The sequence below is a fragment of the Yinghuangia sp. YIM S10712 genome (assembly GCF_051388935.1).
In the GTDB taxonomy this organism is placed as follows: Bacteria; Actinomycetota; Actinomycetes; order Streptomycetales; family Streptomycetaceae; genus Yinghuangia.
In genome coordinates this window covers 49,308-104,630 of sequence record NZ_JBPKBI010000008.1, presented here as the reverse complement: position 1 = coordinate 104,630, position 55,323 = coordinate 49,308, and the positions used below count along the sequence as shown (strand labels likewise).

Here is a 55,323-nt window from a genome sequence, read left to right as displayed (position 1 = left end):
GCAGCCATCCAGCCCACGCGCATGCGGTCGACGAGGACGCCGAGGAAGGGTTGCGGGATCGCGCTCCCGAGCGTGGCGGCGAGTGTCAGGCCGGACGCCGCGACATAGCTGTAGCCGCGGTCGAGCACGAAGTACGGGACGCTGGCCGGGACGAGGCCCTGGTAGAGGTCGTCGACGGCGTGCGCGATGCCCCACAGGCGCATGCGGCGCCACACCGAGTCCGCTTTCTCCGAACTCTCGGGATTCTCGGAATTCTCGGAGGGCTCGGAGGGCTCGGAGGCGGGGTGTTCCGCGGACGACGACGGCGGAAGAACGAAGCCGGGCTCGGGGACGCGTGGTCCTACGCCTTCCTCGGCTGGTTTCCCGGCCGCGTGCGGTGTCTTGGGGACGGGCCCGACGGCGGACGCCGGCGCGGCACTCGCCTGCGCGGGCGCAACAGCGTCGTGCCGCGCCGCGCCGGCGGTGACCGCGGCGGCCTCGTGTTGGGTCATGCTGGGATTCGCCCTTCCGGGTGATTCGTACGCTTGCCCGCCCAGCATCGCGAGCCCACCCGGACGTCGACTGTCGTTAGTCTGACGTTTTATGTCGACAACCCGCCAACACCTCGACGGCCCCACTCGGGTTCCCCTCGCACACCGCGAACGTGTGGAGTGGCACGACCATGCGGTGAACCAACTCATCGCGCCGGGGCTCGGCGTACTCCAGGTGTCGACGCCGGACGGAACGTGGGTGGTGCCTCCGCATCGTGCCGTGTGGGTTCCGGCAGGCGTCGCCCATGCGCATGAGGCGCACGGGCCGAGTGAGTTGCGCACTTTGTGCTTCGCGGCCGACGTCAATCCGCTGCAAGTCGACCGGCCGACGGTCCTCGCGGTGACGCCGCTGTTGCGCGAGGTGATCGCGGCGTTGAGCAGAGCGGCGCACGTTCCCGACCGCGATCGCCCGCTGACGCCTGCGCAACGAACCAATCTGGAGCGCGTCGCACTCGACCAGTTGCACCGCGTCGAGGCGCTGCCACTCGGGCTGCCCGCGACCCGTGATCCGCGGCTCCGCGACGTCGCCGACCTGCTCACCGCAGACCCGGGCGACGAACGCACTCTCGCCGAACTCGGCGTCGCGGTCGGGGCGGCGGAACGCACGCTCAGCAGACTTTTCCGTACCGAGACGGGCATGAGCTTCCCGCAGTGGCGCGGCCAACTGCGGTTGCACCACTCACTCAAGCTTCTTGCCGACGGCGCCTCGGTGACCAGCACCGCGGCCCGCTGCGGCTACGCGACGCCGAGCGCGTTCATCGAGGCGTTCCGCAACGCGTTCGGAACGACGCCGGGGGCGTACCGCAAACAGGCGCTCGACATCTGACACCTGCGGGTCGCGGACGCCGGAGCGTCCGGTGCCCCGGGGCCGGGCACGTCATCGCGATCCGGCCCCCGTCTTGTTACTGACGCCGCGTCAGAGGATGGCGCCCGGACGGTACTTGGCCGCCTCGGGGTGCCGTGCGGCAACGTCCTCGATGCGACCGACGACCTCCGTGACCTGGGCGGACGCGGCCCCCGTGAACGACAGGCGGTCCGCCAACAGAGCGTCCAGCGCGGCGCGGTCGAGCGGGAGACGGTCGTCGGCGGCGAGCCGGTCGAGGAGTTCGTTGCGCTCGGCGCCCTGTTCGCGCATCGCGAGCGCGGATGCGACGGCGTGCTCCTTGATCACCTCGTGCCCGGTCTCGCGACCCACTCCGGCGCGCACCGCGGCCATCAAGACCTTCGTCGTCGCCAGGAACGGCAGGTAGCGGTCGAGTTCGCGCGAGATGACGGCCGGGAAGGCGCCGAACTCCTCCAGCACGGTCAGGAACGTCTCCACCAGGCCGTCGAAGGCGAAAAAGGCGTCCGGCAGCGCGATGCGGCGCACCACAGAGCAGGAGACGTCGCCTTCGTTCCACTGGTCCCCGGCGAGCTCGGAGGTCATCGACAGGTAGCCGCGCAGGATGACCATGAAGCCGTTGACGCGCTCACACGAGCGCGTGTTCATCTTGTGCGGCATCGCCGAGGAACCGACCTGCCCCGGCTGGAATCCTTCGGTCACCAATTCGTGCCCGGCCATCAAGCGGATGGTCTTGGCCAGCGACGACGGCCCGGCGGCCAACTGGACGAGCGTCGAGACGACGTCGAAGTCGAGCGAGCGCGGATAGACCTGGCCCACGCTGACGAAGGCCGCGTCGAACCCGAGGTGCGTCGCGACGCGCCGCTCCAGCTCGGCAAGCCGCTCCCCGTCGCCGCCGAGCAGGTCGAGCATGTCCTGCGCGGTGCCTACAGGCCCCTTGATGCCGCGCAGGGGATAGCGGCCCAGCAGGTCTTCGAGACGCGTGTACGCCACCAGCAGCTCGTCGGCGATGCTCGCGAAGCGCTTGCCCAGCGTCGTCGCCTGCGCGGCGACGTTGTGCGACCGGCCGGCCATGACCAGTTCCGCGTTGCCGGCGGCGAGCTCGCCGAGCCGGGCCAGGACCGCGACGACCCGGTCGCGAACCAGTTCGAGCGACTGGCGGATCTGGAGCTGCTCGACGTTCTCGGTGAGGTCGCGCGAGGTCATGCCCTTGTGCACGTGCTCGTGCCCGGCCAGCGCGTTGAACTCCTCGATGCGCGCCTTGACGTCGTGGCGGGTGACGCGCTCGCGCTCGGCAATCGAGGCCAGGTCGACCCGCTCCACGACCGCCTCGTAGTCGGCGATCGCCGATGCGGGGACCTCGATACCGAGGTCGGCCTGCGCCCGAAGCACGGCCAGCCACAGGCGGCGTTCGAGGACGACCTTGTGCTCGGGCGACCACAAGGTGGCCAGCTCGGCGGAGGCGTAGCGGTTGGCCAGGACGTTCGGGATGCGGGGCTTGCTCACAGGCTGGGTCGTCACGTTCGGCAATCCTAGTCGTCGGCGGCCGCACCCCTCCCCCGGCGTCCGGACATCGCACGACCGGCAACTCGCCGGAGCCGAGGTGCGTTCGATACGGCACGGTGCCGGGCGGATGGAGGGCGGCGAGTGCCCGGACCGGTGCGGGACGGACGCCCGGCTCTGCGAGCGGCGCCGAAAGCGGCGCCCGACCGGCGTCACCTCAGGAGCCGAACATCTGCTTGCGGCCGATCGCCGCCGCGGCCGCGCCGCCCGTCGCGGTCGCGTCGAGGGCGTTCTGTCCCATCGGGACCGTCAGGTCGCCCGCCGCGTACAGGCCCGGCACGTTCGTCGCCCGGCTTGCGTCGACGGTGACGAATCCGCCCTCGTCGACGGCGAGTCCCAGCGACTCGACCAGCCGCCCGATGAGCGGCACCTGACGCTGCGTCAGGTGCCACAGGAGGGTCTGCCGGGCAAGCGTGCGGCCGTCGTCCAGCTCCACGGTGTGCAGCAGGCCGCCTTGGTGGTGCAGCCGGGTGACGCGGGCTTCGATGAGCTCGCGCTCGGCCGTTTTGTACGCCGCGCGCACCTCGTCCAGACGAGGCATGTCGGGCGGCACGATGGCCAGGATGTCGCCGGACCAGGCGCGGAACGCGTTGGCGGCCGTGATCGCGTGGTCGGGATCGTGGTGCACGAGGCCCCACGTGCGGTCGCGGTTCTCCCAGCCGACGCAGAACGGGCAGTGGATCACCGATCGCGCCCAGCATTCCGCGAAGCCGGGGATGTCGGGGTGCTCGTCGACCACGCCGGTGGCCAGGATGACGTCGCGCGCCCACAGCCGGTGGCCGGTCGGGGGGTCGTCGGAGGTGGCGATCCGGAAGCCGCCCGACGGATCGCGTTCCAGGCCGGTGACCTCGGCGGACCGCAGCGTCGCGAGGCCGTACCGGTCCAGGTCCTCCCACACCGCACGGCGGACCTCGTCGGGGGTGCGGGAGTCGAGGCCGAGCAGTCCGTGGGCGCCTCGCGAGGCGGCGTTGCGCGGTGGTGTCGGGGCTTCGATGACGATCGTGCGCTGCATGAGGCGTGTCGCGCTGATCGCCGCGCTCAGTCCGGCCGGCCCGCCGCCGACGACGGCGATGTCGTAGTGGGCGGGAGTTTCCTGCTGCTGCGTGGCCATGGTGAAGCTCCTCCGGGGTGTCGGGTGCCGATGGTTGCCATATGACCGACCGTCGGTCATATTGATGACCCACGGCCATACTAATGACCGCTGGTCATTCGTCAACCGTGCCGCCCCTGATGGCATGCTCTAGGCGCATCGGACCGTCCGAAGGAGTCCCGAAAGTGAGTCCCCGCCCCGCCGCCACCACCCCCGGGCGCTTCCAGCCGCCGGACGTGCGGCGCCGCCAGATTCTGACCGCGGTCGCCGAACTGCTGCTGGAGAACGGCTACGACCCGCTGACGGTCAGCCGCGTCGCGGAGCGGGCCGGGGTCGCGAAGGGAACCGTCTACCTGTACTTCGACTCGAAGCACGCGTTGATCTCCGCGCTCCAGGCCGAGATGTGGGAACGCATGCTGGCCGATCCGGCACGGCTCATGGACGACCCGTCACTGACTTGGGCGGGGCGCCTCGACGGCCTGGTCGCGGCGTGGATCCACGACGAGGTCCGGCACAAGGAACTGCACCACGTGCTTTTCCACGAGCTCGGCGGCGGCTTCGAGCCAATGTCGGAGGCACGCGAACTGCTGACCGCGATGCTGCGCGGCGGAGCCGAGGCGGGCGAGTTCGCGATCGACGACGTCGAGCTGACCGCGGACTTCCTGCTGCACGCGTACCTCGGTCCCTGCCACCACGCACCCAATACCGAGGAGTCCGAGACCAAGGTCGCCGCCGGGGTGCAGGCGCTGTTCCGCCGGGTCGTCGGCGCGTCCCTGGACTGACCCGCCGTCAGGGCTGCGGGGGCAGTCCGCCCGTGAGCCCTTCGGCCGGCGCCTTCCCGGCCGTCTTCCCGACCGGGGGGACGCGTCCCTCTCCAGGCGGCCCGTCGCCCACCGCCGCGTCCGCACTCCGCGTGACCGTCACCCCGGCGCTGGCGGCGACCACCAGCGCGATGCCGCCCATCGCCACGAGACCGAGGTTCTGGCCCAGCACGACGAAGCCCGCGACGGCCGCGACCGCCGGTTCCAGGCTCGCGAGCAGGCCGAATGTCCCCGCCGACAAGCGCTTCATGGCGAGCATTTCGCACGAGTACGGGATGACGGACGACATCAACGCGACCACCGCACCGGCCCCGAGCGCCCCCGGCCGGACCAACTCCGCCCCCGCGCCCGCGACACCGAACGGCAGGACCAGCAGCGCCGCGATGGCCATCGCGAGCGCGAGCCCGTCGACACCGCGGAAGGCCCGGGCAGTACGCGTCGCCACCATGATGTACGCGGCCCAGAAGACGGCGGCGGCAAGCACGAACGCCACGCCGGCCCCGTCCAGTCCGGTGAATCCGCCTTCGCCGAGCATCAGCACGCCGAGAGCCGCGAGCACGATCCAGAACATGTCCCGCAGCCGCCGCGACAACACGACCGCGAGCCCCAGCGGCCCGAGGAATTCCAACGTCACGGCGGGCCCGAGCGGCAGACGGGCGATGGCCTCGTAGAAGCACAGGTTCATCCCGCCCAAGGCCGCACCGAGGGCCCCGACGGTCAGCAGGTCGCGGCGCGAGAGACCACGCACCGAGGGGCGGATCACCACCAACATGACGACCGCGGCGATCACCAGCCGCAGCGTCACCGCCCCCTCGGGCCCGACGCGCGGAAACAGCTTGGCCGCGAACGCCGCCCCGAATTGGATCGACGCCGCGCCGACCAATACCAGAAGCACCGCGTGACCGTGGGTGCGCGGATGGACCAGTGCGCGGGATGCCATGCCTCGACGGTACGCAACGCCACCGTCGCCCCCGGCGGCACCCTCACGGTGCCGGACCTGCGGACAAGAACCGCGGCGACGGCCCCGCAGGCGCTCGACGGCGCCGAGGCCAGGCCCACGCGCCCCGCCCCGATCCGACCCGCGCGGCACAGCCCCGCCGACACCCCTCACGCGACGGCCCCGCAGGCGCTCGACAGCGCCGAAGCTAGACCCGCGTTCCCGGCCCCGATCCGGCCCCGTGCGGCGCGTCTGCCCGGCGCAGCCCTGCCAGCACCCGGTCGACCACCGCGCCGGCCTCGCGCCGCGCGGTCTCGGGGTCGTCGGCACGCGCGGTGTACAGGCTCGCCTCGGAGATGAGTGCCGCGAGGAGCCGCGCGAGGGGGGCGACCGGCAGTTCGTCGATCTCGCCGTTCGCCATCGCCTTGCGCAGCCACTCGGCGAGCAGTCCGTGCCCGTGTTCGTCCACTAGTTGGTCCCACACGTCCTGTCCCAGGACCGCGGGCCCGTCGATCAGCACGATTCGCTGGAAGTCACCCGTCGTGCACACGTCCAGGAACGACTGGAATCCGTGGCGGAGTTGGTCCCACGGCTCGTCCGGAAGCTCCTGGGCATGCGTCAGTTCCCGCGTCACCAGCGCTTCGGCGGCCTCCCGCGCCACGCCGTCCATGACCGCGCGGAACAAGTCCTTCTTGTCGCGGAAGTGGTGGTAGAGCGCGCCACGGGTGACCCGGGCCCGCGCGACGATCTCCTCGGTCCCGGTGCCGGCGAACCCGCGCTCGGCGAACAGCTCACGCGCCGCGGAGACGAGGGCGCCGCGCGTATCTGCGACGTGTTGGGCCCGACGAGTGAGTGCCATTCAACGCTCCCGAGACATACCGACTGCACCGCTTCCCAAGCCTGACATGCCGAGGGTGGCCGTGACCTGCGCCGCTCCACGAATCTCACGCTCCGAACACCTGTCCCGTTCCAGGCGCCCGGCGGCGGGGAAGCAGTCACGCGTTGATCGTGTTGTCGGACGAGTGCCGGGGAACGTTCTGCTGGGCATGGTGACGGAAGCGCGCGTACCGACGCTGTCAAGGCGTTCGACACCCCGCCGGACACGTTGGTCCCGAGGCGTGACACACATACAGCGACCTTGTTACGTACAGCGTGTATGTTGATCGTCGACAACATCGGGAGCCTCGGGCACACGGACGCCCGGCCTGACGGGGAGAGAGGGGCGAGACCGCCATGGGTCTGCCGCTGAACCTGGCCGCGAAAATCGGTACGCATCTCGTCAAGCAGAAGATCAAGCGCAACGACAAGTTCACGATGATCGTCGAGATCGAACCGCTGTTCGCGTGCAACCTGAAGTGCGGCGGCTGCGGCAAGATCCAGCAGCCCCACGACGTGCTCAAGAAGCGGATGCCCGTCGAGGAGGTCGTGGCGGCCGTCGAGGAGTGCGGCGCGCCGATGGTCTCCCTGGCCGGCGGTGAGCCGCTGATGCACAAGGACATCGACAAGATCGTCGAAGCTCTGCTGCGCCGCAAGAAGTTCGTGGTCCTGTGCACCAACGCGGTGCTGCTCCCGAAGCACCTCCACAAGTTCAAGCCCAACCGCAACTTCGCGTGGATGGTCCACCTCGACGGCCTTGAGGAGCGCCACGACGAGGCGGTGGCGAAGGAAGGCGTCTTCAAGGAGGCGGTGGCGGCCATCAAGATGGCCAAGGCCGCCGGCTTCCAGGTCTTCACCAACAGCACGTTCTTCAACACGGATTCGCCCGAGTCGGTGCGCGAGGTCCTCGACTACCTCAACGACGACCTCAAGGTCGACCGGATGCAGATCTCGCCCGGTTACGCGTACGAGAAGGCGCCGATCCAGCACCGCTTCCTCGGGGTGGAGCAGACGCGCAAGATGTTCCGCGAGGCGTTCGCGGACGGCAAGCGCAAGAAGTGGCGGCTCAACCACTCGGCCCTGTTCCTGGACTTCCTGGAGGGCAAGCGCGAGTTCGAGTGCACCCCCTGGGCGATCCCCTCCTACTCGCTGCTCGGCTGGCAGCAGCCCTGCTACCTGATGGGCGACAGCTACGTGCCGACGTACAAGGAGCTCATCGAGACCACCGAGTGGGACAACTTCGGCCGCGGCAAGGACCCGCGCTGCGACAACTGCATGGCCCACTGCGGGTACGAGCCGACGGCCGTGCTGGCCACGATGGGTTCGCTCAAGGAGAGTCTGCGCGCGGTCGTGAGCGGCTGAGTCCGGGGCGCTTCGGCGCCCCTAGTGTCGTCGCTTCGGCGTCGCTTCGGCGCCAGGTCGAACAGGGGCCGCGCGAGCGGGTGTTCGCGTCCGGTGCACAGGGCGTCGCCGGCGCGCGGCCACCGGCTCGCCCGCAACGGTGGCCGTACAACCGGCCCCTGACTGCGTGTCAGGCCCGCGAGCCCGGCATGTTCGCGGCGATGTAGGAGACGAGCCCGCTCGGGTTGCGGGACTGCGCGAGCACGCGCCCCGGGCCGGTGAAGTCGAAGACGAAGCCTTCGCCCGTCTTCATGCTCTGGATCGACCGACCCCGCACGGCGCGCCGGATCTGGTACGAAATGGTCGGCGCGTACGCGACCACGTGCCCCGTGTCGATCACGACCTGCTCCCCCGCCTCCAGGTCGATGACGTCGAGGGCACCGAAACAGCTGGCGACCAGGACGCCGTTGCCGCGCGCCTCGACGAGGAAGCCGCCCTCGCCGCCGAACAGGTTGCGCGCGCCTCCCCACTTGGTGTCGATCGTGACCCCCGACGAGTTGGCGAGCCAGCAGCCCTTGGTGAGCAGGAAGCGGTCCTGCCCGGGCTCCAGGTCGATCGTGATCGCGTCGCCGGGGAGGTTCGCCGCGACGTCGACCCAGCCGCCCTGCGGCGGCGCCGTGAACGTGGTCTGGAACATCGACTCGCCCCCGAGCACGCTGCGCTTGAGACCCGCCACCAGGCCGCCTTCGATCTTGGCGTCGAAGTTGACACCGGCGCTGTGCGCGAGCATCGCCCCACTCTCGGCGCGCATCTGCTCGCCGCCCGCGAGGACGCAGCGTGCGACGGTGAAGGAAGGGTTGTGACGCAGGTTGACCTTCATGACAGTCCGCCCTTCGCGGTTCCTTTGTTGCTGGTTGGACGTGCCCGCCCGACGTACCGGTTTCACGGGCGCTTCACAGGCCCGTTCCACATGTCGGCTCCGAGGCCAGATGGTGCCCCGTCTGCCTGCCGGTGACTGCATGACCGGTTCCCGGGCCGCCGGGTCCGCCACACCGGGAGCCGAGCCCATCCGCCGGACGGACCACCCCGCCCGGGGACGGAGGCGGCCGCGCTGCCGAAGCCGGCGGAATAATCCGCGTTGAAATTCGTTTTCACCCGGTGTCGCGGTCGGAATCGCGGCGCCGAGAGAAACGAGGAGGCCCCCATCGCACGCAGCGATCTGCGCCCCGTCGTGAAACTGCGGTCGACAGCAGGCACGGGAGAGACGTACGTCACGCGCAAGAGCCGCCGGAACACCCCCGACCGGCTGGAACTGCGCAAGTACGACTCCGTCGCCCGCCGGCACGTGGTGTTCCGCGAAGAGCGCTGAACACGTACGCATCCGCGCGCACCGGAAGTGCGCGCACGACCATTCCCGGAGGCTTCCCATGCGCCCCACGATCCACCCCGAGTACCGGCAGGTCGTCTTCCGTGACAGGTCCGCCGACTTCTCGTTCCTGACCCGGTCGACGCTGAACAGCGACAAGACCGTGGAATGGACCGACGGCCGCACCTATCCGGTCGTCGACGTGGACATCTCCGCGGCGAGTCACCCGTTCTGGACCGGCAAGGGCCGCGTCCTCGACAACGCCGGACGCATCGAGCGCTTCAACCGGCGTTACGGCACGTGACAGTCCGCCGCATCGACGAACAACCGATCGGGCCCGGTCACCTGGTGACCGGGCCCCATCGCTTTTGACGTCGGCTCACGCCGGCGGCGACCAATGCGGGTCGCGACCGGTCGAGGCCAGCAGCCGTTCGAACTCGCCGGCGTCCGCGGCCGTTTCCGCCGGCTCGGCGAACATGCCCATACTGCGGGCGGTCGGAGCCATCGCCTCGACAAACTGTTCGAGATCGGAGAGGACTTCGGGCGCCGGACTGAACGCCTGGCCGGTGGCGCGCGCGAGGTCCCACGCGTGGATCGTGAGGTCCAGCAGAGCCATCTGACCGACTCTGCGTGCGGGCAGGCCCATACCGGGCGAGACACCTTCCTCGCTGCCGGGGGCCGCCCACGCCTTCTCCAGACGCTCGGTCTCGGCGGCGAAGCGGTCGCGCCACCCGCCGCTGAGGAAGTCGGGCGTCTCGGCCCAGTCGACGGGCTCCTTGGCGGCCAGCGTCTGGAAGTTCACCACGACCTGGAACAAGTGGTTCGCCAGGTCGCCCACGGTGTAGTCACTGCACGGCGTCGGCCCGCCGAGACGGTCGTCCGGCAGGCCGCGCATGATCGGGAGAGCCCGCTGCGCGGCAACGTGCAGCAGGTCGCTGATGGGGTACGTCATGTCTCCGACGCTAGCCGCGGCACCCCCGCGCGCTCTTGAAGAAACACGACGCGCCCGACCCACCGGACACCGCACCGCTCCGATCGCGTACTCGGCGGCCCGGGGACCGGTCACGCAATCACCGGCAGGCAGCCGCGCAGCCGCCGGGCCGGGTCAGGACCCGGCGAGGCGCAGGAGCCTGGCGCGTTCTTCCTCCACGATCTGCTGGGCCCGCTGCACGACTTCCTCGGTAAGACCGTCGGGAACCTCTCCGAAGGCCCGGTAGCGCTGCAATTCGAGCGGTCGCACGCCGGTGATGTCGTACGCCTTCAGCGCGGCGAGCCGTATGGCGTAGGCATCGAGCGTGCGGGTCATGGCCACCTCGTCGGGTCGAACGGGCACGGCGGCCGGTGGGCCTGCCGTACTGCCGCCGCCACCGGTGACGATTCCGGACTGGGCGTCGGACGGGGCGTCGGCGGGGGCACCGGGTGGGGTGCCCGCATCCCTACGAACGCACGAGGCGCCCTCCGCGTTGCCGACTTCGTGGATTTCGTGGATTTCCTCGGCGGCCCGGCCCGACGGCGCATCCGAATCGGCGGAGGCCTGTCCGCATTGCCCCGAGTCATCGCCTTCCGACCGCTGGCGGGGCACACCCCGAGACCCGGAGCACTCGCGTCCGGTCTTGCTGTCGCCCAACACCGCCCCCGGTGGTAGCCCGCGCCTGTCGCGGATATGAAGGTCGCCCCCCATCCTTGTCGACACACGCCCTGACCGGGTTCCCCCGGATGCATGAATTCCGGGACAACTTGAGGATGACAGCGTGCTTCCGCCGCCTCCGACCGTCTCCCATATCCCTACAATCCGCTCTCCCGAGCGGCCCACGGTGCCCACGGCCGCACAGACTGTCACGACCGGGCCGGGTTAGCCAAGTACTAACGGTCAATAGGTTTTGACGATCAGTCACGTGATCGGCGCCACAACGCCGCCCCCGGGCCGCGGACATGCCCTTTCGACGCCGCCACCGCCCGTCCCACCTGGGGAACAACCGGTCTCGGTGATACGTTTTCAAGTCCCGTATCGTTCGACCTTCCGAGCCGACAGGCAGGAAGAACTCCACAAGGAGCGTGCGTGTCCGCCCAAGAGACGGACCCCCCCAGTACCGGTCCCTCCCGAACCAGTGATCCGCGCGGCGGCGTTCGGGAGGATGCCAAATGAACGCCGCGTCCGCCGCTTTCGGCATACTCGCCGTCGTCGTCCTCACGGTCGGCACCGGCTTCTTCGTCGCCCAGGAATTCGCGTACGTCGCGGCCGACCGCGCCGAGTTGCGTCGCCGTGCCGAATCCGGCGACAAGGGCGCGGCACGCGCCCTCACCGTGACCCGCCGCCTGTCGTTCATGCTCTCGGGCGCGCAACTGGGCATCACGATCACGACACTCCTGGTCGGCTTCATCGCCAACCCCGCGCTGAGCGCGGTCCTGTCGCCGGCTCTCGAACCGCTCGGCATGCCGTCCGGTGCCGACAAGGCGGTGACGCTGGTCCTGGGATTCGTCATCGCCACCGGGATCCAGATGGTGGTCGGCGAGCTGGTGCCCAAGAACTGGGGCATCGCGGAGCCCGAGCGGGTGGCGGTGCTGCTGGGTCGGCCCACCTTGGCGTACCTCAAGGTCATGGGCCCGCTGATCAGGATGTTCGACAACCTCGCGAACCGCCTGCTGCGCGCGGTCGGCATCGAACCCGTCGAGGAGATCCACGGCGGCGCGACCACCGAGGAGCTCGGTCACATCGTCGCCGAGGCCGACCGCGACGGCGAGCTAGCTCCGGAGCTTTCGGACATGCTTCAGCGCGCCATCGCCTTCGGTGACCTGACGGTCGATCAGGTGATGGTCCCGCGTCCCGACGTCATACGGGTGCGCGCCGACACCACCGCGGCCGGCCTCATCGCGCTGGTCCAGCAGTGCGGTCACTCGCACTACCCGGTGGTCGGCGACCGAGTCGACGACATCGTGGGTGTGGTCGGCGTCACCGACCTCCTGGACGTCGCCCCCGAGGACGCCGACACGGTCACGGTCGGCGCACTCGCCCGGCCGCCGCTGCTGGTGCCCGACACCGCGAGCATGCCGTCGCTGCTCGACCAGTTGCGGGCGGTCGACGAGGAGTTCGCGATCGTGCTGGACGAGCACGGCGGACTCGCCGGGATCGTGACGTACGAGGACGTCGCCGAGGAGCTGGTCGGCGAGATCGCCGACGAGACCGACACCGAATCCGTCGTGGACGCCTGCCCCGAGGACGGCTGGTGGCGCCTCGACGCGGTGCTGCGCGTCGACGAGGTCGAGCGCATCATCGGCACCGACCTGCCCGAGGGGCCCTACGACACGCTCGGCGGCCTGGTGATCGCCCGGCTCGGCCGACTGCCCGAGGTCGGCGACCGCGTCGCGGTGCCGAACCCCGACGAGGACGCGGCCGACATCGAGGGCCAGGCGTCTCCGGTCGTCGAGATCGAGGTGCTGACCGTCGAGCGGCACGTCCCCGACCTGGTACGCGTCCGCACGCACCTCCCCGTGGCGTGGGAAGCGGCCGACGACGCGGCGGCGGACGCCGAGCGCGCTCGCGGCGGAATGGAGCACGCCGCGTGACCCGGTCCCGCGCAGTTGCCTTCCATCCCCACCGCCGCACTCCCCCGCACCCCCGGCCGGAAGGCCGGGGTCTTCCCCGAGGTGCCCGATGACCCCCGATGTCCCGTCACCCATACTCGCCTCCGCGGCGGACCCGGCGTCGGGTGCCGTGGCCCTCGCGTCAGGCGGCGCGGCGATGGGCCCGGGCCCTGCGGTCATCGCCACGGTGCTGCTGCTCGTCGGCAACGCCTTCTTTGTCGCGGCCGAGTTCGCGTTGCTGGCCGCGCGGCGCCACCGCCTCGAACAGGCTGCGGCGGCCCGCAAACGCGGCGCGGCCTCCGCGCTCGCGGGCGTCCGGGAGTTGACGCTCATGCTCGCGGGCGCGCAACTGGGCATCACGATGTGCTCGCTGGGCCTGGGTGTGGTCTCCGAGCCGGCGTTCGCGGCGATGCTCGACCCGCTCTTCCAGGCCGTCGGTCTCCCGGCCGCCGCCGGCCACGCGGTGGCGTTCGCGGTGGCGCTGAGCACCATCGTGCTGCTCCACATGGTCGTCGGGGAAATGGCCCCGAAGTCGTGGGCGATCTCCGATCCGGAGCGCGCCGCTCTGCTGCTGGCACCGCCGTTCCGTGCGTTCGCGCGCGGTGTGCGCCCGCTTCTGCGCGCGCTGAACGGCATAAGCAACGCGGCGCTGCGCGCGGCGCGAATCCGGCCCAAGGAGGAGGTGTCCATTCCCAAGGACGCCGAGGGCCTGCGGCGCCTCGTCGGCGAATCGCGGCGCCTGGGGCTGATCGGCAGTGACGAACACGACGTCCTGACGGCCACCTTGCGCACCCACACCGAACCCCTCGCCCGGCTCGTGGTGCCGGCGGACCGTATCGACGCGGTTCCGGCGGACGCGGGCCCCGAGGAGATCGTCGCCGCGTCTCGGCGCCATGGACGCAACCGGCTTCTGGTACGCGGCGCCGACGGGCGGCTGACGGGCGTCCTGCACGTACGCGAGGTGCTGTCGATACGCGCGCCGCACCCGGTCGCGGCGATCGGTGCGACAGCCGGGGAGCTTGCGGCGCCGGTCCTGACCCTGTCGGTCGACACACCGATCCAGCGTGCGGTCGCCGCGCTGCGGGAGCGGCGTGCGTCACTCGCCCTCGTCCAGGACGCGCACGGCCGCCTGCTCGGCATGGTCGGGCTCGACGACCTGCTCGGCAGCGTGCTCGGCGGCACGCAGGCCGCGTAGGGCCGGGGGCCGCCCGATGACCGCTCGCGTGATCGGCTCCGTGGCCGTCCCGTGGATCCCGGTGCCGCACCGGCTCGACCTCGTCGTCGGTGCGGGCGTGCCCGTCGCGCACGAGGTCACGAGCGCCTTCGTGTTCGTCCGCGACGTGTGCGACCGGGTTCTGCTCACCCGCGTCGACCGGCCCGGGCGCGGGTGGGACGTCCCGGGCGGCCATATCGAGCCCGGCGAGTCCCCGCATGCCGCGGCGGCGCGCGAGCTCGCCGAAGAGGCCGGGCTCGCGGTGGCCGCCGAAGGGCTCACGCCCTTCGGCGGCCAGCGCATCACACTCCTCGGCGCCGCCCCGCCCGGCTACCGCTACCCGGGGCGCTCGTACCAGGCCGCCTTCGCGCTGCGCCTGCCCGCCCGCGGTCCGATCGTGCGGCCGGCGGAGGGGTCGGAGTGCTCCGAGGCCGCGTGGTTCACCGACGGCGAGGTCCGCGAGCGCTGCACGGACGCTGTGTGGCTGCCGTTGTTCGAGGCCTTCGTCGCGGACGGGATTCGGTGACGCCGGTTCGGCACGCCGGGGCCTGTCAGGTGGATCTCTCCAGGGCCCGCGCAACGTTGCGGGCGCAGAACGGCCACCAGCCCGGCAAGCGAGTACGAGCTTCGGGCGCCGCGCCTTGCGATCGCACGCACTGCGCCACGCGGGCTGCTCCCTGGAGATCCACGGGACGGGCTAGGCGTAGCTCATGCCCATCGCGTTCCTGACCTCGTGCAGGGTGGCGTCGGCCAGGTCGTTCGCACGGGCGTTCCCCTCACGGAGGATCGTGCGCACAGCTGTGCGATCCGCGGCGAGTTCGGCGCGGCGGGCGCGCAGCGGCGCGAAGTGCTCGTTGACCGCTTCGGTGACGATCTGTTTGAGCCGTGCTGCGCCCGCGCCGCCGATCTCGGCCGCGATGTCCTCGGGTTTCCGGCCCAGGCACAGGGCGGCGAGGCGGAGCAGCCCCGACACCCCCGGGCGGTGATCGGGGTCGTAGGTGATGTGCCGGCCGGCGTCGGTGGTGGCGCGGCGGATCAGCCGGGCGGTTTCGTCGGCGGTCGCGGAGAGGGCGATGGCGTTGCCGCGTGACTTGCTCATCTTGGTGCCGTCCGTACCGAGGAGCAGCGGGGTGTCCGACAGCAGTGCGCCGGGCTCGGGGAAGACCGGGCCGTAGCGGTCGTTGAAGCGCCGCGCGATGCTGCGCGTGACCTCCAGGTGCGGGAGTTGGTCCTGGCCCACCGGGACCAGGTCGGCCTTGCAGAACAGGATGTCGGCCGCCTGGTGTGCCGGGTAGGTGAACATGAGCCCGCTGACCGACGCCTGCCGCGAGTGTGCGATCTCGTCCTTGACCGTCGGGTTGCGCCCGAGTTCCGCGATCGAGACGAGGCTGAGGAAGGGCAACAGCAGTTGGTTGAGCGCCGGGACGGCGCTGTGAACGAACATGGTCGTCCGGGCGGGGTCGATCCCGGCGGCGAGGTAGTCCAGGACCAGGTCCTCCACGTGCTCGTCGAGCCGATCGGCGGTGTCGCGGTCGGTGAGGACCTGGTAGTCGGCGATCACCAGATAGGTCTCGACACCGGCGTCCTGGAGCCGGACGCGGTTGTGCAGGGTGCCGAAGTAGTGGCCGAGGTGCAGGCGTCCGGTGGGTCGGTCGCCGGTGAGGACCCGGCGGGCTTGCGCGCGGTCGTCGGTGCCGGGTGGCTTCGGGTGGGTGGCGGTGACGGACATCGTCTTCTCCTGTGGTGCTCGGTGGCTGCTTCGGGGGCCGGTCGGCTCTCGCTCGTCGTGGCGGGCGGCCGGGCCCGGGCGGAGCCGGGACACCTGTGCGGTGCAGGAGAAAGGGCCGTCCGTCACGAACGGCCCCGGGCGTGTCTGATGGGTGGCCGCTCCTAGGGGGAGCGCCACCAGGACAGATGCGCCGACAAGGTCATGCGGTCAACGTTAGCGGTAGTGCGCGCGGGGCGTCACGGGCGGGCGGCTTGTCGCGGACGAGTTGTCCGACGCCTTTCCGGGGCCGCGTGAAGGTGCGGCATTCTCGGTGCCCGGGTGCCCCGCTTACCGATTCGGGTGCCGCTCGGGCGCGTTCCGCGCCGGGTATCCCCGAGAAATCGACCGCAATTCGAAACAATATCGACCGGGAGACGAGACAACAGCCCAACTCCCGGGTCACTATGGGCACATGGCGCACGTGGATCGCTCTGACAACCGCCCGCGCATAGCGGTGCGGTTCCGCGGTGCGGACGATGATGTACGTCTGCCGGTCGTCCGGCTTGAGCAACGCGCGAATGGCCGTTGGTATGCCGTCGTCGCGCTGCCCCGGTGGGCCGAGGACGGCACCGAGTTCATTCCGTGGGACGAAGAAGTCACTTTTCCGCCGGGGCACTTCCGGCAGATAGCGGGAGAGGATTACAGCGGGCTGAAACGCGTCCGGTACCGAAACATGTACGCGTGAAGCGCGCCTGCGGCAGGGCGGCGCCGGGTTGTTCGGCGTCACGGCGCGCGGAGTGATTCCAACAGGGCGGACAGTGCCGCCCAAGTGTCCTCCAGATCCTGGGGGTTGCCGGTGGCGGCCAGCCAGAGCGCGGCTTCGTTCATGGCGCCCGAGAGCAGGTGGGCGAGTGGGGCCACCGGTTGCCGTGCGATGACGCCGGCGTCGATGAGCGCGCCGAGCGCGTCGGCCAGGTGCCGGGCGGAGCCGGCCTCGTCGAGTGCGCGCCAGACCGCCCAGCCGAGCACCGCAGGCCCGTCGACGAGCATGATGCGCTGGATGTCGGGGTCGGTGCCGGCGGTGAGGAACGCGCGGCACCCCGCGGTGAGTTGGTCCCACGCGTCGTTCTGCGCGGCGGCTGTCGCAACAACGCGTCCGGCCACCTCGTCCTGAACCTCCGCCAAGACCGCGCGGAAGAGATCGGTCTTGCTTTCGAAGTGGTGGTAGAGCGCGCCTTTGGTGACGCCGGCGGCGCTCACGATTTCCGAGAGGCCGACGGCTGCGAACCCCCGGGTCGCGAATAGCCGACGGCTTTCGCGCAGGAGTGCGCGCTTGGTCTGCTCCCGTTGCCGTGTCCGCGCGTCGCTGTCGTAGGTCACACTGCCTCGCCTGGTTGACATACCGGTGGTACGCGGACTAGCGTACTTGACATACCATCGGTATGCGAATATCACGGCACCCCCCTGAAGGACGACGTGAACCTGAGCAGCTTCTATCCCGTGATCTGCACCAGCCGACTCCAGGAGTCGCGCGACTTCTATATGCGCTTCCTGGGATTCGAGCGGACATTCGAGGCGGACTGGTACATCAGCCTGCGCCGCCCCGGCCCGCCACCGTTCGAGCTGGCCCTGCTCGATCCCGGCCACCCGACGATCCCGGAGGCATACCGCGGCACGCCCGCGCAGGGCCTGCTGCTCAACTTCGAAGTCCACGACGTCGACGCCGAGTACGAGCGCCTGGTGGCGCGCGAAGGGTTGCGGCCGGTGCTCGACATCCGCACGGAGGACTTCGGGCAGCGGCACTTCATCGTCCCCGACCCGAACGGAATCCTCATCGACGTGATCACGGTCGTCCCACCGCAGGGCGAGTTCGCGGCGGCGTACAAGAACTGACTCTCCGCTCGGGCCCACCGCATTAAGCTCGGTCGCGCCGCCATGGGCCGTCGTACGGCTCCGTGTCCGCCGCACCGACAAGGAGCACGATGCCCCAGGTTCCGCGCCGCCTGCGCTGGGCGGTCGAACGTCTGGACGTCCGGCCCGACGACCGAATCCTCGAAATCGGCTGCGGTCGCGGCGTCGCGGCCGAGCTTGTGTGCGAACTCCTGTCTGGCGGACGCTACTTCGGGATAGACCGGTCGGCGTCGGCGATCAATGGCGCCGAGGCGCGCAACGCGGGACACGTCACCGCGGGCCGGGCCGAGTTCCTTGTCGCACCGGTCGAGGGCACCGACCTCACGACGCACGGGCCGTTCGACAAGGCGTTCGCAGTCAACGTCAATCTCTTCTGGACTCACGACCCGGCCCACGAACTCGGCCTGATCGACGCGGCATTGGCCTCCGATGGCGGACTCCACCTCTTCTTCGAGCCGCCCTCGGCCGCGCAAATCGCCCGGATCGACGCCGCGTTGACGGCAACGCTCACCGAGTACGGGCTCGCGGTCGAGTCGGCCACCGATCCCACCGGGTCGATCCTGTGCGTGTCGGGCCGCCGGAAGGCGTGACGGTCGTCCGTCCGGCCCCCCGCCGCAGGTGTCACGCCTCGGACGCGTCCGGCCGTTGACGCACGATCTCGGCAAGGGCCTCCTCGGTGAACCTTCCGGTGGCTTCCTTGTCGACACCGAGTTCGCTCAACACCCCCTCGCCGCCTTCCAGTTCGAGGAGTGCCAGCAGGATGTGCTCGGTGCCGATGTAGTTGTGGCCCATGCGGAGCGCTTCGCGGAAGGTGAGTTCGAGTGCCTTCTTCGCCTGGCCGTCGAACGGGATCAGTTCCGGCACGCCCTCCTCCGCGGAAGGCAGGCGTCGTACGACCGCCTCTCGCACCGCCGCGAGCTCCACGCCCTGCGCGACGATGGCGCGCCCCGCCAACGCGTCGGGTTCGCCGAGCAATCCCAGCACGAGGTGTTCGGTGCGGATCAGCGGGTTGCCCGCCGCACTTGCTTCGTTCTGGGCCTGCATCACCACGTTGCGGGCGCGGGGGGTGTAGCGCCCGAAGCCCTGGCTGGGATCCAGGTCGTTCGCCTCGCCGGGCCCTTTGGGGACGAAGCGCTTTTGGGCAGCCTGCTTGCTGACCCCCATGCTGCGTCCGATCTCGGTCCAGGACGCACCCGAGCGGCGGGCCTGGTCGACGAAATGCCCGATCAGATGGTCGGCGACCTCCCCGAGGTGGTCGGCTGCGATGACGGCGCTCGTGAGCTGTTCGAGGGCGTCGTCGTTCGACTTCTTGATGGCCTCGATCAGGTCGTCGAGGCGGACGGAAACGGTGGGACGCATGGGCTTGTCACTGCTGTTCGCCATGCGTCAACCATAGGTTGACGGCCTTTCTTCCGTCAACTCCAGGTTGACCATCAGGCTCGGACGGCAAAGGCCGTGGGGCGGGCAGGGGCGCGCGGCGGTGGGCTCGGTCCCCGCGTCGGGCGGGAGCCACGGTTTTGGTACGCGTGGAGCTCACCGCACGAGCCGGAAGAACCGGCGGACCTCTTCGACGAACAGCGACGGCTGCTCGAACGCGGCGAAGTGGCCGCCCCGGTCGAGTTCGTTCCAATAGCGCAGGTCGGTGAAGCGCTTCTCGGCCCAGCGACGCGACAGGCGCACGATCTCGCGCGGGAAAATCGAGCACCCGGTGGGCGCGTGCACGGCGCCCAGGTCGGGAGTGCGGAAGCTCTCCCAGTACAGGCGCGCCGACGAAGCCGCGGTTCCGGTGAGCCAGTACAACGTGATGTTGTCGAGCATCTGATCACGCGTCAGGGCATTCTCCGGGTGCCCGTCGCAGTCCGTCCACTCGCAGAACTTCTCCACGATCCAGGCGAGTTGCCCGCTGGGTGAATCGGCGAGCCCGTACCCGAGGGTCTGCGGCCGGGTCGACTGGATCTTCGAATAACCGGTGCCCCATTCGCGATGGTGGGAGAGATCCTGGAGCACCCGCTGCTCGACCGGGGTGAGATCGGCAAACGTGTCAGGGTCGGGAGCCGCGACGGGCATGTTCAGGTGGATGCCGGCCACCCGGTCACCGCCGGCCTGGGCGGTGGCGACGGTGACCATGGCACCCCAGTCGCCACCTTGCGCTCCGTAGCGCGCATAGCCGAGCCGCTCCATGAGCCCCGCCCATGCGGCGCCGATGCGTTCGACGTTCCAGCCGGGCGCCGACGGCTTGTCGCTGAAGCCGTACCCGGGCAACGACGGACAGACGACGTGGAACGCGTCTGCCGCGTCGCCGCCGTGGGCGGTTGGGTCGGTCAACGGGCCCAGCACATCCAGGAATTCGACCACGGACCCGGGCCAGCCGTGGGTGAGCAGGAGGGGCAGCGCATCCGGGTGCGGCGAGCGAGCGTGCAGGAAGTGGACACCCAGCCCGTCGAGTTCGGTGCGGAAGTGCGGGTACGCGGACAACCGCGCCTCGGTCTTCCGCCAGTCGTAGTCCTCGGCCCAGTAACGCGCGAGTTCCCGTATATAGGCCAGCGGCGCCCCCTGCGTCCAGTCGTCCACGGTCTCCTCATCGGGCCACCGCGTACGCGCCAGCCGCTCCCGGAGATCGGCCAACTCGGCCTCGGGCACCTCGATCTGAAACGCCGTCACGTCCTTGGAAAGGCTCATGCGGGCACGGTAGCCACGCACGGTCGAGAAGAACACGTCCGTCCGCCGTGGAATGGGGCGGGCGCGTCAGCCGCCGCTGCCGTACGGCCGGGTGATGACCTCCATGCTGTGCCCGTCCGGGTCGCGGAAGTAGAAGCCGCGCCCGCCGTCGTTGTGGTTGATCTCGTCCGCGCGGCGGTAAGCCGGGTCCGCGTAATACGTCACTCCCGCCTCGCGGACACGCCGGAAGATTCCGTCGAACTCCTCTTCGCTCACCAGGAAGGCATAGTGCTGGCCGGTGATTTCCTCGTCATCAGGCACCGCCATGTAGTCCAGGGTGACGCCGTTCGCCGACTGCACCGGAACGAACGGCCCCCATGTCTCTCCGGCCTCCAGACCGAGGATCCGGGCGAGAAATTCAGCGGCGGCCCGGTGGTCGTGCGCCCGAACTATCGTGTGGTTCAGATCGACTGACACAGTGCACCCCTCCATATGCGGCTTGGGCGACTCATCCCAGGAACGACAGGCGCACCTGACGCCGGGGATTGTCACGGTTGGTGTCCACCAGGACGACGGACTGCCATGTGCCGAGTTCCAGTTCGCCCGCCAGGACCGGCAACGTGGCGTGCGGTGGCACGAATGCCGGCAGGACGTGGTCGCGACCGTGTCCCCTGCTGCCGTGCCGGTGGCGCCAGCGGTCGTCGGCGGGCAACAGGTCGCGAAGCGCGGCGAGCAGGTCGTCGTCGCTGCCCGCTCCGGTCTCGATGACGGCGAGACCGGCCGTGGCATGTGGCGTGAACACATTGAGGAGACCGTCGCGCCCCTCGGCGACATCGCGGAGAAACGCACCGATCTCGCCGGACAGGTCGTGGACGGTCTCCGACGATCCGGTATGGATGTCGAGGACCCGGGTGGTGAATGCATCGGCCATGACGGAATCCTCTCCCTACGTGTCCGCACAACGCGGACTCTTCGGGGTTTCTTCCGCCGAACGACGGCCGTCGACCGGCGCGTCCGCACGCCTTCGTTTCTTCGCGCGGACCCCGGAATCGTCGGCGTCACCGCAGTGCCGCAGTCGCTGTCACGGCATCCTCGGTCAGTCGCGCCGCGGCGCCTCGCTCGCTTCATCGAACGCCCTGATCACCCGTTTGGGTGCCGTCATGCGCCACGCGTCCGTCAGCATCGCGCGCAGCTCGTCGGCGTCGTCGACCGCGGCCAGGCGGGCGCGGATCCAGTCGTAGTTGTCGTCGTGACCCGCGCGTACGAAGAACTTCTCCGGCTCGGCGGCGGTCAACGCGCCGCGTTCCTCCCGGGGGCAGCGGAACGCGACGGCGGTTTCGTCCTCGTTCAACGCCGCGAAGATCTTCCCGCGAACCCGGAAGGTGGGCGCATTCCGACTGAACTTCTCGCTCGTCTCCGGCAGTGCCAGGGCCTCGCGCCGTACGTCCTCGGCGGTCGTCGCCATCGAAAGTCTCCTTCGACCGTGCCGCCCGGCCGTCGGGCGCACCTTGTGCGAACGCCTGTTCCCCACCTCGGGTTATCGTTCACCGATGGAGTTCACCGCCCTCGGCTACCAACACCCCGACGTCCGCAAATTGTGTGACGAGGTCCAGCAAATCTACGTCGAACGCTACGGTGACCCTGATCAGTCCCCGGTGGACGAGGCGGATTTCGACCCGCCGACGGGCTTGTTCCTGGTCGGCTACGAGGACGGCCGGGCCCTCGTGTGCGGCGGCTGGCGGATCGGTACGTACGACCTGCCCGGGCACGGCCCCGGCGATGTCGAGCTCAAACGCATGTACGTGCGCCCCGAAGGACGCGGCCGGGGCCTGGCCCGCGCCCTCCTCGCCGAACTCGAAGCCCACGCGGTGGCGGCAGGTCAGCGGCGGATGATCCTGGAGACGGGAACCCGGCAGCCGGAGGCCATCGCCCTGTACCGCTCGTCCGGCTACACCGACGTGCCGGGCTTCGGCTTCTACCGAGGGAGCCCGCTCAGCGTGTGCATGGCCAAACTGCTCACCGCCTGACCGCCGCGCTGCCGAGCCCCACCCCCACGTCGCGTCTCATGCCGCGCTTCCGTCCGCCTCATGCGCGCCGGCCGCGACCCGGCCGATCTCGGCGATCTCGGCGGGGGTGAGCTCGACGAACGCCTCGGCGTTGGCGGCCACCTGATCCGGCGACGTCGCGCCGACCAGCACGGACGGGACCTCCGGCTGAGCCGCGAGCCAGGACAGCGCGAGTTGGAGGATCGTCCGCCCGCCGGCCTCGGCGTACTCGGTCAGGCGCTCGACGACCGCGAAGTTCTCGTCGGTGGCGACCCGCGCGAAGTACGAGCCGCCGGCCAGCCGCGAACCCTCCGGGAAGGCTTCGCCGCGCCGGTACTTCCCGCTGAGCAGCCCCGACTTGAGCGGGAAGTACGGAATCACGCCCAGGCCGAGGTGGCGCGCGGCCGGGATCGTCTCACGCTCGACGCCGCGCTCCAGCAGGCTCCACTCCAACTGCGTCGCGACGAACCGCGAGCCGCCCGCCGCGCGGGCCACATGGTCGGCGTCGACGAGCTGCCAGCCGGCCAGGTTCGAACTGGCGATGTAGCGGACCTTGCCCTGCCGCACGAGGTCGTCGAGCGCGGCGAGTGTTTCCTCGACCGGTGTCTCGGGGTCGGGGAAATGCAGGTAGTAAAGGTCGATGTAGTCGGTTCCGAGACGCCGCAGGCTCGCCTCGCAGGCGCGGATGAGGTGGCGGCGCGACCCGGTGCCCGTGCCCGGTGCCGGGCTTCCGAACTTGGTCGCGATCACGGCCTCGTCCCGGCGGCGGCCGAGGGCACGGCCGAGCATCTCCTCCGACCGGCCGTCCCCGTATATCTCGGCCGTGTCGAAGAGGGTGACTCCCGCATCGAGTGCCGCCTCGACGACCCTGTGCGCCGCCGGCTCGTCGATGCGCGTGCCGAAGTTGTTGCAGCCGAGACCGGCCTCGGAGACCTTGAGCCCCGACGTGCCCACGTTGTTGTACCGCACAGGTGCACCCGCTTTCCTCTACTGCGCAACGCGCTTCACGATAGTCACGGCGGCTTCGACCGGTCGGCCGGCGTCATCCGTTCGAGAGCCTCGCGAGCACAGGTCATCCGACAATTCGTTCGATCTTCGGCAGCCCCGGCGTTAGCGTGCCCACATGACGAACCTGGTGACCCTGGACGAACTGCGCGAAGCCCACAAGCGTGTGACGGGTGCGGTCGTGCGCACTCCGCTGCTGCCCTGCCTGCACGGCGAACCGGGCCGCGCGCTGTGGCTCAAGCCGGAAAACCTCCAGCCCATCGGGGCCTTCAAGCTGCGCGGCGCGCACAACCTCGTCGCCTCGCTCACCGACGAGGAACGCGCACGCGGTGTCGTCGCGCATTCCAGCGGCAACCACGCCCAAGCCGTCGCCTACACCGCACGCCGATTCGGGATCCCGGCGGTCATCGTCATGCCGGACACCGCGCCGCGCGTCAAGGTCGACGCGACGCGGGCGCTCGGCGCGGAGATCGTGACGGTCACCCCCGACCGCCGCGACACCGCGGCATTCGAACTCGCCGCCGAGCACGGCTACACCCTGGTGCCGCCTTACGACGACCGACGCATCGTCGCGGGGCAGGGCACCGCGGGGCTGGAGATCGCCGAGGATCTGCCCGATGCCGCCGCGGTCCTGGTGCCGGTCAGCGGCGGCGGCCTGCTGTCCGGGGTCGCCACGGCGGTCAAGGCGCTGCGCCCGGACATCAAGGTGATCGGCGTCGAACCCGAACTCGCCGCCGACGCCGCCGAGTCGCTGCGTACCGGCACTCTGACCGCGTGGCCCGCGGCGGACACCTACCGGACCATCGCCGACGGCCTGCGCACGACATCGCTCGGCACCGTGCCGTTCGCGCATGTCCGCGAGTACGTCGACGACATCATCACGGTGAGTGAGTCGCAGATCCGCGACGCCGTCCGCTTCCTCGCCTACTCGGCCCGACTCGTCGCGGAGCCGTCCGGCGCGGTCGCCACCGCGGGATATCTCTTCCGCCGCGACGCGCTGCCGCGCAGCGGCGACCACGTGGCGGTGGTCAGCGGCGGCAACATCGAACCGGCGCTGTTCGCCGAGCTGGTGGGCTGACTCAGCCTCCGGACGTCTCGCGCAGTTCCTTCGCCGCCTCGGAGAGGTCCTTCGCGGTGTCGATGGCCCTCCAGTAGGCACCCTGCGGCAACGGGAAGCCGGCGAGCCGCCGTTCGCGTGCGAGCCTGGGGAACGTCGTGCGCTCGTGGTCGCCCTTCTCGGGCAGCATCGCGGTGAACTCCGGCGAGAACACGTAGACCCCGGCGTTGATGAGGTACGGCGACGGGGGCGCCTCGATGAAGTCCAGGACGTGGCCGAACTTGTCGGTGTCCACGACGCCCCACGGGATGCGCGGGCGAGCCAGCGCGAGAGTCGCGACCGCGTGCCGTTCGTCGTGGAACCCGGCCATCTCGCGCAGCGAGAAACGGGTCCAGATGTCGCCGTTGGTGGCGTACCACGGCTCGTCCGGACGAGGCAGTGCGCGCGCCGCGAACTTCAGGCCCCCGCCGCGCCCCAGGGGTTCGGTCTCCACCACGGTCGAGACGGCGAGCGGCAGTTCGGTGCTCTTGAGCCAGTCCTGAAGCACCTCGGCCAGGTGCCCGCACGACACCACGACGTCCGTGACCCCCTCGGCCGCCAGCCACGCCAGTTGGTGCCCGACGATCGGGGTGCCCGTTCCCGGGATTTCCACCATGGGCTTGGGCCGGTCGTCGGTGTACGGCCGCAGCCGCGTCCCCTGGCCTCCGGCCAGGATGACGGCCTGCGTGACCGGACGATCGGTCTGCGACGCGCTGTTTGGTGCGGAAGTCATGCCCTGACCATAGCGACTGGCCGGCACCGCCACCGAAGGCCTGGTCCAGTACGCGCAGTCCGGGCTGCGTGCCGCCGACAAACCGCTTGTCGGGCGCGAGCGCACGGGCGATTTGGTCGGAACACAGTCTGCCCGTCGCGGCGTGCGCGCGGGCCACCGGACGGTACCGAAGCGCTCACGCCGACTGCACGGACCCGCCCGGCGCGGCGTACGTGCGGCCACCGGACGGTGCGCACCGAAGCGCTCGCGCCGGGTTGCGCCGCTTCGGATCGGGGCCACCCGCGAGGGCAACTCGTTCGTCCATCCGCTGCGTTCGGCCACAGCCGGGGCTTGTCGGCGCTCCCCGGTTGAATCGCGGGGTTCGGTACCGGAGGGGATTTCCCCCTTTCGACCGGCGCTGGTCGGTCACTAGCATCCGATTGAGACATTTACGTGACCTGAATGCGATCAACCGGCGGGGGCCGGTTGTCGGTGGGCGGCGCAGGTCGGGGGGTGGACGGGGTTGGGGGCTGCCGTGAGGATCCGCTGGTGGGGGTGCGCGTTGGCCGCGGGGTGCACCTGGCTGGCGTCCGGCTGTTTCGCGTCGGGTTCCGACGGACGGGCGCACGGCGCGCCGGCGGCGTCGGCGCCGTCGACACCGCCGATCGCCCCGCCCGCAAGCCCCGTGACCGGGCCGGTCGAAGGCTGCGCGCTGCTCACCGCGGAGCAGGTCCGCGACACGTTGGGCGCCACGCGCGTGACGACGTACGCCGAGGACAACGGCCGGACGTGCGTGTTCCTCGGAGCCGACGACGTACGCGTGTTGACCGTGCGGGTGGGGGACCTGCCCCGCGCGTTGCTCGGCGGCCCGGAGCAGGTCGTGCTGCTGGCCGCGTCGCCGGCGGAGCTGACCGAGCCCGTCCCGGGGCTGGCCGACGCCGCGGTGTTCTACAGCGACCGCCGGCGCGGCAGCGGCGTCACCTTCGCACGCGGGCGCGGGGAGCGCGTGACCAGCGTCGACATCGAGGCAAGCGGCCCCAACGCGCAGTCGCCGCGGGACACTCTGGTGCATCTGGCGCGGCTGGCGAACGCTGCGTTGCCCTGAGGCGCCCCACAGCCGGTCTGCTGCTGGAGTCGGCAGGATTCGGCGGCATGGGCGACCAACCGGTCGGGGCCACTCTCCCGGGAACGCGCCGTGCGCACCCGTCAGCCCGATCTGCCAACATGGGGCGGCGCAGGAGGGGCCCGGCCGGGGGTCCCGGCCGAAGGGAGCCGCCGAAAGATGACGTCCCCAGACACCCGATGCGGTCCGTGTGGTGCCGACATCCGCGCCCGGACCGCCGACGACATGTTCGTCGAACCGCTCGTCGGCGCCTTCGCGGCGCTGCCCGCGATGAGAGACGCCATGACAGAACACCGCCGTGCAGCACGGGATTTCGACGCCACCGGCCGCTCGCCGGGGGTGCCCTCCGCACGGGCGGGCGGCGCGCCTGCGGCTGAATCCGGCTCGGATGCCGAGCTGCGGGCTCTGACGCTGCTGACGAACCGCACGAGTACGCGCACGAGCGCGAGCGGGGGTCCCGCGCTGCCCCTGCGCGACGGCGTGCGGGTCTACCTGGAAGGCCTTCCGGACACCGCCGCCGCGGCGTACGCGCATCCGGTCGCCGACCTCGCCGAGGCGGAGGTCGCGGTGCTGCGCGTCGACGCGCCGCAGGGCACGGGCATCACCGACGACGACACCGACCGGGTCCTCGACATAGCGGCGGCCGTCCCGACGGTCGTCGTGCTGCACGTCGACGGCCCGTGTCCCGCACCGGAGTTCACCGACGACTGCGCCGCGCTGCTGGTCGACCTCGGGGCCGCCGACCAGACGGTATTGGACGTCGTCTTCGGTCGGCACGCCCCGCTGGGGCGCCTGGTGTTCCCGCTCGGGGCGCCCCACGAACCGGAGTTCCCGGCCGGGTTCGGCCTCGCGTACTGACGTCGGGCCCGCGCCGCTCAGCGCGGGGCGGTCCCCGTGTGGTCTCCGGGGGCGGGGCCTGTCTGCACGCGCGACGACGCCGCGCGTTCGGCCCGGTCGGCGTTGAGGACGTCGACCGCCGCCACGGCGTCGCCGATCGTCGCGAAGTCGACCGCCACGAAGGTGACGGGGGCCCCTCGCTGGGCCTCGCATTCGCGGGCCCGGTCGAGCACGAACTCCCGGGAGTTGATGCGTCCGGCGTCGATGCGGCTGCCGCCCTGCGCGGTGACGAAGTGGTTCATCAGGAACATGCGCTTGCCGGTGCCGCCGCGGTTGGGAACGCAGTCCATCGCCTCGGGGCTGGTGTAGGTGAACGGCGTCTCCATCGCATACCGGTAGAAGTTGCGGTAGCGCGGGTCGGGGCCGTCGGCGCGTTCGGGGAAGACCACGAGGCGCTTGTCGGCGGCGATCATCTCGCGCAGTGTCGGCCACACGCCGTCCGGCGCCTCCGGCGGCGTCGCGAGGAACCGGTCCAGGCCCGCGTCGTGCAGGGCCTCCATGGTCTCGGTGCCGCCGATCGCGTCCTGGACGATCAGGGTGACCACTTCGTTCGGGTTGCTGTCGAGCCAGTCGCCCAGCTCCCGCATGCTCTCCACGAGCGGCAGGGCGCCGCCGCGGCACAGCGAGTGGCACAGCCACAAACCCGGCCGGGCGGGGGCGTACTGGTCGACGACGCCGGCCATGATCTGCTGCTCCTCGGGCGACAGATCCGAACCGGCGAGTCGAGGCGCGACTTCCTCGGGGGTCTCCCACCGATACGTGTCGAGCATGAGCGCCCGCGCCCCGAGGTCGAGCTGCGTGATCATGTCGGGGTCCTGGAGGGGACTGAGGAACCGGTCCGCGGTGGAGGACATCGCGTTGTGCGTCGTGAGGTACGCGACCTCGTCGTAGCGCCGGTCGCAGAGTTGAGGCATGCCGTTGCAGCGCCGTTCCCGGGCCGAGTCACCCACCGTCGGGACCGGCACCAGAACCGTCATGGCCAGTGCCGCGGCGGCACCGAACGCCGCGAACCCGGTGACGGTCCGTGCCCGGGAGCGCGCTACGGGCGCCTCGCCGCGCTGCTGGCGGCGCATCGCGTAGCCGGACACGGCGGCGATCGCGCTGCCCGCGAGCACCGGGACGGCCGAGGCGGTGATCCAGACACCGACGATGTCCTCGGTGGCCGCGGCCTGCAGGTCGGCCACGAGCGCGCGGACCGACGGCGCCCAGCCACCCCGGTCCTCGGGGATGAGGTGGGGCGCCGCCGCCCACGCGATCAGGCACACCGATGCGGCCAGCAGCCCTCCGGCGGCCAGCGCGGCCCCCGGCCCGCGCAGCCGGCCGAGGCCGCGCTGAGGCGCGGTGCGCCACAGTCCCGCGAGCCCGCCCGCCGCGGCGGCACACGCGAGTCCCAGCATCTGGTCGAGCCCGAAGACGGTGAAGGCGCGGAGCTGCGGCAGCGGACCGAGGTTGACGTCGGTGTCCTGGGCCTTGACGTCGATGACCAGGTCCCAGGGCTCGCGGTTGCTGAGATCGGCAAGTCCTTGCTGGGCGTCGAGGACCGCGTCGCCGAAGAGGACCGGGACTATGGCGACCAGCACCCCGCCGAGATCACGGGCCTGGAGGGACGCGATGACGGGCTCGCGGACCAAGGGGCGGTCCTCCGGCGGAAGTTTCTCCAGGATGAGGTCGGCGACCTCCGGAACCGCCTCGGGTGCCAGGTCGAGCGCGGGCAGGCTGTCGGGGCTGCGGCCCTGCGCGAGTGCGTCGAGGGCCTGCTGCACGGAGGCGACGAACGCCGGTGCGTTCGCCTTCGTGACCGAGGGAACGTCGCCCGCGAGGTCGCCGACGAACACTTCCGCGACGCCGCCGAGGTTGTTGATGACCGGCTTGAGGTCCACGGTGAAGTGCAGGTCGTCCTCTTCGCCGCGCAGGTAGGCGACGGTACGGCCGATCTGGTCGCCGGCCATGCCCCGGAGAGTGGACGGGGGCAGGACCAGGCGCAGGTTCGCGGTGACCTGGTTGGGCGGCACCGGGAGCCGGGCGAGGAGGTCGCGGGTGATGTCGGCCATCTCCGGATCGACCAGGACCTCGTCGTAGAGGCGGTTGTAGCTGTCCTCGCGTTCGAGGACGGAGTCGTACCAGTCGCGGTCCAGGACGGTGACGCGGGCCACGCCGAGCCCGGTGATGATCGCCACGCTGATGGCGACGACGACGAAGGCCGTCGCACGGATCGCGCGAAGCCGCCTGCGGGCTCGACGGGCGATCGTCGCCTCGTCCACCTCTTTTGTCGCCTGCGCTTCAGCCGTAACATTCACCCCTTCACTATAAAAAAAGCGTATCAACCGGTAAAAAAGGCACGGCGCCCGACCCCCCAACAGCTCGTCCCTTCCTGACGGATGCCCGGAAGCGGCGTGCGCATCCGTGCCCGACACCGGCTACGATCCGGCTGACGGATCATCAACTGCCCACGGCAGTAAGGGATTAGGGGACTCGTGAGCGACATCGCGGACATCACGGGCGGAACCGGCGAGCCGGACGGCATTGACGACTGGGCGCCGACGGGCATCGACGTGAGCAAGCCGAGCATCGCGCGGGTCTACGACGCGGTTCTGGGCGGCAAGGACAACTTCCCGGTCGACCGTGCGATCGCGGACCAGTCGCAGGAGATCGTCCCCGAGATCGGCGACGTCGCCCGCTACAACCGCGACATCCTCGGACGCGCGGTCCGCCACATGGCCAAGTCCGGCATCCGTCAGTTCCTGGACCTGGGTTCGGGTCTGCCGACGGTGCAGAACACACACCAGGTAGCCCAGTCGGTCGCCCCCGACGCGCGGGTTGTGTACGTCGACATCGACCCGATCGTGCTGGCACACGGCCGGGCCCTGCTCGCGGAGAACGACAACACGACGGTCGTGACCGCCGACCTCCGCGACCCCAAAACGGTGCTGAACCTTCCGCAGGTCCGGAAGTTCATCGACCTCGACCAGCCCGTGGGTCTCATGCTGGTCGGCGTGATCCACCACCTCGGTGACGACGAGGACCCGGATGGCATCGTCCGGACCTACCTGGACGCACTGCCGTCGGGGAGCCACTTCCTGCTGACGCACTTCTGTGCGTCCAGCCCCGACGCGCTCGCACTCGAAGGCGCGCTGCTGACCAGTCTCGGCACCGGGCGGTTCCGCACGCTGGAGGAGATCACGGCCTACTTCGACGGCCTTGAACTCCTCGACCCGGGCGTCGTCTACCTGCCGCTGTGGCGTCCCGAAGAGCCCGTCGAGGAACCGCTCACGGTCGGCCAGCGCCTGATGGCCGGAGGGCTCGCGATCAAACCCTGACAGGACGGAAACTCCGGGCGGTCCCCCTCTGGTGCCGCGCGGCCCGGAGGGGGCCGAGGTCACCCGCGCCTCGGCCGGGACCGTCACAGCTCGCACGTCGCCGGCACCGACCGCCCCGCGCGGTACGGTCGGCACGAACGGTAGGCGTGCCCTGTGCCATGAGCACCCCTGTCCCCCCGCGCGCACCGATGAACGCCGGACCGACCGCTGCACGCGGTACCGTCCGCGAACCCGTTGCGGCTCCGCCCTCGCCGGCACCGCCGTGCGACGTGATCACCCGGACGTCGACGCCACACGGTCGCACGAAGCCGGGCGGACCGACGGAGTTGCGGCGACCCTGTGCGGCGCGAATCTTTGATCGGGGGCGCACCGGCGACGCCGACGCGGTGCCTGCGCGTCCGAGCGCATGATGCCGGGCCGCGCCCCGACCGGCGCGCCGCAATCCGGTGCTCCCCGATGTGGCTATCCGGCGGATGCCGCAAGTGCGTCCAGCCAGGCCCACCAACCCGCCTTGTCGATGACGTCGGCGAGCATGCGGTAGCCGTCCGCATCACAGTGCGCGTCGTCGCCGTACGCGTCGATGCTCGCCCACCACGCCGCTTCGTCGCGCAATGCCGCGTGCACGGGCAGGAACGGCACACCCTTCGCGTCGCACACCGCCGCGAAAGCCGACTCCAGTGCGGACAAGTCGTCGCGCCCGCCGTCCCCTTCGGGGATCGGCGGGATCCCGACCACAAGTACCGGCCAGCCCGCTCGACGCGCGGTGTCGATGGCGGTGGCGAGGTTTTCGGTACTCGCGTCCCGCGGCACGCGCGGGCGACCGTATTCGTGAGTGCTGTCGTTGAGGCCGAACGAGAAGACGACTCCGCACGCGTCACCGCCGTCGAGGCGGCGTTCGGTCTCGGCGAACCAGCGCCCTGCGATGTCGGCCGAAGTCTCGCGCCGGACACCGAGGTTGTACGCCGTCAGCCGGTGCCCCCGGTCGACGGCACGGGCCGCCAGGCGGCCGACCCAACCTCCGTCTCGGTCGCCGACGCCTTGCGTGTAGGAGTCACCGACACAGCAAATGCGCACGTCGGGTCCGGTCGTTCGGGTGGTGAGCATGTCCGCGACCCTAACGAACCCGTGTGCGGCGGCGCGGTGATCTCCGGCCGGTCGCAGGCTCACGGATCCGCTTGGGCACTCGAACACCGGCTGATGATCGGGCCGTTGGCGCACGACAGATCACTCGGACGGGGAGTGTCCGTGCACTCGCCGTGACGACAGGATTACGGCATGACCGGCATCACGCGGAAAACGGACTCAATGGGCGTCACCGACTCGTTCGGTTCAGACAGGGCACGTGGATCGTCCGGTTCGCAGGAACCGCGGGAATCGCCGGTCCCACCAGGCGCCTTCGAAACAGCGCACACGACAGGCGCGCCGGTGCCGCAGGACATGCCCGGCGCCGACACGCTCACCACGGAGATCCGCGCCGAGCGGGGCGCGCGGGCCCGGGTCGTCGCTGCGGACCTGGCTGCCCGTGGCGTCGTGGGCGTGGCGATCCATTGGGTCGACAATGCCGGCATCTGCCGCGTGAAGACGGTTCCCGTACGACAGTTGCCGCACGCGGCGGCATGGGGGGTCGGTGCCTCCCCGGCGTTCGACGTGTTTCTCGCCGACGACTCGATGACCGAGACGCCGTGGAGCGGCGGCCCGGTCGGCGACCTGCGCTTGGTGCCGGATCTCGATCGCGTGCTCGTCTCGGCGGCGCAGCCCGGCTGGGCCTGGGCGCCCGGCGACCGCCTGCGTCAGGACGGTACGCCGCACCCCCTGTGCGCGCGTCGGTTCGCGCGGCGGATGCAGGCCGCGGCCGGTGAGCGCGGCCTGTCGCTGCGGACGGGCTTCGAGATCGAGTGGGTCGCGGCGCACGCGGGTGCGGACGATGAGCCTCCCGTGGTGGCGGCGGAGGGCCCGGCTTACGGCGCCCGGCGCCTGGTCGAGTGCTCGGACTATCTGCGTGACCTCCTTGTGGCTTTCGCGGAACAGGACATGACGGTGCTTCAGCTTCACCCGGAGTACACACCGGGGCAGTTCGAGGTGTCGTTCGCCCCGGAGGACGCCGTGGGAGCGGCGGACACGGCGATGGTCGTGCGGCACACGATCCGGGCGGTGTCGGCACGGCACGGGTTCCGGGTGTCGTTCGCGCCTGTCGTGCTGCCGGGGTCCGTGGGCAACGGCGGCCACCTGCACCTGAGTCTGTGGCAGGAGGGCGTGAACGCGATGCAGGGCGGCGACCGCGTGCACGCCCTGACCTTTGTCGGGGAGGCGTTTTTGGCCGGGGTCCTCGACGCGCTGCCGGCCCTGACCGCGGTCGGGGCCTCTTCGGCGGCGAGTTTCCTGCGGCTGGTGCCCTCGCACTGGGCGGGCGCGTTCCGGTGCTGGGGGTTGGAGAACCGCGAGGCGGCGGTCCGACTGATCACCGGCAGCGTCGGCGAGCGCGCGGCGAGCGCCAACGCCGAGGTCAAGTGTTTCGACGGGGCCGCCAATCCGTACCTGGCGGTCGGGGCGGTCGTCGCTGCGGGTCTCGACGGGATCGAGCGGCGGTTGTTGCTTCCTCGCGAGACGCTCGGCAATCCGGACGGCACAGACGCGGAGCGCCTTCCGGCATCGCTGGTGGAGGCGGCGGACGCGTTCGACCGGTCCCAGGCGCTGGCTGCCGCGATGGGCCCCGAATTGCAGGGCGCGGTCGCCGCAGTCCGGCGTGCCGAGGCGGTCCGTTTCGCGGGCTCGACCCCCGAAGAGGTCGTCGCCGCGACACGCTGGCGCTACTGATGCGGTCGTGCGGCCGGTCACAGCGGCCACCGGAAGACCCGGCCGGGCTCCTCGTCCCGGCCGGCGCCCGCGCGGGCTTGGGCGTACACCGTGACTTCGACGATGAGCCCGTCGGCGTCGCCGCGTACGGTGCGGCGGCGCAGGTAGCCGGCGGATTCGAGCTCGACCAGGTACCCCTCGATCGACTCGGCGGTCTCACCGGGACGGGCCGCGAGCACGACCGGATCCGGGCGCGCGGACTCCGGTAACAGCAGCAGGTGCACTGCCAGACCGCGAGCGGGAAAGCTCAGCCGCCTGTCCTGCAGGAGGGCGTCATTGATGCCGAGCCCGCCCGCGCCGCCACTGCCCCAGATCTTCCGCATCGCGCACCCCCGCGTTTCTGTTGCCTGCCGTTCGTGCCGGTCGCAGTTCGCGCCGACGGCCGTGCGGCCTTGACCGGTGGAGCCGACGGCCCCGCTTTCCAGTGTCGGTACGCGGACGGGTCCCGGTCCGCGTACCGGGCATTGACCACACAAAGGGGTGAAGGAGACTTCGTGGAGGTGCCGCGAAAAACCGGCGGATCATGAGAAATTGCTCACTACAACGAACTTGCGTTCGACTGACGGGCAGTCAATCTTGCGTTTCTCCCGGCTCTTCCCTTCCTGCCCCGCTGTGCGGCAGCGCGGGACGCGGTGGTGGGATGGGCCCATGCGTCCTTCCGCAGCGCGGCTGCTCGACGAGGCCTGGCGGTCCCTGGGCGGCGACCCGGCGTTCACCCGCCGCGTGTCGTTCACCGGCCGCCCCGACACGCTGCCTGCTCGTCTGCCGGTGACCGAGCTGGCCCTGGCGACCGCCGCCGCGGCCGGAGCGGCGGGATCCGAGCTGGCCGCCGCGCGGTCCGGCGCAGGTACCACGGCCGCGGCCCCGGTGACCGTCGACAGCGAGGCCGCGGCCATCGCCTTCACCAGCGAACGCCATCTGCGGTTGGACGGCTCGCCGCAGGCCGCCATGGACCCGCTGTCGAAGTTCTTCGCCTGCGCTGACGGCCTCGTGCGCGTCCACGGCAACTACCCGCACCACCGGGAGGCGTTGTTCCGGGCGCTGGCGATCACCGGCACGCCCGCGGACCCGGCCGAGGCTGTTGCGCTCGCGCTGCTCGCGCTGCCGACCGCCGACGCCGAGAAGCGGGTGCGTGCCGCCGGCGGCCTGGCGTTCGCGGTCCGCGAGCCCGACGAGTGGCGTGCGCACCCGCACGGTTCGATGCTTGCCGACGCCCCGCTGCTGACGCGGCGTCGGATCGGCGCGACGTCACCCCGCCGGCTCGGCACGCTGCCCGCGCGCGGCGGTGCCGTGCCGGTGCTGCCCGCCTCCGGGGTCCGCGTCCTCGACTTCACGCGCGTGATCGCCGGCCCGGTCGGCACCCGGACGCTCGCACTCCTCGGCGCGCAGGTGTTGCGGATCGACCCGCCGCACCTGCCGGAACTCCCCGCCCAGCACTTGGACACCGGGCTCGGAAAGCGATCCGCGCTGCTCGATCTGCGGACAAGCGAAGGCATGCGCGTCCTCGACGGGCTCCTCGCCGATGCCGACGTGGTGGTCACCGGCTACCGGCCCGGCGCGCTGGCCCGGTTCGGTCTCGCCCCGGACGAGCTGGCCGCCCGGCACCCGGGCATCGTCGTCGCGACGCTTTCGGCGTGGGGCAGCACGGGGCCGTGGTCGGATCTGCGCGGCTTCGACAGCCTGGTGCAAGGGCCGACCGGCATCGCCCGGATCGAGGCCGACGGCGACGAGCGCCCGGGTGTGCTGCCGGCCCAGGCGCTCGACCACGGGACGGGTTATCTGCTCGCGGCGGGCGTGTTGCGCGCTTTGACGGAGCGTCAGGAAGACGGCTTGGGCACCCACCTCGAACTCGCGCTCGCCCGTACCGCGTCGTGGCTGCTGCGCCACTACGATCCGGACGAACACCTCCCGACCTTCCCGCGCCGCGTCGCCGCGGCCGGACATCTCGGGCACAAAGTCGCCGAGCAGGGCCGACTCGCCTATGCGCTGCCGCCGTTCGCGATCGAGGGCGGCCCGTCCGACTGGGCCGATGCGCCGGTTCCCTGGGGCAGCAGCGCGGCGGAGTGGTGGTGATCCGGGCGGGCAGCCGAAGGACGCTCAGCCGGCGACACAGCGTGCGCGGCCGGGTCGACGCAGGCGAGGACCGCCACGAGAGTGCGTTCGAGGAACACAGCGAGGGCATGCCGGTCTTCCTCGGGATCCTGCCACGCGACCACGGTCTCCTCGGCGAAGACGACCCACGCGCGCGCGGCGGTGCGCAGCATCGGGGTCTCGTCGATGCCGAATTCGGCGCAGCCCGCCAGGATTCGTGTCGCCTGGGTGCGGCGGGCGTCGTCGACGAGCTCACGGACGATCTCGTCGGCGCTCGAAGCGCCGCGCACCAGGGACACATAGGTGGCGCGGTGGTCGAGGACGTAGTCGACGAAGGCGACGAGAACGGCCCGCAGGCGGGTGTGGGGTTCGAGTGCGCGGTCGGGAGCCGTGCGGGCGAGGAAATCCGCGCAGGCGGCCTCGACGACCGCGCGGTGGAAGCCCTGCTTGGATTTGAAGTAGTGGAACATCAAGCCGCGCGAGATCCCCGCCCGTTCGGCGAGTTCGTCGATGGAGAGTTCCTCGAGTGTGCGCGTCCCGAGCAGTTCGCGGCCCAGGCGCAGCAGTTGGGCTCGCCGCTGGTCGGGCGTCAGTCGGGTTCGTCGCCGTGCGGGCATGCCGCTCAGTGTACGGAGTTCCGCGCCAAGCTATTGACTACTGTTCAGTAGGCCTTGGCCACCGCACCCCGCCTCCCCGGCCGGCGTCTTGACTTCGAGTGCGCTCGAAGCGGCAGGCTGAAGGACGTACGACAACGGGCCCGACCGCAAGGAGCGATATTTCATGCTGACCACGACACTCGGCACCGACGGCCCCACCGTAGGCGTGATCGGGCTGGGCTGCATGGGCATGACCCACGCCTACGATCCCGCCGGCCGGGACGACGCGACATCCCTGGCCGTGCTGCGCCAGGCCGTCGACCTCGGCATGACGCTGATCGACACCGCGGACGTCTATGGCCCATACACCAACGAGGAGTTGGTCGGACGCGGCCTCGCGGGGATCCGCGACCGCGTGGTCCTGGCGACCAAGGTGGGCCTGTCACTGGGCCGGAACCGCCTGACGCGCGGAATGGCGGGAATGGAGCGCAACGGCCGTCCGGAGCACGTGCGGCAGTCGATCGACGAAAGTCTGCGGCGCCTGCAAACCGACCATGTCGACCTGTACCAACTCCACCGCGTCGACCCGGAGGTGCCGATCGAGGAGACGTGGGGCGCGCTCGCCGAGACCGTCGCGGCGGGCAAGGCGCGGCATATCGGGCTCTCCGAGGTCTCCGTCGAGGAGCTCAAGCGCGCACAGGCCGTGCACCCCGTCGCGTCGGTCCAGTCCGAGCTGTCGCTGTGGACGCGCGACGCGCTGACGGACGTGCTGCCCTACTGCGATGCGCAAGGGATCGCATTCCTGCCCTTCTCGCCCCTCGGCCGCGGCTTCCTCACCGGCAACTTCGCGTCCGTCGACGATCTTCCCGAGGGCGACTGGCGGCGCACCCTGCCGCGCTTCCAGGCCGACACGATCGCGGCGAACCAAGCCATCGTGACGGCCGTACGCGCGATCGCCGCCCGCCGGGACGCGACCCCCGCCCAGGTGGCGCTGGCGTGGGTGCGCGCGCAAGGCTCGTACGTCGTGCCCATCCCCGGGACGAAAACTCCGAAGTACCTCGCCGACAACGCCGGGGCCGCCGACGTCACGCTGTCCGCGGAGGAGCTGTCGGAACTGGACGCCCTTCCCGCTCCCGAAGGCAGCCGTTACTGAAGCGGACCCGTTCGGATAAAGTCCGGAAAACGCGCCGCCTTGCGCGCATATTCACCGGGCGTCGGGTGAAACTACTTGCAACGACGGTGCGTTGCGGAACCGTCGCGGCACTCGCGGTGGATTTTGGTTACAGAACTGATACATACTCAAGACGAGTCTGCTGCATAGCAGTTGTAGCCCGCCTCCCGGCAATTGCCGGAATGCCACAGCCGCGTGCGGAAATCAAGTACATGGACCCTCATTGTTGTGGTCGACGCCTCCGGCATGATCGTGCGCGTCCCGACAAACCACGAGAGGCATTCGTCCCCCCATGCGTTCCCCCCGCTCCCCCCGTAAATCGGCTCTGCGCGTCACCGCCGCGGCCGCGTCCGGAATCTTCGCCATCGCTCTCCTGACCGGCTGCAACGGCGACGACAAGGACGGCAAGCCCGGCGGGATCGACATCGGCGACATCCCCAAGATGTCGATTCCGCCGATGCCGACGATGCCGTCGCTCGACATCCCGGACCTCGACCTGGACAGCTCCGGCTCCCCCGGCGCGACGTCGACGCGGCCGGCCGGCGGGGCGACCATGCCGGGCCAGGTCGAGTCCGTGGATCTCAAGGCCGGTGACTGCATCGACACCTCGTCGTCCGGTCAGATCAGCAAGAAGTCGTGCAGCGGCCCGCATGACGCCCAGGTTGCCGGCGTGAGCACGATCTCCGACAGCCTGGACCCGAGGTCGTCGGCGTTCGAGAACGCCAACGACGCCGCCTGTGACCAAATGGGTTCCGTAATCATCGACCGGCAGGACAGTCCAAGCGACCTGACCGTCACGTGGTACGCGCCCACTCCGGAGTCGTGGGAAGACGGCGACCGCACGCTCCAATGCCTGATCGTCCGCCGCGACAAGACAGAGCTGACCGAAAAGCTGATCTGACGACCTCGGAATGCATCGACAAAATCAATTGGCGATTGCCTGCGACCCGTTCGACGGCTGACCGGTCACCGCCACGGCGTCGAAATCCCGAGCGTTCAGATCCGTGACGGCGGCACCCCCAACAGGTCGACCGCCCAATCCTCGTCCGAGGTCACGACTGCCAGGCTCCGAGTGGCCCGCGTCAACGCGACATACAGCGTGCGCAGGCCGCTCGGAGCCTGCTCCACGATGGCCTTCGGGTCGACGATGACCGCGGCGTCGAACTCCAGGCCCTTCGCGTCCAGCGCGTTCATGGGCTGGACGCGCGCCGGCAGCCCGGCGAGGACGTCGGCGTACGGCGCCGTCGCCCCAACAGGTGTGACGACGCCGATGGTGCCCTCCACGGAATCCAGCAGACGCGTCACGGTGGCACGTACGACGGCCTGGAGATCGGTGGCCACGAGCAGTTCCGGCTTTTCGCCGCCGGTGCGCACCGCCCGTGCGGGACGCGCATCCGGGACAGCCCGTACCAGAACCCGCGCCGCGAGAGCGGCGATCTCCGCCGGGTTGCGGTAGTTCGTTGTCAACTCGAACTCGTGCCGCCGGCGGTCGCCCAGCGCATCGCCCATCGCCTCGGCGGAGGCCCGCAGATCCTCCCAGGCGCTTTGTGCCGGATCCTCCACGATCGTCCATGTCGCATGGCGACCACGGCGTTTGAGCATGCGCCACTGCATCGGCGCGAGGTCCTGCGCCTCGTCGACGACGATGTGCGCGTACTCCGCCGGCTCCTCGTCGCGGTCGCCGTTGCCGCGCGCGGCACGGGCCATGCGGTCGGCGTACGTGGTCACTTCGCTGATTTCGTCGGCGGGCGCGGAGGTGCGCACGCTCTCACCGGTGAAGATGTCGTAGCCGTCCACGACATACGGGTTGTCCTCGTCCGGGATGCCCGGAACATGCGGCCGCACCCGGGGCAACGGCCCCACGAGCACGTCGATTTCGTCCAGCAGCGCGACGTCGAGGAAGGAGACCTCGCCGGTCTCCGCGGTCCGCTGCCACGACGACGCCAACAACGAGACCTGACTGCGTGTCAGGCGTCCGCGCGCGGCGCGGTCCACACGGGCCGGGTCCGCGAGCCCGCGCAGGACGTCCATCGGACGCAGCAGCGGCCACCACGTGTTGAGGAACACCGCGAACTCGTCGCGGGCCGCGACGTCTTCGAGGAAGGCGTCCTTCTCCCCGCGCGCCGCACCGCGCGCCGCGAGCTTCGCCCACAGTGCCGCGAGCACCGCCTTGGCCGCGGCGACACGCTGGCCGTTCGGCCCGCGACGCGCCCGTTGAAGCAGGTCGCGGCGGATGCCCCGAAGCGCCGCCGCGTCGAGGACGACTTCGGTGCCGCGGTGCCTGATCCGCAGCTCGTGCGGGGCACCGGCCGGCGTCGCGGCGACCTCGCGGCGCAGCAGCGGCACCATCCGCGTCGCGCCCTTGAGCCGGGCCACGTCGGGGCTGTCGTGACAGGACGCGGTGACGCCGTCCACGAGGTCGCCGAGCGAGTGCAGGACCGCGCCGCCCTCCCCCAGCGACGGGAGCACGCGTTCGATGTACGCCGTGAAGCGCGGGTTGGGACCGACCACGAGCACACCGCGCGCACCGAAGCGCTGCCGATGCCGGAACAACAGGTAGGCGACCCGGTGCAGGGCGACCGCGGTCTTGCCGGTGCCGGGGCCGCCGCGCACGATGACCGAGCCGTCGGCCGGCGCGCGGATCGCGTCGTCCTGCTCCTGTTGGATGGTCGCGACGATGTCGCGCATGCTTCCGTCCCGCGTGCGGCTCAGCGCGGCCAGGAACGCTCCGTCCCCGACCACGACGAGGTCGTCCGGCGCGGACTCGGGGTCGAGGAGGTCGTCCTCGATGTCGACGACCTGGTGTCCTCGCGAGTGCAGCACGCGGCGGCGCACCACGCCGCGGGGCTCCTCGGGAGTCGCCTGGTAGAACGCCTCGGCAGCCGGGGCGCGCCAGTCGACGACAAGGATTTCGCTCTCCTCGTCCCGCACTCCGATACGGCCGATGTGCCACACCTCACGGTCCGCACGGTCCAGTCGGCCGAAAACCAGTCCGTCGTCGGCGGCGTCGAGCGTGCGCGCCCACAATTCGGCCCGGAAGACCATCGTGTCCCGCTCCACGAGGGAGCCGACCGTGCCGACCTGCGCCTGGCGGTACCCCTCGCGCATCAGTGCCTGCGCCTCACCGCGCATGGCTTCCAGGCGGACGTACGCGCGGTCCACGTGCCGCTGCTCCGCCGCCAGCTCACGCTCCTTGGCGGTGGCGGGTTCGCCGCCGGTCTGGACGCCGTGGGGGTTCGGCCCGGAAGGGGGCGGGGGCATCGGGAAAACTCCTCGTGCAGGCAGGGCAAAGACCAGACATTAGTACGGCCCGGGGTGGCGGTCACCCGCGCGTTCCCGCCCGCGCCGCGCGCAGGCGGCGGATCGCCACAATCGCACCGATGACGCCGACCACGCCCAAAAGCGCCCATGCCCAGAGCGCCGCGTCCGATCCGCCGTCGCCGTCGTCGCCGTCCATGGCCGGTGTGCGCCCCGCCTGCGTGTCACCCGGACCGGCAGCGCTGGGGGCGGGCTCGGCCGGCGTCGGCGCGGACCGCACGGTCAGGGTCAGCGCGCGGTCGGCTTCGCGCGCCGGCGTCGCACTGTCCGCGACGCGGACGGTGAACGCGAAGCCGCCGGCCGTCATCGGGGTGCCGCTGAGCTCCCCGGTGTCGGGATCGAGCACGAGCCCGCTCGGCAGCGTGCCGTCGACGGACCACCGGTACGGGGCAATACCTCCCGCGGCCTGAAGGCGCAGGCTGTAGCCGACGTCGGCTGTCGCGTCTGCGAGCGAGGCGGTGGTGACCGCGAGGCCCGGCACGGGAGTCGCGGCGGCGGGCGGCGAGGCGGGCGAGAAGCCGGCAGCGTTGACCGCGCGGACGACATAGGTGTACGCGATGTTCTGCGCCAGCCCGGCGTCCGTGTGGATCTGGGTCGCCGGTCCGACCGTCCCGACCAGCATCGGCGTCGGCTGCTGACCGCTCGACCGGTAGATCTGATACCCCGTCAGCGCGGTCCCGCCGTCGTCGGCGGGCGGCAGCCAGGACAGTACGGCCTGCGCGTCACCGGGCGTCACGGTCAACGCGGCCGGCGGCCCCGGGACGGTGACGCCGTTCGCGGCCAGCGCGACCGTGCGCGAACCGCCGGGGATGTTGCCGGTGAACGTGAGCATGCCGGTGACCGGACCGCGGCCGGTCAGGGTGACCTGCACTGCGACGCTGCAATTGCCTCCGATCGGGACGGGTGCGGACGCGGTGCACGTGGTGCCGGTGACGTCGACGGAGAACGGCGGCGTGGCGGTGACCGAGGTAAGCGTCAGCGGCGCGCCCCCACTGCTGCCCACCGGGACGTGCCGCAAGGCCCCGCCGGGCGCTATGACGGGACCGAAGTCGACTCCGGTGGGCAGCCCGCCGATGTCGCCCACCGGGACGGTGAAGACCAACTGCGCGCGTCCTGGCCCGGTATTGGCGTCCTGCTGCGTCGTCGCGTCCGGGAACATCTGCGCATCGGGCGGCGACGTTTCCGACGCGTCGCCGCCGGCGGCGGTCAGCCAGGGTTCGAAGATCGAGGGCCCGAACACGGTGCCGGTCGAGGCGATGAAGACCATCACGGTCTGTCCGGGGCGCAGTCGGCCGGATTCGCTGATCGCGGCGTTGCCGGTGGCGATCTCGCCCGGATCCCCGTCGTCGCTCGCGGCGCCGAACAGCGTGACACGGACGGATGTCGCGTCGGCGGGCACGGTGACGCTGTTGTGGCCGGTCTGGGTGACGACGACTTCCTGCTGCGTCGTGACGACCGCGGGGACGGTGGCCGCGGGAGTGGCCGGCGCCGTGCCGAGGAGCAGAGCGATCGCGGCGGCTGCCGCCGCAACGGTGGTACGTGCGGACGCGCCGCGCTTGCGTACCCGGTCGAACATGATGCCGGTGACCCCCCGAGGGCTGCGTCCGGAACCGGGCGTCGTCGCAGCTCACGGGTGCCCGATCGGTCGTACGCGCGGATGGTAGCGCCGGACGGCCGCATGCGGGAGGACTTCGCCGGGCGTTCACCCGTCAGACCGGCGGGATGCGTGCAGGTGGCCGATTTCTGCCGTCGGCGTGCGCGGGTCGACCACCGTGGGCGGGGTCGGCGCGGCGCTCAGAAGCCGTCGCGCGACCGGCCGATGCACAGGCCGTCGTTGTCGCCCGTCCCGTGGGGTTCGTCGGTTTCGGTGGCGTGCCAGGGCTGGTTGGCGGCGAAAAAGGAGTCCCACAGGGCCACTTGGCGCCGAGCCCGCTCGCGCACCCACGCGCGGCGTCGGGAACCTCGCGCGTCCGCTCCGAGGAGCCGGCCGAGGATCACCACGGCAATGAGAACGGCCAAGAGCAGAAAAGCTGTTCCGGTCTCCATCGTGGGCACCTCCTCGGCACGGGGGCCGAGGGCCGCACGTCGCGAACCGGACACTCGGCGATGTATGCCCCGGCCGTGCCCTTTCCGCCCTCGGTGCCCCCAGTCTTGGCCCCCGCGTCGCGCGCTCCAAGGGCCAATCGTCGTCGAGTGGCCTGGGCCAATTCGCGAACCCGAGGGCAGGGAATGGCGTACCTCCCGTGTGTCCGGGCGGACCCCGTAGCCCCCGAAACCGCCGTCCCGCGGCCCGGCCGCAGGACGGGAGGACCGGCGAAGCGCGCCTCCGGCGCAACGCCGGCATCGGATGGGCCCGTGGACATCCCCCCGTCCACGGGCCCGCCTCCGGTCCGCACCTTTTGTTCAGGCCGGCGGGAACTTCTCGCCCAGCAGCTCCTCGGACATCGCCCACAGTCGGACCGCCGCCTCGGGGTCGCGTGCCCACGCACGATACTGCTCGCTGACGCCGCAGTCCTCGACGTAAATGCCGCCCTGGTCGGCGAGTTCGGCGGCGGTCGCGGCCCACACCTGGGTCGCGGCGCCCTCCACCACGGACTTCGCCCGGTGTGCCTCGGACCGTGTCGCCCGCTCCAGCATCGCGGCGCTTTCCTCGGCACCGAGGTGACGCCCCAGGTTGGTCCTGACCGATCCGGGGTGCACGGCGTACGCACGGACACCGCGTTCCGCGAGACGACGGTCGAGCTCGACGGTGAACAGCACGTTGGCGGTCTTGGACTGCCCGTACGCCACCCACGGATGGTAGTCGGTGGTCTCGAAGTTCGGGTCGTCCCACAGGATGTCGCTGACCCGGTGGCCCGCCGAGCTGAGGTTGACGACTCGGGAGGGGGCGCCGCGCAGCAGGGCGGGGGTCAGCAGGTTCGTCAGCAGGAAGTGGCCGAGATGGTTCGTGCCGAACTGGAGCTCGAAGCCGTCCGCGGTGCGGCCGAACGGCGTGGCCATGACGCCGGCGTTGTTGACGAGGATGTCGATGCGCGGATGGCGGTCGAGCAGCCACGCGGCGAATTCGCGTACCGAGGCCGTCGAGCCGAGGTCGAGGACTCCGCCTTCGACGGAGCGGCCGTCTCCGCCCAGGGAGGCGACCACCTCGGCGGCCTTGGCCGCGTCACGCGCGGTCGCGACGACGTGTGCGCCGGCGCCGGACAGCGCGCGGACGGTCTCCGCCCCCAGCCCCGAGGTCGCCCCGGTGACGACGGCGACCTTGCCGGTCAGATCGATACCGGCGATGACTTCGTCGGCAGTGGTCTCAGCACCGAATATGGGCACGGCTTCTCCTGGTTCTCGGAAGTTTCTCGGAGACGAGCGGATGTGATCATGCGCCAAGGCGCCCATCGCGCACCTTACTGACCATCTGTCAGTAGGCTGTCCGGCGGTGACCGTCCGGCACAGACGACGACACGGAGGAAAGCCATGCTCGAAGGACGCAATGCGGTGGTCACCGGAGCGGCACAGGGCATCGGCCTGGAGATCGCCAAGGTCTTCTGCGCGAACGGCGCCCGAGTGGTCCTCGGCGACCGCGACGGAGACGCGGCGCGGGCGGCGGCGGAGGAACTGGCGGCGGCGGGCGGCAGCGCGGTCGGTGTGAGCTGTGATGTGACCGCTCCCGAAGAGGTCGACGAACTTGTGCGCACATGCGTCGACACTTACGGCGCACTCGATGTATTCGTCAACAACGCGGGCGTGACGCGGGACGCGACGCTGCGCAAGATGACCCTCGACGACTTCGAGACCGTCGTCGACGTGCACCTCAAGGGCACCTGGCTCGGCACGCGGGCCGCGTCGCTGGTCATGCGCGAGCAGGGACGCGGCGCGATCGTGAACATCTCGTCGCTGTCCGGCAAGGTCGGCTTCGTCGGTCAGACCAATTACAGCGCCGCCAAAGCCGGCGTTGTCGGCCTCACCAAGGCTGCGGCAAAGGAGCTGGCACACCTGGGAGTTCGTGTGAACGCGGTCCAGCCCGGACTGATCCGGACCGCGATGACCGAGGCGATGCGCAAGGACATCTGGGACGCCAAGGAGCGCGAAGTCCCCCTCCAGCGCGCCGGCGAGCCGGTCGAGGTCGCCAACGCCGTCCTCTTCCTCGCCTCCGACCTGTCCAGCTACATCACCGGCACGGTCATCGAGGTCACCGGCGGCCGGGGCATGTGATCGCCGCCGTGGGATGGGGCCTGCCCAGGCCGGGAGACGCCCCTCGCTGACGCCGAACGCATGCCCGCGGACCGCACTGGCGTACGTTCGTGTGCAGCCGACGCCGTGCGTGCTGCTTCCTCGGCCCGGCGCGCCATCGCGCTGAGATTGCCGGGTGGGCGCGCGTCTCCGACGGATCTCACAGGGCCGTCAGGACCCTGGGGCCGTCACCGGTCACCGCCACGGTGTGTTCGAAGTGGGCGGCGCGGGAGCCGTCGGCGGTGACCAGGGTCCACCGGTCGGGCAGGATCCGGTAATCGGTGCGTCCGCTCTCCACGAACATCGGTTCCAGCGCGAGCACCAGCCCCTCGCGCAGCCGGTAACCGCGCCCGGGACGACCGGAGTTCGGTACGTGGGGGTCCTCATGCATGGACGTGCCGATGCCATGGCCGCCGTGATCGCGGAGGATGCCGTAGCCGTACGCCTCCGCAACGCGCTGCACGGCGTTCGCCACGTCCCCGATCGTGTTGTCGGGGACCATGGCCGCGATCGCGGCCTCCAGCGCCTCGCGAGTCGCAAGGGCCAGCCGTTCGGCCGCCGGATCGGCCCGGCCGACCGCGACGGTGACGGCGGAGTCCCCGTGGTAGCCGCCGAGGATCGCCCCGCAGTCCGCCGAGAGCAAGTCGCCGTCGCGCAGCACGCGTTCATTGGGGACGCCGTGCACGACGACGTCGTTGACCGACAGGCACAGCACGCCCGGGAAGGGCGGCACGGACGCGTACGGCCGGTAGCCCAGGAACGAAGGCAGCGCACGCGCCGCACGTATGTGCTCGGCCGCAAGCGCGTCGAGTTCCTTGAGGGTGACGCCGGGCCGGGCGGCTTCCGTGACCACACGAAGCGTGTCGGCGACGACGCGGCCCGCCTCGCGCATCAGTTCGATCTCTGCGTTGCTCTTGAGCGACACCATGGGCTACCTCCCGCGATCCCTGTATTTGGCCAAACAATACACGCCAAAGAATCCGGGCCAAAAAATACAGGCCATACAATCGTGAGCATGGTGCGTACCCCTCTGACCGACGAACAGCGGCACCGCGGCCGGATCCTCGGCCAGGTGCTGCGCGAGGCACGTGGCCGCCGCAGCGCGGCACAGGTCTCGGTGGAATCCGGTGTTCCGCTGGACACCCTGCGCAAGATCGAACGCGGCGCGATCGCCATGCCCGCGTTCTTCACTGTCGCGCAACTCGCCCGCGTGTTGGACTTGGACCTCGCGGAGCTCGCCGCCGAGTTGTTCGCGGCGGATGCGCCCGAGGCCCCGGCGGGAGCGGCCTGAGCGGGCGGCGATCGCCTCGAACAGGTCTGCTCACCGACCTGGCCCGCTCGCGACCACGCTGTCGGGCCCTTGGCGCTGTCGGTCGTTCCTGCCTGCGACAGAAGCCTGGCGCTCGCGGACTCTGCATTCCGGCTTCCCGGCCCGTGTCCTGACCCGCTCCTGCGCCGTTATCCGGAGAGAGAGCCGCCACCGGGCGGCACCGGCGCAAGCCCCGGACGTCTCCCCGGGGCACGCAGGACTTCGGAAGGTGGTGACGATGCCGGGGCGTGGCGCGAACCGTCGCGGAACCACTCGGCCCGGTCGAACCTGACGCGGATCAGCCGCGAGCGGCGGAGCCGGCCGAGGTCAGGCGAACGAGGCTGTTCCGACGGCGTTCCACAGCGGGCCGTGGAACGGCAGGGCGAAGTCGGCGGGCACAAACTTGTCCGGGACGCGGGGGATGCGCGGCAGTTGCGCGGCCCGCGCCGCGGGCACATACAGCGACGCCATCGAGCTGAAGAAGACAGCAACCGCAAGCACAGCCGCGCGCCGGTATCCGAGCCTCATTTTCGCCTCCTCGTACGCGGCGCCGCCCCCACCCGGGAACACCGGCACCGAAACCCGCCACCCCACGTGACGGCGGGTTGACTCTAAGGTTTTGTCGAGATTCCTCCGCGCATCTTTAGGCCGTACGGGTGAACCTGCATGCCCCGAATGGACCCTGGACACGCAAGTTCACTCCGACGAGTGAACAATCCACGCCTCGGCGCGACCGCATTCTCGAAGCTCACAATTTTGTCGACTTAGGTCTTTAAATCCGCCTTGAGTCGCCTGCCCGGCGCGGTCCGCCCGCGATCCAGAGGCCGACAGACCACGGCGCCGCACATGCCCGAGGCCGTCCAGATCGTCGAAAATCCCGCGCTCCGCCGGAGCTTCGACACGCCCGCCACGCGATCCGGCCCCGGTCATGCGATCGAGTGAGCGCCGGAATGCGCGGACGACTCCCCGGGGACGTTCGGCGGTCACTGGCGCCCATCGGAGGTCATCCGGGTGAACCCTTACCGCAACCGCAACCGCCACCACCGCACGACTTCTTGTCTCTTTGTCGCCACATTGCTGGCCACCGCCGCCTGCGCGGTCCCCGGCTCGGACCAGGAGGGTTTCGGCCTGCGCCGCACGACCGCGCCGCCCACGTCCGCACCTCCATCGAACGCAGCTCCCGGACCCGCCGACGCCACCGGCTCCCCGGCCGACGGAGAGGTCGCCCCGCAGCCGGCTCCCGGCGAGTCCAGCGACGCCTTCGCCAAGCCCCGCCCCGGTGAACAGGCCGTCGAGGCCGCCCAGGCGCGGCAGAAGGCCGCCGCGAAGTGGGGGCTCACCGCCGCGCCGCTGATCGCGCCGCCGCCGCCCGAGACCAAGCCGAGGCTCACCGACGACCGGCCCCAAGTGATCGCAGACCCGGGCGTGCCGCCCGTCCTGCGGCGGGTCCCGACGACCGACAAGGTCGTGTTCCTGACCGTCGACGACGGCGCGGAGAAGGACCCGGCGTTCAGCCGCATGCTGCGTGAACTGGACATCCCGGTGAGCGTGTTCGTCAGCGACTACCTCATCCCCGACTACGGCTACTTCCGCGACCTCGCGGAGCAGGGCGTCGCGGTGCACAACCACACGCTCAACCACCCTGACCTGCGCAAACTTGGCCGCGCTGCGCAGGAGCGGGAGATCTGTGGCCAGCAGGACAACCTCGCGGAGGAGATCGGCGTACGCCCCCGACTGTTCCGACCGCCCTACGGCGAGTACACCCCCGAGACACTGCGCGTCGCCGCGTCGTGCGGCATCACGGCCGTGCCGATGTGGAACCAGGAGGTGTTCGTCGACCGCATCGACTACCGCTACACCGACCACCGGTTCCACCCCGGCGACATCATCCTGACCCACTTCCGCGGACCGACCGAGTGGCGCGGCACCATGACCGACATGCTGCGCCTGGCGGTACGCGAAGTCACCGCCCAGGGCTACGCCTTCGCGCGGCTGGAGGACTATCTCTGAGCTGCGGCCCGGTACGTCGCCGCGTCGTGAGCGGTGTCGCGAAGAGCCCGGAAGACGCTGCGGAAGCGGGCGGGGGCCGCCGCAGCCGATCGGGACGGCGGGGGCGGCGCGCGGCAGTCGGCAAGCGTCGCAGCAGCGGCGGAGAACGATGTGCACCGGGCGGCAGGCGTGCAGGCACGGGTGGGGGCGACGCGGCGTCGGCAGGCGTCGCAGCGGGGGCGGGAAGCGGTGTGGAACGGGCGGCGGGCGGGGTGGCGTGGGGAGGTGGGGCAGGCGTCGTCGGCGAGGTGGCTCGGGGGCCGCGGCCGCCTGCTTCCCTCCCCGCGCTGACGCGGAATCGTTAGTGGCGCTAAGCACTTAGACTCGGTGGTTGTGACCACCGCCGCGGCACCGGCCGCTCCTCAGGTTCCGCCTCCCGCCGCCGGGCGCGGTTGGCTGCGCCGTCTGCTGGCTGCCTGCTGGCAGCACAAGGGAAGCGTGCTCTGGGCGTTCGGCGCCTCGATCATCGGCATGACCGTCACCGCGTTCGTGCCCCTCGTCCAGCGCGCGGTCATCGACGACGCCGTGGTGAGCCACACGCGTTCCATAGCCCCGCTCGCCGCGTTGCTTGTCGGCGCGGCGGTCATCGCGTTCGCGGCGGCCTTCGTCCGCCGGTACGTCGGCGGGCGGTTGTCCCTCGAAGTGCAGTACGACCTGCGCACGCAGGTCTTCGGCGCGCTGTCGCGGCTCGACGGCGCCCGGCAGGACGAACTACAGACCGGCCAGATCGTCAGCCGGGCCGGCTCGGACATCAACATGATCTCCAGCGTGCTGGCGATGCTGCCGATGCTGACCGGCAGCGCCCTGCTCTTCGTCATCTCGCTGGTCGTGATGTTCACGTTGTCGCCGCTGCTGACGATCGTCGCGCTCGCGGTCGGGCCGGGCCTGTTCCTGGTCGCGCGCGTCTCGCGCCGACGGCTGTTTCCGGCCACATGGGCGGCGCAGCAGGAGGCCGCCGCGCTCGCGGGTGTCGTCGACGGCGCGGTCACCGGGGTCCGTGTGGTGAAGGGCTTCGGGCAGGAGTACCAGGAGATCGGGCGGCTGGAGGCCGCCGGGAAACGCCTGTTCGCCGCCCGGATGCGGGCCGTACGGCTCAACAGCCGCTACACGCCGACGCTGTCCGCGATCCCGGCGCTCGGGCAGGTCGGTGTTCTCGCGCTGGGCGGCTGGCTGGCCATCGAGGGCCGGATCACGCTGGGCACGTTCCTCGCGTTCTCCACCTACCTCGGGCAGCTGGTCGGTCCCGTGCGCATGCTCGCAAGCCTGCTGACGCTCGGGCAGCAGGCCCGCGCCTCCGTCGAACGCGTGTACGAGGTCATCGACTCTCAGCCACTGGTCACCGAGAAGCCCGGCGCGACGCCGTTGGCACCGCAGGCGGCCGGCATCGAGTTCGACGGCGCGACGTTCGGGTACGTCGCGTCGCGCCCGGTCCTGGACGGCCTGACCCTCGCAGTCGCACCCGGCGAGACGCTGGCGCTTGTCGGCACCTCGGGCTCCGGCAAGTCGACGGTGTCCATGCTGCTGCCGCGCTTCTACGACGTTCAGGAGGGCACGGTCCGGGTCGCGGGCCACGATGTCCGCGACCTGACGCTGGACTCGCTGCGGGCGGCCATCGGGCTGGTCGCCGAGGACTCTTTCCTGTTTTCCGACACCGTGCGCGCCAACATCGCCTACGGCCGGCCCGACGCGACCGACGCTCAGGTTCGGGCGGCGGCGCGGGCCGCGGAGGCGGACACGTTCATCAGCGGGCTGCCGGACGGCTACGACTCTGTGGTGGGCGAGCAGGGCCTCACGTTGTCCGGCGGCCAGCGCCAGCGCATCGCCCTCGCACGCGCGCTGATCACCGATCCGAGGATCCTCGTGCTGGACGACGCGACCTCGGCGGTGGACCCCAAGGTCGAGGCGGAGATCCACGCGACGCTGCGCCGGGTGATGGCGGGCCGTACCACGGTGTTGATCGCGCACCGCCGGTCGACGTTGCAGTTGGCGGACCGCATCGCGGTGCTCGACCGGGGGCGCCTGGTCGATGTCGGCACGTACGCGGAACTCGACGCGCGGTGCCCGCTGTTCCGGCTGCTGCTGTCGGGGCCGGGCGACGATGCCGAGGGCACCGACGCGGCCGAGACTCCGGCGGCTCAGGCTGCCGCGGCGTCCGCCGAGCCTTCCGCGGACGGGATCACCCCCGAGTTGTGGGACCGGGACGCGCTGCCGGATTCGCCGTACGAGGCCACCGCCCGCACCACCGCGCAGGACGGTGCCGCGTCCGTCGGCGGAGGCGGCGGCCCCGGGCGCGGTGGTCCGGGATTCGCCGCGATGATGCCGGCGACACCGGAACTGCTCGCCCAGGTCAAGGCGTTGCCGCCCGCGACCGACAAGCCGGCGGTCGACGAGCGCGCCGCGCGGGCGGAGGACCGGCACTTCACGCTGCGGTCGCTGCTGCGCCCGTACCGGATTCCGCTGCTGATCGGCCTGCTGCTGGTCGCTTTCGACGCCGCCGCACAGCTCGCGCTCCCCGCGCTGATCCGCGACGGCGTGGACCGGGGCGTGGGCGACGAAGCGACGCACGCGATCGTCGTCGTTTCGTTGATCGCGTTGGCCGTGGTGGCGGCGGACTGGCTGGTCAACGTCGCGCAGGTGCGCATCGCCGGGCGGACGGGCGAGCGGCTGCTGTACACGCTGCGCGTCAAGACGTTCGCGCATCTTCAGCGCCTGGGGTTGGACTACTACGAGCGCGAGATGTCCGGCCGCATCATGACGCGCATGACCACCGACGTCGACGCCATGTCGACGTTCCTGCAGACCGGCCTGGTCAGCGCGGTGGTGAGTGTGCTGACGTTCTTCGGCATCATGGCCGCGCTGCTGGTGCTGGACTGGCAGTTGGCGCTCGTGGTGATGAGTGTGCTGCCGATCCTCATCGCCGCGACAGTGGTGTTCCGCAAGCGTTCGGCGGCGGCGTACGACGATGCACGCGAGAAGGTCAGCGCGGTCAACGCCGACCTCCAGGAGAACGTGGCCGGCATGCGGACCGCACAGGCGTTCCGCCGCGAGGGCCGCAATTCGGCGCGGTTCGCCGAACGCAGCCGCGACTACTACGACTCGCGGCTGACCGCGCAGCGCTACATCGCGCTGTACTTCCCGTTCGGGCAGTTCCTGTCCAACCTGGCCGGTGCGCTGGCCCTGGTGGTAGGGGCGCAGCGCGTGGACGCGGGGACGATGACGGCGGGCGCGCTGATCGCGTATCTGCTGTACATCGATATGTTCTTCACCCCGATCCAGCAGCTTTCGCAGGTGTTCGACGGCTATCAGCAGGCGGCGGTCGGCCTGCGACGCATCCGGGATCTGCTGCGGACGCCGAGTTCGACGCCGCGCCCGGCGAAGCCGGTGCCGGTTCCGGGCTCCGGCCTCAAGGGCGAAATCGTGTTCGAGAACGTGCATTTCGCTTATCGGACAACGGCGGTGAGCGAGGACGGCACGCGGAACGGCAAGGCGCCCGAGGCGATCTCCGGGGTGTCGCTGCGCGTCGCGCCGGGCGAGACGGTGGCGCTGGTCGGCGAGACGGGTGCCGGGAAGTCGACGCTGGTCAAGCTGGTCGCGCGCTTCTACGACGTCGACTCGGGAGCGGTGCGCGTCGACGGTGTGGACGTGCGCGACTGGGATCTGGCGGGCTACCGGCACCGGCTGGGCGTCGTGCCGCAGGAGCCGTATCTGGCGGCCGGCACCGTGCGCGACGCCATCGCGTACGGTCGGCCGGACGCGACCGATGCCGAAGTCGAGGCGGCGGCACGGGCGGTCGGCGCGCACGAGGCGATCGCCGCGCTCCAGGGCGGCTACCTGCACGACGTCGGCGAGCGCGGACGCACGCTCTCCGCGGGCCAGCGGCAGCTCATCGCGCTGGCCCGCGCGCACCTGGTCGATCCGGACATCCTGCTGCTCGACGAGGCGACCGCGGCACTGGATCTGGCCACCGAGGCCGCGGTGACCCGGGCTGCCGACGAGGTCGCGAAGCGGCGTACGACGCTGGTGGTCGCACACCGGCTGTCGACGGCGGCGAAGGCGGATCGCGTGGCGGTGGTCGACCGCGGGCGGGTCGTGGAGACCGGCACACACGAGGAACTGCTCGCCCGGGGCGGTGTCTACGCATCGCTGTGGGCAGCTTTCACGGGTGTCGACGAGCATGTGGCCTGAAGCGGGTCACCGGGCGCCGGACGGTCGACGCCCCGCGATCCCGGTGCCTCCGCCGTCCGAGTGCGGAGGCACTCGCGGCCCCGCGGCGCACGTCACCGAGCGGGCGCCCGGGTCCATCGCCGACGGCGCCACGCGAACGGCGGAACGAAGAGCCGTTGGCCGGCGGTCTCGTCCCATTCGACGGCCACGCCGTGTCGCGCCAGTACTTCGCGCACGGTGTGGCCGACCGCGGCGGAGGCCGCGTCGTGGTCGGCACGGGCGCGGCCGGGCTCGGCGAACGCGCCGAAGGCCAGGTACAGCCCTTCGCCGTGCACCGCGCGCGCGAGGTCCTGCCCGTGGTAGAAGACTGCGCCCCGGACCGGTCCCCAGCGGGAATCGGCAGCGGCTTCGCGGGCCTCGTCGTCGATGTCGGCTGTATCGGCGTCCCATTCGAGGTCGAAGGCCAAAGAACGCGCCGCCTCCTCGCCGTCCGACCAGCCGTCGGACTGCGTCAGGCCCGCGTTCTGGAGGGCCACGATCCGTTCCGCCCGCAGGTCGGCGAAGGCACGGTCGATCGCGTCGTTCGTGGTGACGTCGTGCCACGCGGCTTCCGCGGCCTTTTCGGATCGGAACAACTCGCTTGTGAAAAGCGTGAGTTCCTCGGTCAACCCGGCATGGTCGCGGCCCAGGAGCTCGCAGACGGTGTGGGGCAGGTCTTCCAGGATGTCCGCTTCGTTCTTGAACCCGCCGCGGACCATCACGGAGACCGCGCCCACCACGTACTCGCGTTCCTCGTCGCTGAGTTCGTCGTCCCGGCCGTCGTGCGGCGCGGTGTCGTCGGGCTCGCTCTCACGGTCGTCGGCGACGGCGGCGGCGATCGGGGCGGCAACCGGGGCTGGGGCTGGGGCGGGGGCGGCCCAGGCGATCCGCCGGATCCCGCGTATCGGAATCGTCAGCAGGTCGAAGCCCATATCCTTCGGCCGCAGGTCCGCGGTGCGGGTGTGGCCGTCGGCCGCAACGACCTCGGCGAGGACGATGTAGTTGCGCCACAGCACACTGGAGCGCCAGTTCCCGCCGCTCGGCGGGTAGGCGAATCCCGTGTGGTCAGGCGGTTCGAGAAACGCCACGCAACTGGCCCGGGTGCCGGCACGGTGGATGTCCCCGTACACGGAGTGAGCCGCGGCGGCGTCCCTGGTTCGCACGACTGCCACCGACCCGAGCAGGCAGCATCCCTCGTCGACGAGAACCGCCCGCCAGACCGGTGCGTCCCCGTCCGGCAGCAACGGCCGGAGCTCGGGGGCTGCTGTGTCAGACCACGTGACGGCGTCCGTAGCGAGAATTTCGTACGCGCGATCCTGGATCCGCAGCGAACGAGCGGAGCCGAAAAGCTCCTCGGGCGTTGCCATTTCGCTCATGCGCCCCGAGGCTAGGCGTCGCCTCCGACGGCCGGCCGACGAGCGCTGTCCGGATCACGCCGTGCGCAGGCGCGCGTGCCGCGATCCCGGGGGAAGGCCGCGTCGGCGGCCGGCCCCCGGGCGAGTTCTGTTGCGCGTGGTGCGCAGGTCACAGGACGACGAGCACCAGTGTCTCGGCGACGCAGGCGGGCTTGGTCTGGCCCTCGATCTCGACGGTGTACCGGATGACGATCTGCTTGCCCTGCGCGACGTCGCGGACCTCGGCCAGCTCCGCCCCGACGCGCAGGCGCGAGCCGACGGTGACGGGCGTCGGGAAGCGAACCTTGTCGGTGCCGTAGTTGACGAGCATCTTCGGGCCTTCGAGGCGGAAGACGTCCTTGCCCAGGGCGGGGATCATCGACAGCGTCAGGTAGCCGTGCGCGATCGTCGCGCCGAACGGGCCGTCCTTGGCACGCTCGGGGTCGACGTGGATCCACTGGTGGTCACCGGTGGCGTCGGCGAAGCGGTCGATGCGGTCCTGGTCGACGACGTGCCAGTCGCTGTACCCCAGGTGCTCGCCCTTCTGGGCCGCGAACTCGTCGAACGACGTGAAAACACGCATGTACGCCTCCGGGCGTGGTCGGAAGTGCCGGTCTCGGTCGGCGTCCCCCATTCGGGCGACACCGCTTCGGGGGCCATCGTATTGGTCGCTCAGTCGATAGTGGACCTTGCAAACTAATTTCCCAACGGCTAGGTTCCAGGGCGCACCAATGCGGATGCGGATGCACGTGCATATGCATCAGCTAGGGTGTGAACGGGCCGTTGCCGGACGCCGGTCCCCTTGAGGGGGGTGTGCACGAAATGCCTGAGGGCAACCCGGAACTGACGATCACGCATATCGGCGATGCACCCTGGCACGAGGTCAAGGCGCAGTCGCACGACGGCCGCCGCGTGTCCGTCTGGGAGAAGTTCCTGGAGTGGACGCCCCAACGCATGGTCGTCTACGCCCGCTACGACCCCGGGGTGATCGTGGAACGACACGGGCACATGTCCGACCACTACGTGTTCGTCGTCGCCGGCGAGGTCACCGTCGGAGACCGCCCCTGCCCGACGGGCACGCACATCACCCTGGAACAGGGCGCCGCGTTCGGCCCCCTCGTCGCGGGGCCGGAAGGCGCGACCCTGTACGAGGTGATGGCCGGCGACCCGAGAGCCGTCCCCGCCGACCGCGAGGGCTTCGCACGCCTTCTCGCCGAACGGGACATCACGCCCCTGCCGAACCCTCCGGTGCCGTGGCCCGACTGGCTGGCGGCCCGCACCGACGGCGATCCGGGCGGCGGCCACCCGCGAGGACCCGACCGGCGAAACGGAATGACCCACATGTAGCCGGTCATTGGGCTACATTCACCGCAGACCACCACCTCACGCCGCACGCGCGAGCCTCGCCCCTGTGGGCACGCGCCGGCCGGCAGGCGGCGTGTGGCGCCGCCCCTGTGCGCCACACGCCGCCGCCCCCCGGAGG

General features: G+C 70.8%; 54 protein-coding genes (1 of these 54 cut by a window edge). 25 read left to right on the top strand and 29 right to left on the bottom strand.

Going from position 1 to position 55,323, the window contains the following annotated elements:
• Window positions 1-491 carry the start of an MFS transporter gene (locus ACRX5W_RS18360; RefSeq protein WP_436789265.1) on the bottom strand. Its footprint begins 937 nt before the window's first position, so the window shows 491 of its 1,428 coding nt (coding positions 1-491); it begins with the start codon at window positions 489-491; the stop codon falls past the left edge of the window.
• A 91-nt stretch (window positions 492-582) separates the two neighbouring features.
• Between ACRX5W_RS18360 and ACRX5W_RS18355 the strand changes: the two genes are divergently transcribed.
• Window positions 583-1,356 (top strand): AraC family transcriptional regulator, encoded by a 774-nt coding sequence (locus ACRX5W_RS18355; protein WP_436789264.1) that lies wholly within the window; start codon window positions 583-585, stop codon window positions 1,354-1,356.
• Between the two features lie 90 nt (window positions 1,357-1,446).
• Here ACRX5W_RS18355 and purB read toward each other — a convergent pair whose 3' ends face one another.
• Both purB and ACRX5W_RS18345 read right to left on the bottom strand, forming a co-directional pair.
• Entirely contained in the window at window positions 1,447-2,892 is a 1,446-nt protein-coding gene (gene purB, locus ACRX5W_RS18350; RefSeq protein WP_436789263.1) for an adenylosuccinate lyase, read from the bottom strand.
• A 199-nt stretch (window positions 2,893-3,091) separates the two neighbouring features.
• Window positions 3,092-4,045: an NAD(P)/FAD-dependent oxidoreductase gene (locus ACRX5W_RS18345; RefSeq protein WP_436789262.1), complete on the bottom strand. Its 954-nt coding sequence runs from the start codon at window positions 4,043-4,045 to the stop codon at window positions 3,092-3,094.
• A gap of 164 nt (window positions 4,046-4,209) precedes the next feature.
• Between ACRX5W_RS18345 and ACRX5W_RS18340 the strand changes: the two genes are divergently transcribed.
• Entirely contained in the window at window positions 4,210-4,806 is a 597-nt protein-coding gene (locus tag ACRX5W_RS18340; RefSeq protein ID WP_436789261.1) for a TetR/AcrR family transcriptional regulator, read from the top strand.
• A gap of 7 nt (window positions 4,807-4,813) precedes the next feature.
• Here ACRX5W_RS18340 and ACRX5W_RS18335 read toward each other — a convergent pair whose 3' ends face one another.
• Both ACRX5W_RS18335 and ACRX5W_RS18330 read right to left on the bottom strand, forming a co-directional pair.
• Window positions 4,814-5,785: an EamA family transporter gene (locus ACRX5W_RS18335; RefSeq protein WP_436789260.1), complete on the bottom strand. Its 972-nt coding sequence runs from the start codon at window positions 5,783-5,785 to the stop codon at window positions 4,814-4,816.
• 205 nt (window positions 5,786-5,990) lie between these two features.
• Window positions 5,991-6,641, bottom strand: coding sequence for a TetR/AcrR family transcriptional regulator (locus tag ACRX5W_RS18330; RefSeq protein WP_436789259.1), 651 nt, complete (start codon window positions 6,639-6,641; stop codon window positions 5,991-5,993).
• Window positions 6,642-7,015: 374 nt separating this feature from the next.
• Here ACRX5W_RS18330 and hpnH point away from each other — a divergent pair, with 374 nt between their 5' ends.
• Window positions 7,016-8,020 carry an adenosyl-hopene transferase HpnH gene (gene hpnH, locus ACRX5W_RS18325; RefSeq protein WP_436789258.1) on the top strand — a complete coding sequence of 335 codons (1,005 nt, stop codon included), beginning with the start codon at window positions 7,016-7,018 and terminating at the stop codon, window positions 8,018-8,020.
• A 169-nt stretch (window positions 8,021-8,189) separates the two neighbouring features.
• Here hpnH and ACRX5W_RS18320 read toward each other — a convergent pair whose 3' ends face one another.
• Window positions 8,190-8,879 carry a TIGR00266 family protein gene (locus tag ACRX5W_RS18320; RefSeq protein WP_436789257.1) on the bottom strand — a complete coding sequence of 230 codons (690 nt, stop codon included), beginning with the start codon at window positions 8,877-8,879 and terminating at the stop codon, window positions 8,190-8,192.
• A 324-nt stretch (window positions 8,880-9,203) separates the two neighbouring features.
• Here ACRX5W_RS18320 and rpmG point away from each other — a divergent pair, with 324 nt between their 5' ends.
• Both rpmG and ACRX5W_RS18310 read left to right on the top strand, forming a co-directional pair.
• Window positions 9,204-9,368, top strand: coding sequence for a 50S ribosomal protein L33 (gene rpmG / locus ACRX5W_RS18315; RefSeq protein ID WP_436789425.1), 165 nt, complete (start codon window positions 9,204-9,206; stop codon window positions 9,366-9,368).
• 58 nt (window positions 9,369-9,426) lie between these two features.
• The gene (locus ACRX5W_RS18310; protein ID WP_436789256.1) at window positions 9,427-9,669 is read left to right on the top strand and encodes a type B 50S ribosomal protein L31; all 243 of its coding nucleotides are present in this window, start codon (window positions 9,427-9,429) and stop codon (window positions 9,667-9,669) included.
• Between the two features lie 75 nt (window positions 9,670-9,744).
• Here the strand turns inward: ACRX5W_RS18310 and ACRX5W_RS18305 are convergent, their stop codons facing one another.
• Window positions 9,745-10,317, bottom strand: a complete 573-nt coding sequence (locus ACRX5W_RS18305) for a TIGR03086 family metal-binding protein (RefSeq protein ID WP_436789255.1) — start codon at window positions 10,315-10,317, stop codon at window positions 9,745-9,747.
• 153 nt (window positions 10,318-10,470) lie between these two features.
• The gene (locus tag ACRX5W_RS18300; RefSeq protein ID WP_436789254.1) at window positions 10,471-10,671 is read right to left on the bottom strand and encodes a hypothetical protein; all 201 of its coding nucleotides are present in this window, start codon (window positions 10,669-10,671) and stop codon (window positions 10,471-10,473) included.
• A gap of 836 nt (window positions 10,672-11,507) precedes the next feature.
• Here ACRX5W_RS18300 and ACRX5W_RS18295 point away from each other — a divergent pair.
• From ACRX5W_RS18295 to ACRX5W_RS18285, 3 genes are all read left to right on the top strand, one after another.
• Window positions 11,508-12,929, top strand: coding sequence for a hemolysin family protein (locus ACRX5W_RS18295; RefSeq protein ID WP_436789253.1), 1,422 nt, complete (start codon window positions 11,508-11,510; stop codon window positions 12,927-12,929).
• A 175-nt stretch (window positions 12,930-13,104) separates the two neighbouring features.
• Window positions 13,105-14,142, top strand: a complete 1,038-nt coding sequence (locus ACRX5W_RS18290) for a CNNM domain-containing protein (protein ID WP_436789424.1) — start codon at window positions 13,105-13,107, stop codon at window positions 14,140-14,142.
• Between the two features lie 16 nt (window positions 14,143-14,158).
• Window positions 14,159-14,686 (top strand): NUDIX domain-containing protein, encoded by a 528-nt coding sequence (locus tag ACRX5W_RS18285; RefSeq protein ID WP_436789252.1) that lies wholly within the window; start codon window positions 14,159-14,161, stop codon window positions 14,684-14,686.
• 171 nt (window positions 14,687-14,857) lie between these two features.
• Here the strand turns inward: ACRX5W_RS18285 and trpS are convergent, their stop codons facing one another.
• Complete coding sequence (trpS, locus tag ACRX5W_RS18280) at window positions 14,858-15,889, bottom strand: tryptophan--tRNA ligase (protein WP_436789251.1); 1,032 nt, start codon at window positions 15,887-15,889, stop codon at window positions 14,858-14,860.
• Window positions 15,890-16,340: 451 nt separating this feature from the next.
• On the opposite strand from trpS, the gene ACRX5W_RS18275 reads away from it, so the two are divergent.
• Window positions 16,341-16,613 (top strand): hypothetical protein, encoded by a 273-nt coding sequence (locus tag ACRX5W_RS18275; protein WP_436789250.1) that lies wholly within the window; start codon window positions 16,341-16,343, stop codon window positions 16,611-16,613.
• 38 nt (window positions 16,614-16,651) lie between these two features.
• Here ACRX5W_RS18275 and ACRX5W_RS18270 read toward each other — a convergent pair whose 3' ends face one another.
• Entirely contained in the window at window positions 16,652-17,248 is a 597-nt protein-coding gene (locus ACRX5W_RS18270) for a TetR/AcrR family transcriptional regulator (protein WP_436789249.1), read from the bottom strand.
• A gap of 96 nt (window positions 17,249-17,344) precedes the next feature.
• Between ACRX5W_RS18270 and ACRX5W_RS18265 the strand changes: the two genes are divergently transcribed.
• Window positions 17,345-17,761, top strand: a complete 417-nt coding sequence (locus ACRX5W_RS18265; RefSeq protein WP_436789248.1) for a VOC family protein — start codon at window positions 17,345-17,347, stop codon at window positions 17,759-17,761.
• Between the two features lie 89 nt (window positions 17,762-17,850).
• Entirely contained in the window at window positions 17,851-18,369 is a 519-nt protein-coding gene (locus tag ACRX5W_RS18260; RefSeq protein ID WP_436789247.1) for an SAM-dependent methyltransferase, read from the top strand.
• A gap of 31 nt (window positions 18,370-18,400) precedes the next feature.
• On the opposite strand, the gene ACRX5W_RS18255 is transcribed toward ACRX5W_RS18260, so the two are convergent.
• From ACRX5W_RS18255 to ACRX5W_RS18235, 5 genes are all read right to left on the bottom strand, one after another.
• Window positions 18,401-19,162, bottom strand: a complete 762-nt coding sequence (locus ACRX5W_RS18255; protein ID WP_436789246.1) for a Clp protease N-terminal domain-containing protein — start codon at window positions 19,160-19,162, stop codon at window positions 18,401-18,403.
• 150 nt (window positions 19,163-19,312) lie between these two features.
• The gene (locus ACRX5W_RS18250; RefSeq protein WP_436789245.1) at window positions 19,313-20,458 is read right to left on the bottom strand and encodes an epoxide hydrolase family protein; all 1,146 of its coding nucleotides are present in this window, start codon (window positions 20,456-20,458) and stop codon (window positions 19,313-19,315) included.
• Window positions 20,459-20,524: 66 nt separating this feature from the next.
• Window positions 20,525-20,914 (bottom strand): VOC family protein, encoded by a 390-nt coding sequence (locus ACRX5W_RS18245; RefSeq protein WP_436789244.1) that lies wholly within the window; start codon window positions 20,912-20,914, stop codon window positions 20,525-20,527.
• Window positions 20,915-20,945: 31 nt separating this feature from the next.
• Window positions 20,946-21,368 (bottom strand): YjbQ family protein, encoded by a 423-nt coding sequence (locus ACRX5W_RS18240; protein WP_436789243.1) that lies wholly within the window; start codon window positions 21,366-21,368, stop codon window positions 20,946-20,948.
• Between the two features lie 165 nt (window positions 21,369-21,533).
• Window positions 21,534-21,902 (bottom strand): MmcQ/YjbR family DNA-binding protein, encoded by a 369-nt coding sequence (locus ACRX5W_RS18235; RefSeq protein ID WP_436789242.1) that lies wholly within the window; start codon window positions 21,900-21,902, stop codon window positions 21,534-21,536.
• Window positions 21,903-21,987: 85 nt separating this feature from the next.
• Between ACRX5W_RS18235 and ACRX5W_RS18230 the strand changes: the two genes are divergently transcribed.
• A complete protein-coding gene (locus ACRX5W_RS18230; protein WP_436789241.1) occupies window positions 21,988-22,464 on the top strand; it encodes a GNAT family N-acetyltransferase in 477 nt (158 codons plus the stop codon).
• A gap of 36 nt (window positions 22,465-22,500) precedes the next feature.
• Here ACRX5W_RS18230 and ACRX5W_RS18225 read toward each other — a convergent pair whose 3' ends face one another.
• Window positions 22,501-23,451, bottom strand: a complete 951-nt coding sequence (locus tag ACRX5W_RS18225; RefSeq protein ID WP_436789240.1) for an aldo/keto reductase — start codon at window positions 23,449-23,451, stop codon at window positions 22,501-22,503.
• Window positions 23,452-23,605: 154 nt separating this feature from the next.
• Here ACRX5W_RS18225 and ACRX5W_RS18220 point away from each other — a divergent pair, with 154 nt between their 5' ends.
• Complete coding sequence (locus ACRX5W_RS18220) at window positions 23,606-24,565, top strand: threonine ammonia-lyase (RefSeq protein ID WP_436789239.1); 960 nt, start codon at window positions 23,606-23,608, stop codon at window positions 24,563-24,565.
• A 1-nt stretch (window position 24,566) separates the two neighbouring features.
• On the opposite strand, the gene ACRX5W_RS18215 is transcribed toward ACRX5W_RS18220, so the two are convergent.
• Window positions 24,567-25,316 carry a nucleotidyltransferase family protein gene (locus tag ACRX5W_RS18215; RefSeq protein ID WP_436789238.1) on the bottom strand — a complete coding sequence of 250 codons (750 nt, stop codon included), beginning with the start codon at window positions 25,314-25,316 and terminating at the stop codon, window positions 24,567-24,569.
• Window positions 25,317-25,980: 664 nt separating this feature from the next.
• On the opposite strand from ACRX5W_RS18215, the gene ACRX5W_RS18210 reads away from it, so the two are divergent.
• Together ACRX5W_RS18210 and ACRX5W_RS18205 are read left to right on the top strand one after the other, a co-directional pair.
• Entirely contained in the window at window positions 25,981-26,400 is a 420-nt protein-coding gene (locus tag ACRX5W_RS18210; RefSeq protein WP_436789237.1) for a hypothetical protein, read from the top strand.
• Window positions 26,401-26,577: 177 nt separating this feature from the next.
• On the top strand, window positions 26,578-27,276 hold the full coding sequence (locus ACRX5W_RS18205; RefSeq protein ID WP_436789236.1) for a hypothetical protein: 699 nt from the start codon (window positions 26,578-26,580) through the stop codon (window positions 27,274-27,276).
• A gap of 17 nt (window positions 27,277-27,293) precedes the next feature.
• On the opposite strand, the gene ACRX5W_RS18200 is transcribed toward ACRX5W_RS18205, so the two are convergent.
• Window positions 27,294-29,612, bottom strand: coding sequence for a hypothetical protein (locus ACRX5W_RS18200; protein ID WP_436789235.1), 2,319 nt, complete (start codon window positions 29,610-29,612; stop codon window positions 27,294-27,296).
• 186 nt (window positions 29,613-29,798) lie between these two features.
• On the opposite strand from ACRX5W_RS18200, the gene ACRX5W_RS18195 reads away from it, so the two are divergent.
• Window positions 29,799-30,632: an SAM-dependent methyltransferase gene (locus ACRX5W_RS18195; protein ID WP_436789423.1), complete on the top strand. Its 834-nt coding sequence runs from the start codon at window positions 29,799-29,801 to the stop codon at window positions 30,630-30,632.
• Window positions 30,633-31,094: 462 nt separating this feature from the next.
• On the opposite strand, the gene ACRX5W_RS18190 is transcribed toward ACRX5W_RS18195, so the two are convergent.
• On the bottom strand, window positions 31,095-31,736 hold the full coding sequence (locus ACRX5W_RS18190) for a GDSL-type esterase/lipase family protein (protein ID WP_436789234.1): 642 nt from the start codon (window positions 31,734-31,736) through the stop codon (window positions 31,095-31,097).
• A 333-nt stretch (window positions 31,737-32,069) separates the two neighbouring features.
• Between ACRX5W_RS18190 and ACRX5W_RS18185 the strand changes: the two genes are divergently transcribed.
• Window positions 32,070-33,446 (top strand): glutamine synthetase, encoded by a 1,377-nt coding sequence (locus tag ACRX5W_RS18185; protein WP_436789422.1) that lies wholly within the window; start codon window positions 32,070-32,072, stop codon window positions 33,444-33,446.
• Window positions 33,447-33,463: 17 nt separating this feature from the next.
• Here the strand turns inward: ACRX5W_RS18185 and ACRX5W_RS18180 are convergent, their stop codons facing one another.
• Window positions 33,464-33,808: a hypothetical protein gene (locus ACRX5W_RS18180; protein ID WP_436789233.1), complete on the bottom strand. Its 345-nt coding sequence runs from the start codon at window positions 33,806-33,808 to the stop codon at window positions 33,464-33,466.
• 325 nt (window positions 33,809-34,133) lie between these two features.
• Here ACRX5W_RS18180 and ACRX5W_RS18175 point away from each other — a divergent pair, with 325 nt between their 5' ends.
• Window positions 34,134-35,558 (top strand): CoA transferase, encoded by a 1,425-nt coding sequence (locus ACRX5W_RS18175; RefSeq protein ID WP_436789232.1) that lies wholly within the window; start codon window positions 34,134-34,136, stop codon window positions 35,556-35,558.
• Here the strand turns inward: ACRX5W_RS18175 and ACRX5W_RS18170 are convergent.
• Window positions 35,465-36,193 carry a TetR/AcrR family transcriptional regulator gene (locus ACRX5W_RS18170; protein ID WP_436789231.1) on the bottom strand — a complete coding sequence of 243 codons (729 nt, stop codon included), beginning with the start codon at window positions 36,191-36,193 and terminating at the stop codon, window positions 35,465-35,467. The two genes, ACRX5W_RS18175 and ACRX5W_RS18170, sit on opposite strands and share 94 nt — an antisense overlap.
• A 163-nt stretch (window positions 36,194-36,356) precedes the next feature.
• Here ACRX5W_RS18170 and ACRX5W_RS18165 point away from each other — a divergent pair, with 163 nt between their 5' ends.
• Window positions 36,357-37,325: an aldo/keto reductase gene (locus ACRX5W_RS18165; RefSeq protein ID WP_436789230.1), complete on the top strand. Its 969-nt coding sequence runs from the start codon at window positions 36,357-36,359 to the stop codon at window positions 37,323-37,325.
• Between the two features lie 310 nt (window positions 37,326-37,635).
• Window positions 37,636-38,244, top strand: a complete 609-nt coding sequence (locus ACRX5W_RS18160) for a septum formation family protein (protein ID WP_436789229.1) — start codon at window positions 37,636-37,638, stop codon at window positions 38,242-38,244.
• Window positions 38,245-38,339: 95 nt separating this feature from the next.
• Here ACRX5W_RS18160 and ACRX5W_RS18155 read toward each other — a convergent pair whose 3' ends face one another.
• From ACRX5W_RS18155 to ACRX5W_RS18140, 4 genes are all read right to left on the bottom strand, one after another.
• Window positions 38,340-40,604: a HelD family protein gene (locus ACRX5W_RS18155; RefSeq protein ID WP_436789228.1), complete on the bottom strand. Its 2,265-nt coding sequence runs from the start codon at window positions 40,602-40,604 to the stop codon at window positions 38,340-38,342.
• A gap of 61 nt (window positions 40,605-40,665) precedes the next feature.
• Window positions 40,666-42,237: a putative Ig domain-containing protein gene (locus ACRX5W_RS18150; protein WP_436789227.1), complete on the bottom strand. Its 1,572-nt coding sequence runs from the start codon at window positions 42,235-42,237 to the stop codon at window positions 40,666-40,668.
• A 218-nt stretch (window positions 42,238-42,455) separates the two neighbouring features.
• Complete coding sequence (locus ACRX5W_RS18145) at window positions 42,456-42,707, bottom strand: hypothetical protein (protein WP_436789226.1); 252 nt, start codon at window positions 42,705-42,707, stop codon at window positions 42,456-42,458.
• 357 nt (window positions 42,708-43,064) lie between these two features.
• Window positions 43,065-43,985, bottom strand: coding sequence for an SDR family NAD(P)-dependent oxidoreductase (locus ACRX5W_RS18140; RefSeq protein WP_436789225.1), 921 nt, complete (start codon window positions 43,983-43,985; stop codon window positions 43,065-43,067).
• Window positions 43,986-44,129: 144 nt separating this feature from the next.
• Between ACRX5W_RS18140 and fabG the strand changes: the two genes are divergently transcribed.
• On the top strand, window positions 44,130-44,867 hold the full coding sequence (gene fabG / locus ACRX5W_RS18135; protein ID WP_436789224.1) for a 3-oxoacyl-ACP reductase FabG: 738 nt from the start codon (window positions 44,130-44,132) through the stop codon (window positions 44,865-44,867).
• 178 nt (window positions 44,868-45,045) lie between these two features.
• Here the strand turns inward: fabG and map are convergent, their stop codons facing one another.
• Window positions 45,046-45,813, bottom strand: coding sequence for a type I methionyl aminopeptidase (map, locus tag ACRX5W_RS18130; protein ID WP_436789223.1), 768 nt, complete (start codon window positions 45,811-45,813; stop codon window positions 45,046-45,048).
• Window positions 45,814-45,900: 87 nt separating this feature from the next.
• On the opposite strand from map, the gene ACRX5W_RS18125 reads away from it, so the two are divergent.
• The gene (locus ACRX5W_RS18125) at window positions 45,901-46,176 is read left to right on the top strand and encodes a helix-turn-helix domain-containing protein (protein WP_436789222.1); all 276 of its coding nucleotides are present in this window, start codon (window positions 45,901-45,903) and stop codon (window positions 46,174-46,176) included.
• Window positions 46,177-46,521: 345 nt separating this feature from the next.
• Here the strand turns inward: ACRX5W_RS18125 and ACRX5W_RS18120 are convergent, their stop codons facing one another.
• Window positions 46,522-46,722, bottom strand: a complete 201-nt coding sequence (locus tag ACRX5W_RS18120) for a hypothetical protein (RefSeq protein WP_436789221.1) — start codon at window positions 46,720-46,722, stop codon at window positions 46,522-46,524.
• A 600-nt stretch (window positions 46,723-47,322) separates the two neighbouring features.
• Between ACRX5W_RS18120 and ACRX5W_RS18115 the strand changes: the two genes are divergently transcribed.
• Together ACRX5W_RS18115 and ACRX5W_RS18110 are read left to right on the top strand one after the other, a co-directional pair.
• A complete protein-coding gene (locus ACRX5W_RS18115) occupies window positions 47,323-48,204 on the top strand; it encodes a polysaccharide deacetylase family protein (protein WP_436789421.1) in 882 nt (293 codons plus the stop codon).
• A gap of 372 nt (window positions 48,205-48,576) precedes the next feature.
• Window positions 48,577-52,428, top strand: a complete 3,852-nt coding sequence (locus ACRX5W_RS18110) for an ABC transporter ATP-binding protein (RefSeq protein ID WP_436789220.1) — start codon at window positions 48,577-48,579, stop codon at window positions 52,426-52,428.
• Between the two features lie 92 nt (window positions 52,429-52,520).
• Here the strand turns inward: ACRX5W_RS18110 and ACRX5W_RS18105 are convergent, their stop codons facing one another.
• Window positions 52,521-53,822, bottom strand: a complete 1,302-nt coding sequence (locus ACRX5W_RS18105) for a DUF6891 domain-containing protein (RefSeq protein ID WP_436789219.1) — start codon at window positions 53,820-53,822, stop codon at window positions 52,521-52,523.
• A 148-nt stretch (window positions 53,823-53,970) separates the two neighbouring features.
• Window positions 53,971-54,423 (bottom strand): MaoC family dehydratase, encoded by a 453-nt coding sequence (locus ACRX5W_RS18100; RefSeq protein ID WP_436789218.1) that lies wholly within the window; start codon window positions 54,421-54,423, stop codon window positions 53,971-53,973.
• Between the two features lie 239 nt (window positions 54,424-54,662).
• On the opposite strand from ACRX5W_RS18100, the gene ACRX5W_RS18095 reads away from it, so the two are divergent.
• A complete protein-coding gene (locus ACRX5W_RS18095; protein ID WP_436789217.1) occupies window positions 54,663-55,187 on the top strand; it encodes a hypothetical protein in 525 nt (174 codons plus the stop codon).
• Window positions 55,188-55,323 lie beyond the last annotated feature (136 nt).

Bases quoted from the DNA above. Each gene is read 5' to 3' on its own strand.
- ACRX5W_RS18355 (WP_436789264.1), top strand. From the start codon at position 583: ATGTCGACAACCCGCCAACACCTCGACGGCCCCACTCGGGTTCCCCTC.
- ACRX5W_RS18345 (WP_436789262.1), bottom strand. From the start codon at position 4,045: ATGGCCACGCAGCAGCAGGAAACTCCCGCCCACTACGACATCGCCGTC.
- ACRX5W_RS18335 (WP_436789260.1), bottom strand. From the start codon at position 5,785: ATGGCATCCCGCGCACTGGTCCATCCGCGCACCCACGGTCACGCGGTG.
- ACRX5W_RS18330 (WP_436789259.1), bottom strand. From the start codon at position 6,641: ATGGCACTCACTCGTCGGGCCCAACACGTCGCAGATACGCGCGGCGCC.
- hpnH (WP_436789258.1), top strand. From the start codon at position 7,016: ATGGGTCTGCCGCTGAACCTGGCCGCGAAAATCGGTACGCATCTCGTC.
- ACRX5W_RS18320 (WP_436789257.1), bottom strand. From the start codon at position 8,879: ATGAAGGTCAACCTGCGTCACAACCCTTCCTTCACCGTCGCACGCTGC.
- ACRX5W_RS18310 (WP_436789256.1), top strand. From the start codon at position 9,427: ATGCGCCCCACGATCCACCCCGAGTACCGGCAGGTCGTCTTCCGTGAC.
- ACRX5W_RS18305 (WP_436789255.1), bottom strand. From the start codon at position 10,317: ATGACGTACCCCATCAGCGACCTGCTGCACGTTGCCGCGCAGCGGGCT.
- ACRX5W_RS18300 (WP_436789254.1), bottom strand. From the start codon at position 10,671: ATGACCCGCACGCTCGATGCCTACGCCATACGGCTCGCCGCGCTGAAG.
- ACRX5W_RS18295 (WP_436789253.1), top strand. From the start codon at position 11,508: ATGAACGCCGCGTCCGCCGCTTTCGGCATACTCGCCGTCGTCGTCCTC.
- ACRX5W_RS18290 (WP_436789424.1), top strand. From the start codon at position 13,105: ATGGGCCCGGGCCCTGCGGTCATCGCCACGGTGCTGCTGCTCGTCGGC.
- ACRX5W_RS18285 (WP_436789252.1), top strand. From the start codon at position 14,159: ATGACCGCTCGCGTGATCGGCTCCGTGGCCGTCCCGTGGATCCCGGTG.
- trpS (WP_436789251.1), bottom strand. From the start codon at position 15,889: ATGTCCGTCACCGCCACCCACCCGAAGCCACCCGGCACCGACGACCGC.
- ACRX5W_RS18275 (WP_436789250.1), top strand. From the start codon at position 16,341: ATGGCGCACGTGGATCGCTCTGACAACCGCCCGCGCATAGCGGTGCGG.
- ACRX5W_RS18260 (WP_436789247.1), top strand. From the start codon at position 17,851: ATGCCCCAGGTTCCGCGCCGCCTGCGCTGGGCGGTCGAACGTCTGGAC.
- ACRX5W_RS18255 (WP_436789246.1), bottom strand. From the start codon at position 19,162: ATGGCGAACAGCAGTGACAAGCCCATGCGTCCCACCGTTTCCGTCCGC.
- ACRX5W_RS18250 (WP_436789245.1), bottom strand. From the start codon at position 20,458: ATGAGCCTTTCCAAGGACGTGACGGCGTTTCAGATCGAGGTGCCCGAG.
- ACRX5W_RS18240 (WP_436789243.1), bottom strand. From the start codon at position 21,368: ATGGCCGATGCATTCACCACCCGGGTCCTCGACATCCATACCGGATCG.
- ACRX5W_RS18235 (WP_436789242.1), bottom strand. From the start codon at position 21,902: ATGGCGACGACCGCCGAGGACGTACGGCGCGAGGCCCTGGCACTGCCG.
- ACRX5W_RS18230 (WP_436789241.1), top strand. From the start codon at position 21,988: ATGGAGTTCACCGCCCTCGGCTACCAACACCCCGACGTCCGCAAATTG.
- ACRX5W_RS18220 (WP_436789239.1), top strand. From the start codon at position 23,606: ATGACGAACCTGGTGACCCTGGACGAACTGCGCGAAGCCCACAAGCGT.
- ACRX5W_RS18215 (WP_436789238.1), bottom strand. From the start codon at position 25,316: ATGACTTCCGCACCAAACAGCGCGTCGCAGACCGATCGTCCGGTCACG.
- ACRX5W_RS18205 (WP_436789236.1), top strand. From the start codon at position 26,578: ATGACGTCCCCAGACACCCGATGCGGTCCGTGTGGTGCCGACATCCGC.
- ACRX5W_RS18190 (WP_436789234.1), bottom strand. From the start codon at position 31,736: ATGCTCACCACCCGAACGACCGGACCCGACGTGCGCATTTGCTGTGTC.
- ACRX5W_RS18185 (WP_436789422.1), top strand. From the start codon at position 32,070: ATGCCCGGCGCCGACACGCTCACCACGGAGATCCGCGCCGAGCGGGGC.
- ACRX5W_RS18180 (WP_436789233.1), bottom strand. From the start codon at position 33,808: ATGCGGAAGATCTGGGGCAGTGGCGGCGCGGGCGGGCTCGGCATCAAT.
- ACRX5W_RS18175 (WP_436789232.1), top strand. From the start codon at position 34,134: ATGCGTCCTTCCGCAGCGCGGCTGCTCGACGAGGCCTGGCGGTCCCTG.
- ACRX5W_RS18170 (WP_436789231.1), bottom strand. From the start codon at position 36,193: ATGCCCGCACGGCGACGAACCCGACTGACGCCCGACCAGCGGCGAGCC.
- ACRX5W_RS18165 (WP_436789230.1), top strand. From the start codon at position 36,357: ATGCTGACCACGACACTCGGCACCGACGGCCCCACCGTAGGCGTGATC.
- ACRX5W_RS18160 (WP_436789229.1), top strand. From the start codon at position 37,636: ATGCGTTCCCCCCGCTCCCCCCGTAAATCGGCTCTGCGCGTCACCGCC.
- ACRX5W_RS18155 (WP_436789228.1), bottom strand. From the start codon at position 40,604: ATGCCCCCGCCCCCTTCCGGGCCGAACCCCCACGGCGTCCAGACCGGC.
- ACRX5W_RS18150 (WP_436789227.1), bottom strand. From the start codon at position 42,237: ATGTTCGACCGGGTACGCAAGCGCGGCGCGTCCGCACGTACCACCGTT.
- ACRX5W_RS18145 (WP_436789226.1), bottom strand. From the start codon at position 42,707: ATGGAGACCGGAACAGCTTTTCTGCTCTTGGCCGTTCTCATTGCCGTG.
- fabG (WP_436789224.1), top strand. From the start codon at position 44,130: ATGCTCGAAGGACGCAATGCGGTGGTCACCGGAGCGGCACAGGGCATC.
- map (WP_436789223.1), bottom strand. From the start codon at position 45,813: ATGGTGTCGCTCAAGAGCAACGCAGAGATCGAACTGATGCGCGAGGCG.
- ACRX5W_RS18125 (WP_436789222.1), top strand. From the start codon at position 45,901: ATGGTGCGTACCCCTCTGACCGACGAACAGCGGCACCGCGGCCGGATC.
- ACRX5W_RS18120 (WP_436789221.1), bottom strand. From the start codon at position 46,722: ATGAGGCTCGGATACCGGCGCGCGGCTGTGCTTGCGGTTGCTGTCTTC.
- ACRX5W_RS18105 (WP_436789219.1), bottom strand. From the start codon at position 53,822: ATGAGCGAAATGGCAACGCCCGAGGAGCTTTTCGGCTCCGCTCGTTCG.
- ACRX5W_RS18100 (WP_436789218.1), bottom strand. From the start codon at position 54,423: ATGCGTGTTTTCACGTCGTTCGACGAGTTCGCGGCCCAGAAGGGCGAG.
- ACRX5W_RS18095 (WP_436789217.1), top strand. From the start codon at position 54,663: ATGCCTGAGGGCAACCCGGAACTGACGATCACGCATATCGGCGATGCA.